The 47,923-nt window shown below is 49.8% G+C and carries 36 protein-coding genes, 1 tRNA gene and 1 other RNA gene; 16 read left to right on the forward strand and 22 right to left on the reverse strand.

Annotated features, from left to right (window positions below):
- Positions 1–57: 57 nt before the first annotated feature.
- Positions 58–1,656 carry a M4 family metallopeptidase gene (locus SE18_RS20315; protein ID WP_054536303.1) on the reverse strand — a complete coding sequence of 533 codons (1,599 nt, stop codon included), beginning with the start codon at positions 1,654–1,656 and terminating at the stop codon, positions 58–60.
- Between the two features lie 504 nt (positions 1,657–2,160).
- Here SE18_RS20315 and SE18_RS20320 point away from each other — a divergent pair.
- Together SE18_RS20320 and SE18_RS20330 are read left to right on the forward strand one after the other, a co-directional pair.
- Positions 2,161–3,639, forward strand: a complete 1,479-nt coding sequence (locus SE18_RS20320) for a ComEC/Rec2 family competence protein (RefSeq protein ID WP_083470049.1) — start codon at positions 2,161–2,163, stop codon at positions 3,637–3,639.
- Positions 3,640–4,086: 447 nt separating this feature from the next.
- On the forward strand, positions 4,087–5,763 hold the full coding sequence (locus tag SE18_RS20330) for a hypothetical protein (RefSeq protein WP_054536306.1): 1,677 nt from the start codon (positions 4,087–4,089) through the stop codon (positions 5,761–5,763).
- A gap of 197 nt (positions 5,764–5,960) precedes the next feature.
- Here SE18_RS20330 and SE18_RS20335 read toward each other — a convergent pair whose 3' ends face one another.
- The 12 genes from SE18_RS20335 to SE18_RS20390 form a co-directional block, all read right to left on the reverse strand.
- Positions 5,961–8,270 carry a cellulose biosynthesis cyclic di-GMP-binding regulatory protein BcsB gene (locus tag SE18_RS20335; RefSeq protein ID WP_054536307.1) on the reverse strand — a complete coding sequence of 770 codons (2,310 nt, stop codon included), beginning with the start codon at positions 8,268–8,270 and terminating at the stop codon, positions 5,961–5,963.
- Between the two features lie 68 nt (positions 8,271–8,338).
- Complete coding sequence (gene asnB, locus SE18_RS20340; RefSeq protein WP_054536308.1) at positions 8,339–10,225, reverse strand: asparagine synthase (glutamine-hydrolyzing); 1,887 nt, start codon at positions 10,223–10,225, stop codon at positions 8,339–8,341.
- 37 nt (positions 10,226–10,262) lie between these two features.
- Positions 10,263–11,450: a glycosyltransferase family 2 protein gene (locus SE18_RS20345; protein ID WP_054536309.1), complete on the reverse strand. Its 1,188-nt coding sequence runs from the start codon at positions 11,448–11,450 to the stop codon at positions 10,263–10,265.
- Between the two features lie 186 nt (positions 11,451–11,636).
- Entirely contained in the window at positions 11,637–12,776 is a 1,140-nt protein-coding gene (locus SE18_RS20350) for a glycosyltransferase family 4 protein (protein WP_054536310.1), read from the reverse strand.
- A complete protein-coding gene (locus SE18_RS20355) occupies positions 12,773–13,909 on the reverse strand; it encodes a glycosyltransferase (RefSeq protein WP_054536311.1) in 1,137 nt (378 codons plus the stop codon). The genes SE18_RS20350 and SE18_RS20355 overlap by 4 nt, the downstream gene beginning before the upstream one ends.
- Position 13,910: 1 nt before the next feature.
- A complete protein-coding gene (locus SE18_RS20360; protein ID WP_054536312.1) occupies positions 13,911–15,377 on the reverse strand; it encodes a lipopolysaccharide biosynthesis protein in 1,467 nt (488 codons plus the stop codon).
- Positions 15,361–16,866: an O-antigen ligase family protein gene (locus SE18_RS20365; RefSeq protein ID WP_054536313.1), complete on the reverse strand. Its 1,506-nt coding sequence runs from the start codon at positions 16,864–16,866 to the stop codon at positions 15,361–15,363. Before SE18_RS20365 ends, SE18_RS20360 begins: the two co-directional genes overlap by 17 nt.
- 53 nt (positions 16,867–16,919) lie before the next feature.
- Positions 16,920–18,023, reverse strand: coding sequence for a YveK family protein (locus tag SE18_RS20370; protein ID WP_054536314.1), 1,104 nt, complete (start codon positions 18,021–18,023; stop codon positions 16,920–16,922).
- A gap of 35 nt (positions 18,024–18,058) precedes the next feature.
- A complete protein-coding gene (locus SE18_RS20375) occupies positions 18,059–19,192 on the reverse strand; it encodes a glycosyltransferase family 4 protein (RefSeq protein WP_054536315.1) in 1,134 nt (377 codons plus the stop codon).
- Positions 19,193–19,209: 17 nt separating this feature from the next.
- The gene (locus SE18_RS20380; RefSeq protein ID WP_054536316.1) at positions 19,210–20,457 is read right to left on the reverse strand and encodes a glycosyltransferase; all 1,248 of its coding nucleotides are present in this window, start codon (positions 20,455–20,457) and stop codon (positions 19,210–19,212) included.
- Complete coding sequence (locus tag SE18_RS20385) at positions 20,457–21,143, reverse strand: sugar transferase (RefSeq protein WP_054536317.1); 687 nt, start codon at positions 21,141–21,143, stop codon at positions 20,457–20,459. The genes SE18_RS20380 and SE18_RS20385 overlap by 1 nt, the downstream gene beginning before the upstream one ends.
- 34 nt (positions 21,144–21,177) lie before the next feature.
- Positions 21,178–22,053 carry a nucleotidyl cyclase domain-containing protein gene (locus tag SE18_RS20390; RefSeq protein ID WP_054536318.1) on the reverse strand — a complete coding sequence of 292 codons (876 nt, stop codon included), beginning with the start codon at positions 22,051–22,053 and terminating at the stop codon, positions 21,178–21,180.
- 473 nt (positions 22,054–22,526) lie between these two features.
- Here SE18_RS20390 and ffs point away from each other — a divergent pair.
- Positions 22,527–22,625: signal recognition particle sRNA small type (gene ffs / locus SE18_RS26935), an RNA gene on the forward strand.
- A 49-nt stretch (positions 22,626–22,674) separates the two neighbouring features.
- On the opposite strand, the gene SE18_RS20395 is transcribed toward ffs, so the two are convergent.
- Positions 22,675–23,751 carry a sensor histidine kinase gene (locus tag SE18_RS20395; protein ID WP_152976702.1) on the reverse strand — a complete coding sequence of 359 codons (1,077 nt, stop codon included), beginning with the start codon at positions 23,749–23,751 and terminating at the stop codon, positions 22,675–22,677.
- Between the two features lie 245 nt (positions 23,752–23,996).
- Between SE18_RS20395 and SE18_RS20400 the strand changes: the two genes are divergently transcribed.
- The 6 genes from SE18_RS20400 to der all read left to right on the forward strand — a co-directional run bounded on the left by SE18_RS20400 (position 23,997) and on the right by der (position 30,941).
- Positions 23,997–24,072, forward strand: a tRNA-Gly gene (locus SE18_RS20400).
- 62 nt (positions 24,073–24,134) lie between these two features.
- Positions 24,135–24,437, forward strand: coding sequence for a ribosome assembly RNA-binding protein YhbY (gene yhbY, locus SE18_RS20405; RefSeq protein ID WP_054536320.1), 303 nt, complete (start codon positions 24,135–24,137; stop codon positions 24,435–24,437).
- 295 nt (positions 24,438–24,732) lie between these two features.
- Positions 24,733–26,304, forward strand: a complete 1,572-nt coding sequence (locus tag SE18_RS20410; protein WP_054536321.1) for a DUF512 domain-containing protein — start codon at positions 24,733–24,735, stop codon at positions 26,302–26,304.
- Positions 26,305–26,350: 46 nt separating this feature from the next.
- Positions 26,351–28,066, forward strand: coding sequence for an HD domain-containing phosphohydrolase (locus SE18_RS20415; RefSeq protein ID WP_152976703.1), 1,716 nt, complete (start codon positions 26,351–26,353; stop codon positions 28,064–28,066).
- Between the two features lie 124 nt (positions 28,067–28,190).
- The gene (locus SE18_RS20420) at positions 28,191–29,531 is read left to right on the forward strand and encodes a THUMP domain-containing class I SAM-dependent methyltransferase (RefSeq protein WP_054536322.1); all 1,341 of its coding nucleotides are present in this window, start codon (positions 28,191–28,193) and stop codon (positions 29,529–29,531) included.
- A gap of 42 nt (positions 29,532–29,573) precedes the next feature.
- Positions 29,574–30,941 carry a ribosome biogenesis GTPase Der gene (gene der, locus SE18_RS20425; protein WP_054536323.1) on the forward strand — a complete coding sequence of 456 codons (1,368 nt, stop codon included), beginning with the start codon at positions 29,574–29,576 and terminating at the stop codon, positions 30,939–30,941.
- A 58-nt stretch (positions 30,942–30,999) separates the two neighbouring features.
- Here the strand turns inward: der and SE18_RS20430 are convergent, their stop codons facing one another.
- The 7 genes from SE18_RS20430 to SE18_RS20465 form a co-directional block, all read right to left on the reverse strand.
- Positions 31,000–31,515, reverse strand: coding sequence for a hypothetical protein (locus SE18_RS20430; RefSeq protein ID WP_054536324.1), 516 nt, complete (start codon positions 31,513–31,515; stop codon positions 31,000–31,002).
- 80 nt (positions 31,516–31,595) lie between these two features.
- Complete coding sequence (locus SE18_RS20435) at positions 31,596–32,012, reverse strand: hypothetical protein (RefSeq protein ID WP_152976704.1); 417 nt, start codon at positions 32,010–32,012, stop codon at positions 31,596–31,598.
- 651 nt (positions 32,013–32,663) lie between these two features.
- The gene (locus tag SE18_RS20445; protein WP_054536327.1) at positions 32,664–33,812 is read right to left on the reverse strand and encodes an acyl-CoA dehydrogenase; all 1,149 of its coding nucleotides are present in this window, start codon (positions 33,810–33,812) and stop codon (positions 32,664–32,666) included.
- A 221-nt stretch (positions 33,813–34,033) separates the two neighbouring features.
- Positions 34,034–35,290, reverse strand: a complete 1,257-nt coding sequence (locus SE18_RS20450) for a hypothetical protein (RefSeq protein WP_054536328.1) — start codon at positions 35,288–35,290, stop codon at positions 34,034–34,036.
- Positions 35,287–36,903, reverse strand: coding sequence for a Mur ligase family protein (locus tag SE18_RS20455; protein WP_054536329.1), 1,617 nt, complete (start codon positions 36,901–36,903; stop codon positions 35,287–35,289). Before SE18_RS20455 ends, SE18_RS20450 begins: the two co-directional genes overlap by 4 nt.
- A gap of 74 nt (positions 36,904–36,977) precedes the next feature.
- The gene (gene proC, locus SE18_RS20460) at positions 36,978–37,793 is read right to left on the reverse strand and encodes a pyrroline-5-carboxylate reductase (RefSeq protein ID WP_054536330.1); all 816 of its coding nucleotides are present in this window, start codon (positions 37,791–37,793) and stop codon (positions 36,978–36,980) included.
- A gap of 503 nt (positions 37,794–38,296) precedes the next feature.
- Entirely contained in the window at positions 38,297–39,991 is a 1,695-nt protein-coding gene (locus SE18_RS20465) for a proline--tRNA ligase (RefSeq protein WP_160319532.1), read from the reverse strand.
- 716 nt (positions 39,992–40,707) lie between these two features.
- On the opposite strand from SE18_RS20465, the gene SE18_RS20470 reads away from it, so the two are divergent.
- Genes SE18_RS20470 through SE18_RS20490 form a run of 5 tightly spaced genes read left to right on the forward strand, consistent with a single transcriptional unit; the run spans position 40,708 to position 44,018 of the window.
- Complete coding sequence (locus SE18_RS20470; protein WP_054536331.1) at positions 40,708–41,730, forward strand: WXG100 family type VII secretion target; 1,023 nt, start codon at positions 40,708–40,710, stop codon at positions 41,728–41,730.
- Complete coding sequence (locus SE18_RS20475; protein WP_160319533.1) at positions 41,727–42,272, forward strand: hypothetical protein; 546 nt, start codon at positions 41,727–41,729, stop codon at positions 42,270–42,272. The genes SE18_RS20470 and SE18_RS20475 overlap by 4 nt, the downstream gene beginning before the upstream one ends.
- Before the next feature lie 12 nt (positions 42,273–42,284).
- Positions 42,285–42,860 (forward strand): hypothetical protein, encoded by a 576-nt coding sequence (locus SE18_RS20480; protein WP_054536333.1) that lies wholly within the window; start codon positions 42,285–42,287, stop codon positions 42,858–42,860.
- Between the two features lie 12 nt (positions 42,861–42,872).
- On the forward strand, positions 42,873–43,436 hold the full coding sequence (locus tag SE18_RS20485) for a hypothetical protein (RefSeq protein WP_054536334.1): 564 nt from the start codon (positions 42,873–42,875) through the stop codon (positions 43,434–43,436).
- 12 nt (positions 43,437–43,448) lie between these two features.
- On the forward strand, positions 43,449–44,018 hold the full coding sequence (locus tag SE18_RS20490; protein WP_054536335.1) for a hypothetical protein: 570 nt from the start codon (positions 43,449–43,451) through the stop codon (positions 44,016–44,018).
- A gap of 57 nt (positions 44,019–44,075) precedes the next feature.
- On the opposite strand, the gene SE18_RS20495 is transcribed toward SE18_RS20490, so the two are convergent.
- Positions 44,076–45,989 carry a hypothetical protein gene (locus tag SE18_RS20495; protein ID WP_054536336.1) on the reverse strand — a complete coding sequence of 638 codons (1,914 nt, stop codon included), beginning with the start codon at positions 45,987–45,989 and terminating at the stop codon, positions 44,076–44,078.
- Between the two features lie 180 nt (positions 45,990–46,169).
- Here SE18_RS20495 and SE18_RS20500 point away from each other — a divergent pair, with 180 nt between their 5' ends.
- Positions 46,170–47,522 (forward strand): AAA family ATPase, encoded by a 1,353-nt coding sequence (locus tag SE18_RS20500; RefSeq protein WP_054536337.1) that lies wholly within the window; start codon positions 46,170–46,172, stop codon positions 47,520–47,522.
- Positions 47,519–47,824, forward strand: coding sequence for a hypothetical protein (locus tag SE18_RS20505; RefSeq protein ID WP_054536338.1), 306 nt, complete (start codon positions 47,519–47,521; stop codon positions 47,822–47,824). Before SE18_RS20500 ends, SE18_RS20505 begins: the two co-directional genes overlap by 4 nt.
- Positions 47,825–47,923 lie beyond the last annotated feature (99 nt).

Genomic DNA, 47,923 nt, shown 5'->3' on the forward strand with positions numbered 1-47,923 from the left:
TAAAAAAACACACGCCCCTGATGGAGCGTGTGCTTGGAAACGAGATTGGATTAGCGCTTATTGAACGCCACAGGCCGTCCATGCTTGGGCGGTTGCGTTGTATTCAGCGCTGCTTGCGCCATACAGGTCGCGGGCGGCGTTGAGAGTCGCGGTGCGCACGGCCTTGAAGTTTGAGCTTGGGGTCAAGTAGACTGTCAAGGCGCGATAGAAGATCGCAGCGGCTTTTGGTCGGCCAATGCCAGTTACTGCTTGGCCTGAGGTGCGGTTGGTGCCACCTTGAGCCAAGAGATAGAAGACTTGATTTTGAATCCCACTGTTGATGTGAACACCGCCGTTATCGCCAGTGCCAGTGTAGCGCTTGCTGTAGTGGTCGGGGTCGCCTTCAGCAGCAGGGTTCGACATATTGCGCAAGGCATCGCCAGCGGTGGCTGGGGTATAGATGTCTTCGCCGATCAGATAATCACCAGTGCCGCTGCTATATTCCACCATCGTGCCGAAAATATCCGAGAACGATTCGTTGGAAGCGCCTGATTCGTTGCTATAGATCAAGCCAGCGGTTTTTTCGGTCAGACCGTGGGTAATTTCGTGGCCTGCAACATCGAGTGAAACCAATGGGCGGAAGGTCGTGCCGTCGCCATCGCCATAGGTCATGCTTGAGCCATTCCAGAATGCGTTGTTGTAGCGATTGCCATAGTGAACGCGACTCAACACGCGGAAGCCATTGCCATCGATGCCACGGCGGCCAAAGCTATTCAGATAATAATCCCAGGTCAGTTGTGCGCCATAGTGAGCATCAACGCCTGCGCTTTGGGTGCTGGCGGTGGTGTTTGTGCCCCAAATGTTATCTGCATCAGTGAAGACGCTACCGCCAGTGGTGCGATTGTTCATGTTGGTGGTGTACATGCCACCGCGTGAGTTATCGCGCAGATTGTAGACCCCACTCACCAAATCGGTGGTGATTGAAACATTGCCGCTGTACAAGCTCTTGCCTGTGCCAGTAGCGTTTACGCCATCCATATCGTTGTAGTACAACTCGGTTTCGCCAGTTTGGGCGTTGATGAAGAACTCGTGGTGGGCGGTTGCAGCAGTGCCATCTTCAATGTGCAAGCTCACTTGGAAGACGATCACTGAATCTTTGCCTTCGCGAGGCAGGATTTTAAGTTCGCTGCTGGTTTCTACGCCACCAGATCGGGTGCTGCTGAAATCATATTTAACTTGGCTTTGAGCAATTTTGATTGCTTCAGCTGAGCTTAATTTAGCAGTTAGATCAATCCCTTCAACCGCGAAGAGTTCGCCACTTTCTTGTGTCACAGTGCCCTTGGTGTCGAGGTGCGTAATCACTTGGCCGCCAAAAACTGGCAAGCCAGCGTAGGTTTGATCAAGGCGCACGTTAGTGCCCAAATCATCTTGATCAACGCCACGCAATTTCAAATTCCCACTGTTGGCACCTTTGGCTGAGAAGTGATTCAAGCTGGTATCGACGGCGGCGGTTACCCAATCTGGGCGTACGCCCTTGGCTTCTGCTTCACGATAGCTGCGGATCAATTGACCGCGAACTTTGCCATAATCTTGAGCGCCAGTACTGGCAACTGAACCAAAAACAGCCCCAACTAAACCGAACAAGGCAGCAAGAGTGATTAAACGTTTGCGAACCATAAAGAATTATAACCTCCGCAATTGTAGGGATTTCGAGAATAACCAGCCCATCAGTTAGCGTTGTAACACAACAACCCTCAAAACTGACGAAAATAGTCATACAGTTGGCGTACCACTAACGAGCGTTATTGGCTACCAAACACGAAATTGCAGAGCCGCGGCAGGTCTGGCGCTGGCTTCTCTGATGCGATCGGGCGAGCGCATGCTAGAAGTCATTGGTCGGCCAAAGCTGGAGCATTATCAATGCTCATGGCGCTTATCGAAGGGCCTGAATCTTGGTTTGCTGGAATAGTACTATTTGCGCACGAGAACAATACCACGCCCTATTTCAATATGCAAGATTGTTGATACGTTGTTTCAACTAATTTTTAACTATTTTTAGGCCATTCCAAAGGGATAAAAACAATTTTACCATTTTTCACCACTATCCAGTGGCAATAGTGACATGGGGGATTTTTAGCAGTTTGCGGCTCTAAAAAACTAGCAATATTTGGAGGTTTGCATATGCGATTTTGCTGTTTTACGCTGGGATGGGCTATAGGGCTGTGGTTAACTGATAGGATTCAACTAGCGTGGTATCTATATTTTATTGCATCAATAGCCATTATTTTAATTTTTGTTTATATCCGCAAATCTTGGCGAATTATGCTGATAGCAATATATGCTGGTACTATGCTAGGGGTAGGCCGTATGTTGCTCAGTCAAAATATGGCCAATTCTGACGATATTCGTCAACAGATTGGTTTGACGACCCGTTTAGAAGGGGTGATTGTTGGTGAACCACAATGGACTCCGCAACAACAACGGATTGTGCTTGAAGTTCAGGCCTATGAAGCCAATCGGCAACGAGTGCCAACTTCGGGACAGATTATGCTAACCCTGCCAGCAGAGCCGCCACGCAGCAATGGCGAACGCTTGCTGGTGAGTGGCACAATCATCACGCCAAGCTCGAGCCCAGACTTCGATTATGCCGCCTATCTGCGCCGCCGCTCGATTTATGCCATGCTTGAGCCTGCGCTGCTTGAACAAGCCTTGCCTGCGGCCAAATCACCGTATCAACGCTTATTGGCGCTAAAAAATCGCACTCAAACAATCATCAACCAAACCCTGCCCCAACCTCAAGCAGCAGTTTTGGTTGGGATGTTGCTTGGGGTCAAAAGCAGCGTGCCTAAACCTGTTTGGGAAACCTTCAATCGCACAGGGCTTTCGCATATTCTGGTAATCTCAGGCTGGAATATTACAATTGTTGTGGCCTCGCTCTTGGGCTTGGGCAAGGCACTCAAGCTCAATCAACGCCATGCCACTGGCTTAGCGCTAGGGGCAATTGTGGTCTATGTGGCTTTTGTTGGGGCGAGTGGCGCGGTGGTGCGGGCTGCCTTGATGGGCGCAATTGTGGCTTTGGCTCAGCCGCTTGGCCGCAAAGCCGATGCTTGGGCAGCCTTGGCGGTAGCGATTTGGCTGATGACCTTGCTTGATCCTCAGGCATTGTGGGATTTAGGCTTTCAACTATCAGCATTGGCGACGGCCAGTTTGTTTGCGTGGGGCAAGCCGATTGAAGCTAAATTGCGTTTGTGGTTGCGTTGGCGCTGGCTCGAATGGATGATCGAGCCTTTGACTGCAACCCTAGCTGCCCAAGTTTGGGCCTTGCCAATTATTTTGTATCACTTTGGCAATCTCTCGTTGATTGCGCCAGCCGCGAATGTGTTGATTGTGCCAGTTGTGCCCTTGATTATGGCCAGCGGCGCGGTGTTGGCCTGTTTGGGCATATGTGGGCGCTGGCTAGCTTTTCTGGCCTTACCGATCACATGGGCTGCCTTAACCTGGGTAGTGCGCGTCGCTGAATGGCTGGCCGATCTGCCTTGGGCCGCCGTGGAAATCCCCAAGTTTAGCAGCATCTGGCTGTTGCTGGCTTATGGCCTGAGCCTTGGTCTATGGCTATACGGAGAGCAGAGAGCAAAGATAAGGATGAAGGATGAGGGATGAGGGATGAAGCCGAGGGATCAGGTATTAGTGGCAAGGGGCAGCGTAAAGACAGAAGCCAAAAGTCAAAAGTCAGAAATCAAAAGCCCATAGCCCTTCGCGGTTCCGATCCTTCGTGTGCCTTCGTGCGCTTCGTGGATCAATACTCAACGCAGCGGCGCAGAGCACCGAAGGATGAAGGATGAATGGCTTTGGGCTATCGAAACATAATCTGAGCCATCTGTGCCAATCTGTGGCAAAAACGCAACCTTCGTGCGCTTCGCGGTTCCCATGCTTTGTGTTCTTAGTGGATTACTAATGTAGAACACTATGGTTTGCGGGTGAAAATCTAGAAAACTGTAAATTTAGAATATAAACTCAGGTTAATAATTTAGCTTGATCTTGAGATTCTATTCTTTCAATATTTGTACTAAAATGAAATACAAGTATTGAAAGTTTCGAGGTGAAAAGATGAATGACCCTATTCTTGACTTAAATATAGAACATATAGGTAGCCTCATTGCAAAAAGAACTTTTATATGGCAAATGAAATTCTTAAAGCCATTAAAAATAGCAGGATTTGCTAAAGATAGATCAGTAAATTTTTGGGATAGTCATATAACTCAATTATGGCAACTAGGCTTATTAAGAGCAGATTTGATAAAATCTAATGAAGAAATAGATTTGAAGGGATTAATTTTAGTAAATAATCAGAAAGGTAACTATATATATGTTGATACCAGAATTCTAGAAAGATCGAATATTAAATGGGTGGAATCTATTGAAAATTTGCCAAAAATTCGATCAAATATCGAAATATTATTTCATCCATTCAGATATTATGTTCTATATCATCTGCAACGGGTTATGAAATTACAAATATCACCTATGCAAATATTACGAGCTAAATCATATCCCGGATTATTAGATAATTCGATATCAATGTTTACTGATTGGTCTAATACAAATGGGTTTTTGGATGTAATCAATCGGTGGAATAATATTTCCTCATTAGCAATAGTTACAGAACCGTTTGCATTTATTAGAATGTTCAGAACCAGATCACACCCGCTAGGTTTTAGTAATACTCAATTGTATAAAGCAATTCAGGATCATTGGGATGAAGCTAAATTGCTTTATCAAAAAATTAGCCTAGAATTATTACAATCGATCCATCAAGAAATATCCGTTACTGTCGAAAATCTTGATTCCAATGTGGAAATTCATAATATTATTCGTTTATCGAAAGATGATACTTTAAGATTAAAAGTTCTTGATAATCTTGGTGGAGCTATGTACATAAGGACTATGGCAGAGATGATTAGAAGAGGAATAGAAGATGTATATGATATTGAATTATTGGAAGAAGATGGTGTTCGATATGGACCAGCTTCGAGAGAAATAAAAATTGAAGAATATGGTGCTGGTCGATTATTTGATCATGATAGGAAGGTTATAAGTGAGTATTTAAAGCAAAAACATCTTGATTATGGGATTCGGATTCGTTGGTATGTCGAAGGTTCAACAGAGTATGGGGCACTTAAAAAAGCTATAAGTATGTACAATATGTCGGATATCGAGATTCGAAATCTCAGAGGAAAATTTGTAGAATCAAAAGATGCATTATCATTCAGAGAATCATTAGAACAAGATATGAGTTCAAGTATATTTAGTTTTATCTCTCTTGACGGTGATAGAAGTGATAATATGCGAGTCGTGCGTAAAGCCGCTGAGACAGAATTATTCTTAGGGTTCTTTTCTGTTTCTGAACCTGACTTTGAATTCAAAAACTTCACGTCCCTTGAACTTGCTGAAGTACTATGGAGTATGGCTCCTGAACTCCATAATAACCTTGATATGAAAAATTTATTATTAGAAATAGTATCTGATTCAACGAATGCAAAGGATTTTTTCGAGAAGGCATTAAGTATTTCTAATCAATTCAGAGTAGGAAAAGGCGAAGCTTGGGGTGAAAAACTTATGGAATACGCAATGGAAAATCAAAAAATTAATGGTGAAACACGACAAATCTTGGAGGCAATTGATACATCTATGACTATAGAACATGATCAATTTATTTATACAAAAGAATTATGCCGAGTTGATCCTCTGTCGGGACTAATAATTGAAAGAAAAGTATCCGATTAGAGTTATACCTACTGATGACTTAATAGTTCTGAATATAAGATAATTATACAAATCTGTGGCAAAAAATCACCCTTCGTGTGCTTCGAGTCCTTCGCAGTTCCCGTTCTTCGTGTCCTTCGTGTGCTTCGTGGATCAATCTAAAAAACTCAGGGGCCGAGGAGCATACGATCCCCGACCCCAACAACCGATCCCTACACTTATATTCGGCGTTGCTTGCGATTGCGCGCTGCTTGAATGATCACGATGACTGAAATAATCACCATCAACACCAATAACCCAGCGATAGCATACAAAATCCATTGGGGTTTTTCAGGTGGTGTAACTTCGCGATAAATTGGATCATCTTGGTTTTCGCCGAGCGCATCGTTGGCAATACCAGCTGTATCGCCAGTGACCGTGGGGTCTTCGACGCTAATTTGTTGGTCGTTGACGATTGCCAAGCTGCCATTCAGGCGGGTGCGCAAGCGCGAGGTCGTCAAGGCATTGCCCGACCATTGCACGCCTTGGTCAGTGCTGCCGAGCACCGCCAAAATGCTGCGTTGCTCGTTCCATGGCGAACGCATAAATTCCAAATAACCAAGGCTCAGTTCTGGTGGAATCCGATAAACTACCCGACTATTGCCAAGGGTTGGGTGCTTGCTGCCTTGGGCAAACGGCGCAGGAATAATTGGCTGCAAAGCAGGATCTTGCAAAATGGCATGGGCTGGCGCTTGACCAACCAATACCAAATCGTGATTAGCCTGCACGCTAGCAACCTGTTCGGGATTGACTGCGCGCAGCTCGACAAAGGCTGGGTCGAGGCTATCGCCTAAGGCTGTTGCCAATTGGCCAGCAACCGTCCAACTAGTTGGATCGTCGCTTGGGACCACGAAGGCTATATTCTTCAAGGTATTGCTGATTGTGAGTGGCTCCAAGAAGGTGGCCAAATTGCGCAATACGATCGAGCGCCCACGGGTGGCGCGAACTGGAATCCCAATCATCGAATCGGCGCGTAGCGTGTACCAAATGCCTGCCAAGTTGGGATCAACACACGGCGTATTGGGAATTAGGTTGGCGCTAATCGTAATTCGGTTGCGGCCAACATTCAGATTGCCACGTGGAATTGGCACCCGGCCAACGCCATTTTGCGAGGTGGTGTCATCGAAGCGAATCGAACCTGCTGGCCGATCGTTGACTCGCACCATCATCGCTGAAACTGAATAATCGAGCAGTGCTGAGTGGGCAAAATGGACTTCGATATAGCCATCGTTGCTCATTTCGTAGCCGCTTGGCATATCAACATTCAGTTCAAAGGTATGCCCGCCAATCCCAAACTCTGAGGCGGTTTCGAAGCCAAGGCTACGGAAGGTACGTTCGACGGTCAAGCCAGTGCTTGGCACATCAGTAATTTGTAAATTTAGGGTTTTGGTCAAAACATCTGGCGAGTTAACATCGGCGACCACTGCAATTGAGGGATCGTTGCTGGCGCGCACGTTGCCAGTGCTAAATGCCTTGGCGGCTTTGATCACGCCCTCGTCGTCGTTGCCGCTGAGCGCCAAAACCACCCGTTGTTGATTCCACGGCGAGGTTGCCATTTGAATAATGCCATCGGCGGCTTGGGCTTCGCTCAGCTTAAAGCCCTCGGCGCCGCTGCCCTCGGCAAAATCAACGGCAGCTAAATTTTCGAAATTGGCTGCTTGGCCAACGAAAATCAAGTGTGATTCACTGCGCAGGGTTGGCGAAAGTACGCTCTCTGCAATCAACGGCACTTGAATTCTGCTTGACGTAATGCTGCCAACTTTGGCGGCAACAATCAAGCCCGCTTCAAGCTCGGCGGCGCTGGCATTGCTGGGCACAACGATGGTAGCAACATCTGGCTCAAGTGGTGAATCTTGGAAGATTGGCCGCGGCAATTGCTTAATATCGGTCGAAAGTGTGCCCAAACTGTGGGGCAACTTGAGCGACGAAGTGGCGCGAATGATCACGCTAGTTTGGCTATCGTTGCCACAGTTGAGGCCTGCATCAAGCAAAATGCCCAAGGTATGCGCGCCATCGACGCGAGTTGAGGTATAGGCAGTTTGCGAAATTGGGATGGTCACTGAGCGTGGGCCTGAACGATCTAAGAAAATTCGTTCGAGCTGTACGTTATTAAATTGCACATCCATTGAGCCAGCGAAAAACTGCACATTTTCATCGCTGCTGACCGAGCTGCCGGAAACGAAGGTTTCGAAATCAAGCGTGATTGCTGCGCCTGGCTCCAATTGCCATGTGCTAGGCAAGCGCACATTGATATAGCGGGCGTTGAACGGCCCTTCCATCGAATCTTCGCGCGCGCCAAGCTGGGCAAAGGTCACACTATCGCTATCGGTAACCACTGGCGTAACCGTTGCTTGGTTAAGCGGGGCTGCCGTCGTTTTGGTAGGAATGGGATTAAGGCTGGTGCGAGCAGCCTGTGAAACCATTGGCAAGCTGGCAAAAAGGCCAAGCGCCACGGAAAAAAGCAGAAAAACGCGCACTAAACGAACCATGCGAACTCCTTGCGAGACAATAGGCCAGCGTAACAACGAGTTACGCTGGCAGTGTTGGTGGCACGTGATTATTTGCCGTAGCGTTCGTACCACATGCTGAACATAAGTAAATTCCAAATTTGGCGACTGTAATCGTGCCGTCCAGCCCAGTGGTCGCTGAGCATTGTTGCAATATATTGGGGGTTGAAAAAGCCTTGTTCGGTCAAGGCTTCAACCGAAAGTTTTTGGTTGACCAATGGCCGTAGGTCGGTTTTGAGCCATTGGGGAATTGGCACGCTAAACCCTGCTTTGCGGCGTTGCAAAATTTCTGCTGGCAGCACTTTGGCAGCCACCCGCTTGAGCAAATATTTGAGCTTCATGCCATTGATTTTGGTGTGGCTAGGCAATTTTGCCATCCATTCGACCAAACGCGTATCGAGCAACGGCACGCGCACTTCGAGCGAATGGGCCATGCTCATCCGATCAACCTTGACCAACATATCATCGGCCAGCTGAACTTTGGAATCAACATACAGCAGGCGATTGAGCACATCGTCGGGTCCGTAGGCATCGTAGTAGCTTTGCAACAGATCAACGGTTGGGCGTTGCTTGGTCAAAATCGATGAGCCTGCATACAGCTGCTCTTTCATCGACTCGCTCATAAAGGCTTTCCATGCGGCATGGGCTGGCAACGGCGCCAACATCCCGCCCTGCACAAAGCGCTTAGCCTTAAAATCGAAGCTCACTTTTCCATCGGATGTAGGCAGCCGATTGACCAAATTTGGCACTAAACCGCTGCCAATTGCTTGCGGCAAGCGCCGATAGAGCGCGGCGATTTTGTCTGCTTGATAGGTGGCATAGCCGCCAAATACTTCGTCGCCACCATCACCACTGAGCGCCACTTTGACATGCTGGCTGGCCAATTCGCTGACCGCATACACCGCCACCGATGATGAATCGGCGAATGGCTCGTCAAAATATTTGACCATGGCATCGACCGTGGCCTGCGCATCAGGATTCATCACAATTTCGTGGTGATCAGTGCGGAAGCGTTCGGCCACAATTCGCGCATACGGCGATTCGTCATAGGATTTTTCTGCAAAGCCCACCGAGAAGGTTTTAACTGGTTGGCTGGTGACTTCGCTCATCAAGGCCACCACCAAGCTTGAATCGACCCCGCCGCTGAGAAACGCGCCCAAGGGCACATCGCTAACCAGTTGATCTTGCACAACGGTGCGCAACAGGTTCAGCAGGTCGGTTTCAACATCGTTGGTAATCTTGAAGTGCGGCGAAACGACCCGTGGAATATCCCAATATTGCTTGATTTCGACAGCGTTGGTTGCTGCTTCGTAGGTCAGCATATGGCCTGGCTGAAGCTTTTTGATCGCTTTGAAAATCGTATTTGGGCCGGGCACATAATTCAACGAAAGATAATCGTGCAAGCCAATTGGGTCGATTTCGCGGCTAATGCCAGTATCGAGCATGGCCTTAATTTCCGAGCCAAAGACCAAGCGATCGCCTAAATTGGCATAATAGACTGGCTTGATCCCAACGTGATCACGGGCAATTACCAAGCGCTGACGGCGCTCATCCCAAATCGCACAGGCAAACATGCCATTGAGATGCTTGGGAAATTCATCGCCAATTTCTTCGTACAAATGCACGATGGTTTCTGTGTCGGAGTGGGTTTCGAATTTATGGCCAGCTTTTTCTAGGCGTGGGCGCAACTCAGGAAAGTTGTACACCTCGCCGTTATAGACGATCCAAATTGAGCCATCTTCATTGGCGATTGGCATTTTGCCGCCAGCAACGTCGATAATCGACAGCCGCACTGAGCCAAGCCCGACTGGGCCGTTGAGATAAAAGCCATTTTGATCTGGCCCGCGATGATGGATGTTTTCGCACAGCGCTTCGAGCAAAGGTCGCTCTGCTGTACGACTGCGATCAAAATAGACAATGCCACAAATACCACACATAGGATCACCTCAGTTTATGCGCAAACACCAGTCGAAGTTAGTTCGTGCGCCGCCCCACTCGCTGCCATAGCGTGGTTTGTCGTCGTCGGACAAAGCGATACAGGCCAATTAAGCCAGCCCAATTGCTATTGACTAGGAAGGTTGGAACGTAAACCACCTTGCCTAGTTTACTATTTGAGTCAACTCGGCCACCAAGCCAAGCCATGGTATAAAACAAAATTTGAAACGCCAGCAACAGCCAATTGAATGGTGCTGCCAGACGGAGTAGTTTATGCGATTTTGCCTTACTTGGCCATAGCACCGCCACAATGTTCATCACCAAAGCCCCGACCATATTCACTGCCACCAAGGTACGCAGGGTTTGATGCGAGAGCAATTGCCACAAGGCGAGCGGACGGCGGAAGGGCCACAAGCTGCGGGCATAGGTAATTGCTTGATAGCGCCCAGCAAAAATCCGCGCGCGGCGCGCAATTTCATCCTGCGCCGATTGCGAAACTCGTTCGTGCGAGCGAGCCTGTGGCGCATAGTGAATCCGAAAGCCACGGGCGATGATCCGCATGCCCATATGGGTGTCGTCGTTGATAATTTCGTCTGGCGGCGATTCGAACAAATCGCTGCGCACGGCCAGCACTTCGCCAGCAACGGCGGTACAGCCAGCCAATTTGCTTTCTTGCTTTTTAACAAACGACTCGTAGCGCCAATATAGCCCTTCGGATTCGCCCAAAGCGCCGTCGCCTTTTTCGATCACCTTTGCGCCCGAAACTGCGCCCACGTCGGCATCGGCAAATGGCGCAACCAGTTCACGAATCACGTTGGCATCGTAGCGATTATTGGCATCGGAAAAGACAATAATGTCGCCGCGCACAAACGGAATTGCCCGATTGATCGCCGCCATTTTGCCGCGCCGTGGGGCTTCGTAGAGCAATTCCACGCCTTGATCGGCGTATTGCTGCACAATTTCTGGCGTGCGGTCGCTCGAGCCATCAGCAATAATCAAAATTTGCAATTGCTCGCGTGGATAATCCAATTCGAGCGAGTTTTCAATTTTGCGGGCAATTTCAGCCTCTTCGTTGTAGGCCGCAATCAGCAAAGTAACTGCTGGCTCGGCATGCGGATACGGCCCGCGTTCACGGCGAAAGCGCGCCAATAAGGTCAAGAGCGCCGGATACCCAGCATAGGTGTAGATGACGCTGCCTGCAAACAGCCAAAATAACGCCGCAATCATTAAATATTCCTTACTATTGATCCACGAAGGTTGAAACCGCGAAGAACGCGAAGGTCGCGAAGGTTAAGTTTTAGCCACAGATTCCACAGATTATTGGGATGATTGTTCTGCTCGCCCAATCCCCAACCCCTGATTCCCGATCCCTATGTTCTATGTTCTTACATTTCATCCTTCATCCCTCATCCTTCATACTTTGGCTACGCCTTCATACAAACTGCGCAAGCGCTTGGCGATAACGCTCAAGGCAAATTCTTGCTGCACTCGTTGGCGGGCTGCTTGGCCCATCCGTTGGCGCGAGGCTTGATCGCCCAAAACCGCCAACAACGCTTGTTCTAGCGCTGGCTGATCGTCTGGCGGAATGATTAAGCCGTTTTGGCTATCGTCGATTGCATCGCGTGCGCCACCAACATCAGTAATGATAACTGCCAATTCGCTGGCCATAGCTTCGAGCATTGCCACCGAAAAGCCTTCAGCAATCGACGGTAGCACAAACACATCGGCTGCTTGCAAATAGGGTGGCACGTTATGCACCACGCCGCCAAAAATCACCCCAGGGCTGCTTTTCGCTTTGAGCGCTGCTTCCTCTGGCCCTTGCCCCAAAATCAACAAGTTTGCATCGGGATGTTTAGCCCGAATTGCTGGCCAAGCCTCAACCAAATAGCGCACCCGTTTTTCCTCGGAGAGCCGCCCAGCATAGAGCGTGATTGGGCCTTCAGTTGGCAAATTCAGTTCGCGGCGGAGCGCAACTTTAGCTTCAGCGCTGACAGGATGATATTTCTCAGGATCAACCCCGTTGGGCACATAATGCCGCCGTTTGGCTTCGATGCCCAAAATCTGATCAAATTCTTGATCGATTTCGCGGCTGATCGTGAAAAAAGCATCGGCAGTTTTAGTGATCCGCTCTAGCCGACCTTTGCCAAACGGGCGTTGTTGCATCCGCAGCACATCGCCAAGCGGCCCCGAACGATGCGCGGTCACGGCGTAGGGCAGGCCCAAGGCTTGTTTGGCCGCAATCGCTGTGGTTGCTGGCGAAAACATCTCGTGAGCATGGACCAAATTAGGCTTCAAACGCCAAAGCAAAGGAATTGCCGCTGCGGTGAAAACCAAGGCCGCAGTTGGCACTGGCCCAGGAATCGGCAAACGATGCACTGGAACATTTTCGATCATCTCAAAGGGCTTGAAGCCAGCGTAACGCCGGGTTAGTACGCTAATTGCCACGCCTTCGGCAGCCAAAAAAGGAGCCAAGGCCGCTAATTGGCGTTCAGCGCCACCGATGCGCGGAAAATACCCTTGGATGATCATCGCTACGTGCAAGCTATCGTTCATGTGGAAACTGCCTCACGCTGGTCAACGCCCTCGTGGGCGGCGGTATACAACGTTAATAATTGATCGACCCATGCGCTTGGGCTGTGATACTGTTCGATAATCGTTTGCGCTGCCTGTTGCATCTGCTGCATGTGGCTTGGCTCGCTCAACAATTGATTAATTGCCGCTGCCAGCGCTTGCTGATCGTGCGGCGCAACCGTCACGCCTGCTTGTTCGCGCACAACCTGCGGAATATCGCCAACCTTGGTCGCGACAATCGGCAAGCCTGCGGCCATGGCTTCAAGCACTGCAATCGGCAAGCCTTCGTTGGCCGATGAGCTGACAAACACATCAGCGCTGCGCAACAGCACTGGAATATCATCGCGTGCGCCGAGCAAATTGACGACCGCATGTAATTGATGTTCGTCAATCTTGGCCTCGATTTTAGGCCGCTGATCGCCTTCGCCAGCCAAAACCAAGCGCGCTTCGGGATGTTGTGGATGCACCAAGGCAAAGGCATCGATCAGGGTTGGCAAATCTTTGATCGCAGCAAAGCGCCCAACGTTAATCAACATCGTCAAATCTGGATCGCCTAAAATTGCCTCGCGCGTGGCAATGCGTTGCTCGGCACTAATTTCTGGCACGGCAACCACCGCATTATGCACCACATGCAAGGTGCGATTGGGCATAATTGGCTGGTAGGCATCGCGAGTGGTATAGCCCACGGCAATAATTTGTTGGGCCAAAAAGCGCACAATCTGGGCTTCAAATTGCTGCTGGCGATTGGCAATCGAAGGGTCGAAGCCCGCCAAGTGCATGGTTGCAACCACCGGAATATTGGCCAAGCGAGCGGCCAAAATGCCCACCACATTGCCATAGGTCAAATGAGTGTGGACGACGCTCACGCGATTGCGCCGCAACCAGCGGGTGAGTTGCCAAATGCGCTTGGGAGCCAGCATTTTGGGCGCAGCAAAGCGCACAACTTCAACGCCCAAACTATTCAGCCGTTCAACCAAGTTGCTGCCGCGATCTTCATCCTTGAGGCACACAACGCTGGTTTTGATCCCACGGCGTTGGGCTTCGATGGCGAAGGTAACCAGCAATTGTTGCGCTCCACCACGATAGAGCGAATCGATGACCTGAACAACGTGCATATTATCTCCGTGCCACCGCACCACGCAAGGTTTGGCCTGCTTGGGTCAAAACTTCGCGCTGGCCAAACCATAATGTTCCACCGTAGGAGCCGATACCAACCACGATCGCCGCCAAAAGTTGCAACCACGATGGCGTGTTTTGCAAAGCCAGCAGCGTCAAAATCAAACAAATACTCATCACCGCGCCAGCAAGAAAGGCTGGCTGGAAGGCGCTCAAAATCCGCCGAATTGGCATGTTGAGCACTTTGGCTGCAACCACCAAGTTGAGCGTGCTTCCCAAAAATGCTACCAAGGCGTGGGTGATGCCGACCGCTTGCAACGATTTAAATTGAGCAGCAGCAAACCACAAGGCTGGCACCAATACCACCAAACGTACAATCGAAAGCTTGGTCAAAATGCTGGTGCGATTTTGGGCTTTATACACATCGCCAACATTGTAACCCAGCGACAGAAACAGGGTATAAATTGCAATTGTGCGCATAATCGGCACGGTTTCAATCCACTTCACGCTCAGCAAGGTCAGCACAAACGGCTCAGCAGCAATCGCGATGCCCAACGAAAGCGGTACCGTGACTAAAGCGACATAGCGTGAAGCAATAAAAAAGCCCTGTTGCAAGCCCGCCGGATCATCGCGCAAGCGGCTGTACAAGGGATACAACACATTCGCCAGGGCAATACAAATTTGCATCACCATCAAATCGGGAAAGCGAAAGCCGTTGGTATAGACGCCCAGCTTTTCATCGCCAAGGTAGCGCCCAACCAGCAAATAATCGGTTTGAGCTAGCATCACGGCCAAGCCATTGACAGCTACAATATTGCTGCCAAATCCCAACAGTGGTTTGATAACCGCACGATCAAGTTTCAAGCTAGGCCGCCATGGGTTGACCATCCAATAGGCGATGACCCCACAGGCCGAGCCGCCTAATTGGCCCCAAACCAAGCTCCACGCGCCCATGCCAGCTAAAGCACAGCCAATCGAAATTGCGCCTTTGCTGCTGACTTGAATCAGATCAGGGATAAAGCGCTTTTTGAATTGCATGCGTTTGCGCAGCAAGGCATCGTGGATATTGCGCAAAGCAAACAGCGGGAAGCTCAAGCCCAATGCGCGAATAATCGGAATTACATCAGGATTGTTTTGCAAAAAATAGGTCGCGACAATTGGTGCTGCCAGCCATGTGAGGCTGAAAAGGGTAAGGGCAATGCCACAGCCAAGCCAAAATGCCGTGTTTGCTGCATCCTCGTCAGCCTGATAAATCACCGCCGAGCCAATCCCCAGATCTTGCATCACCTCTAGAAAGGCGATGACGGTCAGGCCCATGCCAACCAAGCCATACTCAGCTTTGGTGACAAAATAGGCCAAAATCACCGTGGTGATAAAAATCAGAATTTTGCCGCCATAAGTGGCGGCATACGACCATAACGTATTGCGAGCAGCGCTCTGTACAATCGTCTCAGGCTGTTTCGCCATTTGGTTGCGCCTCGCGATAGTCTTCATAAGCTTTGTTGGCGACGTTGGGAATTGCATAGGCGATCGCGATCAGAATCCAAAAGAAGCGTGGGTAGGATAGTTGCAGGAAAATTCCCGCAATCATATAGCCAACCAAGCCTGCTTGGAAGCCAAAGACTAAGCCATCAAAATCATCCATTTTGATTTCGCGGAACTTCTTGCGCGCCTTGTTCATATCGCGGAACAACACCCACATCATGGCCCCAAACACCGAAAGCCCAAACAGGCCTTTTTCGGTCAGAATTTCGAGGTACATATTATGCGGCGCTTGGTCCCAGCGACTGTTATCGAGGCCTAAATCACGGGCATATTCTTGGTAGTGATTGCCAAAATTGCCCACGCCCAAGCCAAATACTGGATTCGCCAAGAACATGCGGATGCCTGCTTGTTGGGCGCTCGAACGCCCGCGGAACGAGGCTTCGTTGCGCACATCTTCCTTGGCTAAGCCAGGAATTGCCTCGGGAATGGTTTCGAGCCGCGCAATATACGAAGCTGGCAAGGTCGGCACAATCACAATGGCCAAGGCCACAATAATAATCACTGACATCAGCTTTGGTGGCCGTCGAATAAACATCAACAAGCTGGCAAACGCCAACGAGAGAAACGCCCCGCGACTGAACGAGAAGAAAATCGAGGCCATGCAGACGCTCAACTGCCAAATTGCAAACCAGCGTAATTTCTTATTTTTTTCATTCCACAAGCGATCCATGCCCAGCGGAATCAGCGTGAGCAACACTTGCGAATAGAAGTTGGGGTCACCGATTGGCCCGGCAATCCGGTAATCATCTTCAACGCCAGAGACGATTTGCATTTTGCCAGCTTTGGCAAAGCCCAAATAATCGTTTTCGAAGGTGCCAGTTAATTGCTGCCAGGTGGTGATCGAAGCCATAAAAATGCCCGCAAACAAGAGTGCCCACATCGAACGATGCAGCATCTTGGGCGAACGCATCATCATCACCACCACCACCACGATAATTGCATCTTTGAAGTAGCTCACCACGCCGTTTTTGACCCGCAGCACATCATCTGCATACAGAAACGTGGCTACCCCAACCATGCCATAGATAAAAATCCAGACCGCTGGTTTGAGCCATGGTTCGGGCTTTTGGTTATAGAGCATCCAGCGCATGAAAATAATTAAAAAGAGCAGCGCTAAAAATGGTTGGGCAGTCGAAGGCGCACCATTGCGCACCATCACATCGGAAAACCGGGTGTAGCTCATAAAAACCAGCGCCAACAAGCCCCATTCGCTGTTGCGCATTGTCACCATTGCGGCGGCGGCCCCGCCAAAGAGCAGCACCAATTTCAACGGGTTATCGAAAACTGCCAAGGCGGCAGCAACCCCAGCCCCACCAGCGATCGCCAAACATGCAAAGATGATATTCATCCATTTGCTGTTAAAAAAATCTGGTTGGCTGCTTGGCTCTTCTTGTGGTGTGTTGACCAGCATAATGACCTCGTTGCTGCACGGCATGCATTTCACGCCGTGCAGGTTGGTTTAAGTTAGGCCGGTTGTTCGACGGCAGAGAAGAGCACGTTCTTTTCGCCACTGCGATACGAGCGGGTCAAGGCGGCTTCAGCTTCTTCGACTAATTGACCATAGGCCATGTTGTTGCGACGAGTCGCGCCCCCAGCGTAAGGCGTGAGTTTTACCACCACATCGTCAATTCCGGTTTCAACAGGCTGATCAAGCGCGTTCAAAATCCGGTCGAGCGTGCGGGTGGCGGCAATTTCTGGGGTTTCAGGCAGCAATATCGAGAAGGTGGTGTTATCCCAGCGCCCAATAATATCGTTGCCACGCAATTCGTTGCGCAACACATTTTTGGCGTGACGCAGGACGCGCTGCACCACGGGCGCAGGCATACTATCAATCACATCTTGCATGCCATCGAGATAAACTAAGCCCAACGAGGCGATGGAACTGCGTGCAAGCGCATCTTTGGCTTGTTGGTCGAAGTGGCGTCGTGTGAAGGCCGTCGAAACCGCATCGATTGTGCTGCGGCGGCGCAGAGCTTCCAACGGTGTTTTCAATTGGGCTTGGACAATTGCGATAATTGCCCCAACCACTGCGCCCAAAATCAAGGCCAAGGTGGTATCACGCACAGGCTTGGGGCTTTGGGGAACCGATGAAGGCAAGGCTGGGTCAAGCACGGTCAGGCTATAGCTGGGGTATTTTTGGTCAACAAAATCGATGGTGCGTTGCGCCAAGCTGTTGGCCAACAGCGCGGTGGTCTTTGCATCAGGCCCATCAACATAGACCTCCAAAACATTAGCTTCGGGAACTGTGACTGCATTGTTTTTATAGCGCACGACTTCGCTTGGCGGCAAATTCAGGCCGCCGCCGGTTTCCTTGAACGGGCTGCCGCTATTGAGAATTTCGGCAATCGTGTTGACGATTGTACGGTTTTGCAAGGTGGTAACGCTATATAATTCTTGGCCGCTATCAACGCGGGCCAAGTTTGGGCTGAGCAACAGCCGCGTGCGCGTGCGGTACTCAGGCTCGGTTACATAAGAGCGGGCAAGCGCCAAGGTTGCCCCAGTTAATGCTGCCAGAGCGATCAGCCACCAGCCGCGCCCTAACATTCGAAGATAATGACGAAATTCCATAGCAACAGTTCCTTTGTTGCAGCGCCGACTGCTGGCTAGGCCATGCGCTGCGTTGGTTGAATAGTTGAAAGAATAGCAGCCCGAATGCGATCGCCAACGCGATCCCAAGTAAATTCACGATGCGCGAGTTGGTAGCCAGCTTCACCAAACTCGCGACAGCGTTCTGGGTGATCCAATAAATCACTTAAATACGTGGTCAAGCTATCAACATCGCCAGGTTCAATCAGATAGCCCGTTTGGCCATGCAGCACGCGGTCGGGCAGGCCGCCACTGTTGGCCGAAATAATCGGTAATTTATACATTGCCGCTTCGGTGAAGGCAATTCCTGCTGGCTCGATTCTGCTTGGCATGCAAAAAATCGTCGCCTCACGGAAGTGTTGCACCACTTCTTCACGCGGCACGCGCCCAATAATTTGGCAATTGGGCAAATCAAGCTCTGGCGTGCATCCCACGATGGTTAATGTTGCGTCTGGATGCTGGGTTTGGATGCGCTTGAAGGCTTCGGCAACTTCTGGCCCGCCTTTGCGCTCCCATTCTACTCCAACAAATAAGATTCGTTTGGCGGCGTAATCTTTATTGGTTGGTGGGTCTATTTTAACATTAATACCTGTATAGACACACTCGGCTTTTTCAGCAGGATAGTTGTAATCTTCAATTGCTGAATTGCGGGCAAAATTGCTGGCAAAAAAGATTTTGCTTGCATTGCGATAAATCTCAGGCTCAATCGCCGCGCGCCATTCGGCTGAGTATTGAATTTTGCTAGGATCAAAAAGTTTGTAGCGCCAGTTGGCGCGCAAGGTGTGGTCGGTATAGATAAAATGCGGCAAGCCAGCCACACTTGCATCAAAAAAGGTTTGGGTCTGAAAAGCAAAAGCATAATCACGCGGATTAAAGCGTTGTTGAACCAGTTTTTTGATCCGTTTGCCAATCCAGCGTGTAACAAATAAATGTGGGTTGGGCTGCTTCTTGCCAGCCAAAATCTCGCGGCCATATTCCTTGTAAACGGCGGCCATCGCCAACAGATACAAATGTGGATTATGTTTAAGCCAATCTTTAAAATCGAAAACCTCGAGCGTATATTCAGGAAATACCCGCTTGAATTGAGCGATCAGATTGGGATTAATAAACGAAAAATCGCGAATTTTGAGAAAAGCAATCTTTTGGGGCATTCCTGCTGCTCCTAGGTTTAGGCATTGCGTTGAATTGGTCGTTGCAAAGCGGGATTTACGGCGAGTAAGGTTTCGGAAAGTTGCTCGACACAAGTTACCAAATTGAAATCGCTTTGCACCAGTTCGCGGCCACGCGCTGCATAGCGCGCTGCTTCCTCAGGGTTATCGCGCACGTAGAGCAGTTGGTCGGCCAAGGCAGCGGCGTTGGCTGGTGGCACGAGATAGCCAGTTTCGCCGGGGCGCACCAGTTCGGGAATGCCCGACATCCGCGAGGCCACAACTGGTAATTCGCAGGCCAAGGCTTCCATCAACGATACAGGAACACCTTCCATCTTGCCTGCTGGGGTAATGATGCTTGCTTGCACATAGCAATCAGCAGTTGCTAATAGCTCGCGCACAGCGGTTTCTGGCTGTGGGCCAAGCAATTCGACCATGCCCGTTAATTGTTTTTCGGCAATCAATTGCTCAAGCATTGGTTTATCTTCGCCGCCGCCAATAATGCGGCAGCGGAAGTTTACGCCACGGTCGCGCAAGAAGCTGCATGCCTGAATCAAGAATGGATGACCTTTGTAATCTTGCAGGCTGCCAGTGGTCAAAATTTCGAAGCGTTCGCCTGCTGGCTTTGGTTGCGGTTGATAGCGCTCTGGGCGAATGCCACAATGCACAATATGAATCCGATCGCGTACCCATTCGCCTAGTTTTTCAACCAAAAATTCGCGGTGGAATTCAGCGATGGCAATAATTGCGCTGGCTCCGCGAGCTTTGGTTGGCAGCATCGCTCGATTCACAAAAATATCGTGGCCATGGACTGTGAACGAATAGGGAATGCCCGTTAATCGATTGATAATCCACGCCGCGAAGGCAGGATAGGTTGCATAATGGCAATGAATATGCGCAATCTGTTGCTCCTGCATATGCTTGGCGAGCGTGATGGCTTTGGGAATCAAGGCCAGTTTGCGCACTAATTCGCTTGGGCTGTTGGCGCTTTCGGCCACCGTTTTGGCCACGATGCCGCCAGTTTTGAGCGGTTGTTTGGCCAAGCGTTGCAGGCTACTCAGCGCAACATGCGGCGAGATAAACGGCTGCGCCTGCGCCTGTGGAATCCAGCGCTTCGCTTCATCGTGCACAACTGCCTGTTGTTGCAACATCAACGGAAACAGCTTCACATCCCAGCCCAAGCGCTCCATTTCGAGCATTTCACGCAGAATAAACGTTTCCGACAAATGTGGGAAACGTGACATCATGTAAGCAATTGGTTGTGGCACTAATGCGCACCCCGCTGCTTCAACACGGCTGGGATGGTGCGGAACAGAATCTGAATATCGATCCACAAGCAGCGGCGCTCGATATAGGCAATATCCAAAAGCAAGCGATCATGGAATTCGGTGCTGGCGCGACCGAATAATTGCCAAAGCCCAGTCAAACCTGGTTGCACATCGAGGCGCTCGGTTTGCCACAAGTCGTAGGTGTGGGCGCCAAACGAGGTTGGGCGCGGGCCGACAAGGCTCATCTCGCCTTTGATCACATTGAGCAACTGAGGCAGCTCATCGAGGCTGGTTTTGCGCAAAAACTTGCCAACCTTAGTGATGCGCGGATCGTTGCTAATTTTGAAATCGGGCCATTGCAGCTCGTTGAGGTGCATCAACTGCTTTTTCATTTCCTCAGCGTTGGGCACCATTGTGCGAAATTTATACATGCGGAAGGTGCGTCCGCCCTTGCCTGTGCGTTTTTGGGTAAACATGATCGGCCCGTTGGGCGAATCGATTTTAATCAAAATGGCACATAAGAGGAAGAATGGCAGCAAAAATGGCATGGCCAATAATAAAATCAACAAATCCATCGCTCGTTTATTAATCAAATAGATCTTGCGAGCCATTGGTGAGCGATTGGGTTGAACTTGAAACAGCCAGGCATAGGCTGGATTTTCACGATAATTGAGTGAAGAAGCCATGACGGTTCCTTTCTGCACGCTGCATGGTGGCGCTTTAAATTTCAGTCTGAACGGTCGAGCGTGTGTCTTGTGGTTTAACCGCTTTGAGTTGCCGCAACGCCCGCGTATCGGCCTCGCGAATCAACTCATCAAATGTTAGGGCATCGTCGGGAAATGATGCAATTCCACACAACACATCTACACCCAGCCTCTCGGACGCAGCAGCCTTGATGCGTTCCGCAAAAGAAACAGAATTGGCGGCATTCGTTTCGGGACTCATCACAATAAATTGGTTTGAGCTTGGTTGCTCAAAAATCATGTCGGTACGGCGCATCACATCGGCAACAACCCGGGTTAAGCTGGTAACAACATAGCGGGTCATCATTGATTTTTGCACTTCTTCGACGCTGCGATGAATCGCCAAATTGACTGATTGGGGATCGGGCTTGATCACCAAGACACTCATTGGGCGACGGTGCCGGCGACTGCGCACCATCTCGGTTTGAATTTCGTCGTTCGAGTCGTTGAGTGGCCGAATTTGACGATTGACTTGAGGCAAGGTGATGTTGATCACTGCCTGCTCGAAATCGTAGAGATCAATCGCAACTTGGTGAGCAAAGCGCACCCCGACCAACAAAAAGACCAATTCAGTAAGTGATAAATAAATATCGACCCCAACAAACGAAACACTATTGAAAAATGCCAAACGAATAATTGCGTAAATCGCACCCCAATAGGTCATGGCTACCAAAAGCCGCCGTTGGCGAAAATAGGGCAGCATCAGCGTGATGATAATGGCTGCTAAACCGAGAATATACACAAATGAACGTAGGTCAATAACATTCTCGCCCTGGAAGTCCAGCCGCTCGATGTTAAAAAACGCAGCAAGATAGAGAACGAGCGCAATAATTGATCGACGCAGGTACTTCATGGTGGCTTACTTTCTGGCTATATGTGCCACACTACACCAAAAGACAACACCTTGCCAAGCTGCCGCCACTTTGGATTACAACCGGAATTCACTTCCAAATTGCTTGCTTAGCGCTACTTACAATAGTACGGTGTCTTTGGCTGTGTGCCAACAGAATATTCTAAAGCGTGGGTACTAAATTTTTAATAGTACCTTCGCTTAACCATATCAAGAGAAAGGACTACCTACCAATGGTCGTCTTCTACTTTGGCCTCTGTCACTAAAAGTGTCAAGGGTGACTTTTGTCCTAAAAAAAATTTAAGTATCCAATAAAAAAGCGATGCACTTGTTTTGGCATCGCTGCATACTGACACATCGCTATCTTCTAGGACACCACGGTCTGTAGTTGTTCTGGCAATCGCAAGTATACCATGGCAGTTCAAAAGATCAACATTTTTTGACTTTAAGTGGCTTGTAGACTATAATGGCGAATGGGCCGGGCCCTGTGCGGCATATGCTTGCCAACTCCGCCAGGATTGAAAGATAGCAACGGTACGCTTGCCTCTATGGGTGTCACAGGCAGCCTGGCCCACTCGCTCTTTTTGCAGTAGTCGTCATACAATTGTATGGCGGCTACTGTTTTTAGGCCACATAGACATTGGTTGGTACTGCCAATTGCACCACTAAGCCGCCATCAACCCCATCGTAGACATCCAAACAGCCATTAATTTCTTGCGCCCGATAGCGCAGCCAGCGCAAACCATGGCTGCCAGTTTGAATTGGGCCATTGAGCAAGCCAACTCCGTTATCGCGCACGATTAAATAGAGCTGCTGTTCGCCGCCACGGAGGCATATTTCGACCAAGCTAGCTTTGGCATGGCGCGCCACATTGCTGAGAGTTTCTTCCAAGGCCCGCACGAATAAGGCTTCGAGGGCTGGGCTAACATGGTGGGGAATGTTTGTAGTTTGGAGTTGCACGTCAATTAATGTTGTTGCTTGCCAGCGGGCAATAATTGGTTTAAAGCGCTCGACCAAGCTTGGTTGGCTTGCTTGGGGCTTAATATCATCAATTAATAAGCCCAAATCACGGACACCATGATGTGCCTGATGATAGACAGCTTCAACCATCGCCGAGCGCTGCGCATGATCAATAATGGTCCTGATGAGTTCAAAGCGGCGTTGGGCAGTTTGCAGGCTACTGAGCATGCGCTCAGCTGGTTGATTGCTGGTTTCGAGCGGTCGCGGCTTAATGCTGATCAATAAAATACTTGGTACGCCAAGCACCAGCATACTAAACAACATTGGATTGGCTTGGCCAAGTTTGTTGCTGGTAAATAGCGCCACACTATAGCCCAACCATACTATACCCAAGGTAGTACTGCTGCGGCGCGACAGTTGGCTCGTCGTTGTTGCCAAAATCAGCCAGGTATCAAATAGCCATGGGCTATACCAACTAGTGGCGATTAAAGGCATAAGCAGCGCCAGCCCAAATTCTAGCCATTGATCAAGCCATGGCCAGCGAGGCACTGGCCAACGCCCAGCAGAACGCAAATATTGGGCCAGATAACCAAAACTTGCGATCGCTAGCCCTAAGCCCACAAACTGAGTTTGGCGCCACGCCGTCCAAGCCAGTAAGCATGGCAAAAGCCCAGTACGCAGCGCATACAGGTTGCCGCTGGCCATCAAAAAGTGGCGAATGTTGCGAATAAAGCTGTTCATGAAGCTTGCCATTGTTGGCATCGTTGCGGTTGAGAAGCAGGCATGATCGACACCTTTCGTTCAAACTAGTGTAGCAGAAAGCTATGCTTGCGACAAGATTTGAACAAACTATTGACAAAGCATCAACAAAAGGTTTTAGCTCATTGCAATCAGCTAAATGATCGAGTTTAGCAGTAGGTTTTGGCTGGGGTTTGGCTAAATTTGCAATTTTCGCAAAGCCGTGTATAATAGCGTCATAACGCGATGCGGGAATAGCTCAGTTGGTAGAGCATCTCCTTGCCAAGGAGAAGGTCGCGAGTTCGAGTCTCGTTTCCCGCTCCACGAATGACTGCTGGTGAAAACCAGCAGTTTTTTCTTGTAAATTAATCACTGAAAGGGCAAGAATGCTCAGCTTAAATAGCAATCAACGCCAATATTTGCGCCGCTTGGCCCACGATTTCAAGCCAATTGTGCAAGTTGGTAAGCAAGGGCTTTCAAGCACGGTGGTGGCCGCTGTTGCCGCTGCACTTGATGCACATGAACTGATCAAAGTGAAATTTGTTGAATTTAAAGAAGAACGTCGCGAATTGACCGATCAATTGGTGGCTGATACTGAGGCTGCATTGGTGGCGTTGGTTGGTAATGTGGCAATTTTATATCGGCCCAGCCGCCTTGATGATAAACAAGTGATTGTGCTACCACGTTAAGTCTCACAAATTGCGCTTTAGTGGGTGCAGGGGGATGAAAACCCCCTGCGTTTCCCTCCAGGGGAGGGACGGAAGGGTGGCGCTCGATTAATATCAATAGATTAAATTTAAATCGATAAACCCAACTAAGACCCAATGATAGGCTAGCAGAATTAAGGCTTTCTGCTATAATACATAATGTTGGGCCACGGCCCTTGATAATTTGACGCGATAGAATGCGGATGAGGCGCACAATGCAAGGTGCGCCTTTTGTGCGATTAGCCGCCGCGCTTAACGCAGTAAATAGTGATGTGCTATGGAATATCAACCAAATCTTAGTAATATTCGACCAGGCAATGGCGGGGTTATTCAAGCAGTCGCAGCAGGCAGCACTGGTGCGCAACTTGGGCTACAAGCTGGTGACGCAATTCTGCAAGTCAACGGTCGGGTGATGCGCGATGTAATTGATTTTCGCTTTGCCATGACTGAGGACCAGGTTGAGTTGCTGGTGCGCCAAGCTGGCGAAGAACGCAGCATCCAATTAACCAAAAACCCCGATGATATGCTTGGCCTCGATTTTGTCGAGCCACTCTTCGACCGCCTCCGAACCTGCAACAATAAATGCCCGTTCTGTTTTCTAACCCAAATGCCTAAAGGATTCCGCAAAACACTCTACCTTAAGGACGATGACTATCGCTTGTCGTTTTTGTATGGTAACTTTGTAACATTGACGAATCTCAAGGAGGATGACTGGGATCGGATTGCAGAACAGCGCTTAGGCCCAATGTATATTTCAGTCCACGCGACTGATCGTACCTTGCGGGCAATTCTCCTCGGCAAACCCGATGTGCCCGATGTGCTGGCACAAATTCGGCGCTTGGGTGATTTGGGCATCGAGGTGCATACCCAAGTGGTAGCATGCCCACAGTTAAACGATGGCCCAGCCTTGGCCCAAACCATCCATGAATTGGGCCAGTTGTTTCCAATCGTCCAGAGCATTGCGATTGTGCCGGTTGGCCTAACCCGCTATCGCTTTGAAGGCAAGAAACCACAAAGCATCAAAGCCGCCATCCGTGTGCACGAAAGCGCCGAATGGATTGATAGCAACTGGGAAGCGCAGCCAATTTGGCAAGAAGAAGCGCCAGTTGCCAACGAACTGTTTCAAGCTGCCAAAGAAGGCAATCTTGGCTTTTGCGCTCGCTTAGGCGCCGCCACCGAAGTTGAGTTGCGGCCATATCGCGGCGATGAAGCCGCTGCGGTGATCGACATTTGCGAACCGTTTCAAGAATATTACATGGCCGAACATGGCTCGGTCTTGGTCTATCCTTCCGATGAGTTTTATCTCTTGGCTGGCCGCGAACAGCCAGATGGCTCGTTGTACGAAGGCTACGATCAATTAGAAAACGGCGTTGGCTTGGTGCGCCAGTTCCAAGACGAATGGGCAGAAATTGTGCCATCGCTGCCAAACGCTGTCGATAAACCAACCCGCATGCTGCTGGCGTGTGCCACCTTGGCCTCTCCAGTCTTGCAACAAGTCGCCGAGCAACTTAGTCGAATCGAAAACCTGACTGTTGAATTATGCCCTGTCGTCAATCAATTCTTTGGCGATATGGTGACCGTTTCGGGCTTGCTAACCGGCGGCGATGTTGTTGCTGAATTACAAAAGCATGGCCCGGCTGATATTGTGATGCTGCCGAAAGTGATGTTTGATCACTCCGGAACTCGCACAATTGACGAATGGACTGTTGAACAAATTGCAACCGCACTTGGTGCGCAGGTGACCATGGCCCGCATGCCGCATGAAATTCGGCGGGTCGTGCGCCAACTTAGCCGCCAAGCAAAACCGCGCTCGCAGCGCCGTTTCATGGCTCAGGCTTCAATGCGCTAGCCCACCAACCACCTGCGAGTGCTACCCAAGCCAGTGGAGCATGAGTATGACATCGCAGACGGTTGTGCAGGATAGTGCCTTTGAGTTGGAACACGTATTGGCGGTGATTGAACGGGCCGATGCAATTGCCAGTAGCATGACGCTTGACCCATTACTGAATCGCATGTTGGATTTATTGATCGAGATCGCTGGCGGCGAGGCGGGAACACTCTATCTGGTTGAAGCAGATGAGATTGTTTTTCAGGTCGTCCACGGCGATCCAGCCAGCCAACATTTGATTGGCGTGCGCTTGCCGATTGATGTTGGCTTGGTTGGCGCAACGATTGCGGCAACCCAGCCACTCTGGATCGAAGATATAAACAACGATCCGCGCTGGGATCGGCGTTTGGGCGAGGCCAACAGCTTGCAATTGCGCTCACTTTTGTCGTTGCCGCTCTTGCTCGAACAACAGGTCGTTGGCGTGATTCAGATTTTTAATCCGCAACGCTCAGAGCCACGTTTGCTTAAACTATTGGGCAATCGGATGGCTGCTGAAGTGGAAAAAGCGCGCTTATTGAAAAAAAGCCAGCAACGCGAATCGCGCTTGAGCGCCTTGGTTGAGATTGTTGGCCATATTGGCTCGACGCTCGACCGCACAACCTTGCTGAATCTGATCATCGATTATGCGCGGATTTTGCTCGATGCTGAAGCTAGCTCGCTGTTTTTGACCGAGCCTGAAAGCGGCGATTTAATTTTGCAGCATTCGACTGGCTATATGCACGAACGGGTGCAGGCTGTGCGCTTGGCCAAGGGCCGTGGCATCGCTGGTTATGTTGCCGCCACTGGCGAGACGATCTGCGTTGGCGATGTCAAACGTGATCAACGCCACGATGGCAGCGTCGATGAGATGACTGGCTTTGCTACGCGCTCGATTTTGGCAGTGCCATTGCAGACCCGTTGCATTACCTTTGGCCGCGAACGTGCGCAATCTGAGGAGCATCTGATTGGTTGCATCGAGGTTTTGAATAAACGCGATGGCCGATTTGATGATGATGATATCTTGTTGTTGCAAACCTTGGCGCGTCAAGCAGCGACGGTACTGGAAATTGCCGATTTGTACGCCGATGTCAACGAGCTGTTTCTCGATGTTATTCAAGCCCTGACGGCGGCGATCGATGCCAAAGACCCATATACCGAAGGTCATTCTATGCGGGTGTCGGAATTTGCGGTGGCGATTGCTGAAGAGTTGGAGCTTGAACCAAGCTTTATTCACCATCTGCGGATTGGCGCGATTTTGCACGATGTTGGCAAAATTGGCATTAGCGATGGGGTGCTGAAAAAGCCCGGGCGTTTAACCGACGCTGAATTTGGCGAGATGAAATCGCATCCAGAAATTGGCGAACGGATTCTTGGCCATATTCGCATGTTGCAAACTGAGCTGCCAGTGATCATTCAGCATCACGAGCGGCTTGATGGCAGTGGCTACCCGTATGGTTTAGCCCGAGGCCAAATTTCACTTGGCGGGCGAATTGTGGCCGTCGCCGATGCCTTTGATGCCATGACCTCTGACCGACCGTATCGCAGAGGCTTACCAATTGAAGAAGCGTTTCGGCGGTTGCGCGCAGGTGCCGACACAGAGTTTGATGCAGTCTGTGTTGAAGCGCTCTGGCAAGCAATAAATCGTGGGCGAGTTCGCTCGCAACGCCTGCGTGATGATAGCGGCGAACATCGGATTATCAACGATGTCGCGCCATTTCGTACTCCCCTAACACCATCGGCTTGAGCAGGCTGGGTCATTCGGGCATTTGCGCGGGCTAATGGTGGGGTTGGTTGTCAGCAGATTGCTGCTTGACATAGATTTAGTCTGATGAAAGGAAAACTCGCACTTTGCGCGAGTTGTAAGAGATATGCCATTCCAACGCCCAAAACGCCGTAGCCCAGAGCGCGGCCCGCAATCAAACTCACGCCCTGCGCGGCCTGGCCGACCTAGCGCACGCTCAACTGGCGCGCCAAGTCGTGGCCAACGCAATGATTCCGCTAGCCGCCCAACTGGCGCGCCAAGCCGTGGCCCACGCCATGATCCTGCTGGCCGCCCAACTGGCGCGCCAACACCAGCTGGAGCACCGCGCCGTCGTGCCTTTGTGCACCTGCCAACCGTTGATATGAGCCGCCCGTTGTTTGCGGTGCAAACTCAACCTGGAGTTGGCCAATTGTTGTTGGCTGAAATTAATGCCACCTTGCAAAAACCAATGTTGGTTGCTCAGCGCCATGTCACCCAAAAAGATGATATGTTGCTGTTTCACACCGACACTAACTCCAAAGAATTGTTTAATTTGCGCACTGCCGAAGATTTATTCGTCGTCGCAGCGCGGGCCTTCAACATTGCGCCCGATCAAGGCGGCTTGAAGCAAATTCACGCTTCGGTCAAAAATAGTATGCTAGTGCCAACTGCGCTGCGGGTTTTCACCCTCAACGGCGGACGCACGCCCAAAGTAACCACGTTTCGGGTGGTTACGCGGGTAACTGGCAAGCAAGATTTTGCCCGTAAAGCAGTTGGCATTGCAGTGGCCGATGCGGTGCGCGATTCGTGGCCAGGCCGCTGGAAGTTGGTCGAAGAAGAAGCCGATGTAGAAGTTTGGGTTACGCTGTTTGGCAGCGAAATTGTGGTTGCAATTCGGCTCTCGACTGGCGGAATGCGCCATCGGATTAACCGAATTGTCGATCGGCCTGCTGCGTTGCGCCCAGCAATTGCGGCGGCGATGGTTCGGCTTTCCAATCCACAGCCCAACGATGTATTTTTGGATGCGATGGCTGGCACGGGTACGATCATTGCTGAACGGGCAGCAGTTGGGCCGTTTGAGCGGCTGATTGCTGGCGATAAAAGCCGTGAAGCCGTCAAAGCCTTGAGCAGAAATCTAGCAAGTGTCGGCGGCGATTTAGCAATTCGCCGTTTAGATGCAACTGACTTACCATTCCAACCAGGCGAAATCAACAAACTCGTCACCAATTTGCCCTTTGGTAAACAAGTCAACAATATCGATGAATTGCATCAATTGTATTCAGGGGTGTGTGCTGAATGGGCGCGAATTGTTGCGCCTGGTGGCATCATCGTTGCGCTAGCCGCCGAAATCGATGTGCTACGCGAAAAGATCAATGCTACCCCTGAATTACGGGTTCGTGGTACTTTCCCAATCGCTGTGTTGGGCCAAACTGCCACGATTGTGCAACTTGAACGTCGTAGAATGTAGCGATGGTTGCCCTTGGGCAGCGATGGCGAAAGAGGTATAGCTATGGAAAAACCAATTGTGGCGATTGTTGGCCGACCGAATGTTGGCAAATCGACCTTGTTTAATAAGCTGATTGGCGAGCGCCGAGCAATTATTGCCGACGAAGCTGGCACAACCCGCGACCGCCAATATGGCGAAACGATTTGGAATGGCCGCGTCTTTACAATTGTCGATACTGCTGGTTTGTTGGTCGGCGATGACGACCCCAACTTGCCGTTGGCCGAAATTGTGCGTCGCACCCACCAACAAGCCCAACTAGCGATCGACGAAGCTGATGTCATTGTGTTTATGGTCGATGTGCGCGAAGGCTTGATTGCTGCTGATGAAGAAGTGGCTGCCTTGTTGCGCCGTAGCAGCAAGCCCGTCGTTTTGGGCGTAAACAAAGCAGATACCGAAGATCGCCGCCAAAATGCGGTTGAGTTCTATAACCTTGGCTTGGGCGACCCAATTGCGTTGAGCGCCTATCACGGCACTGGCTCAGGCGATTTGCTCGATGAGATCGTGCGCAATTTGCCTGCTGGCCAAGAAGAAGAGGAAGACGACAATTCGCTGAAAATTGCAATTGTTGGGCGACCAAACGTCGGTAAATCGAGCTTGCTGAATAAATTGGTCGGCGAAGAACGGGTCGTTGTCAGCGATATTCCTGGCACAACCCGCGATTCAATCGACACCAAATTAACCTATAAAGGTATGCCGATTACCTTGATCGACACTGCTGGGATTCGACGGCGGGGTTCAATTGAGCAAGGGATTGAACGCTACAGCGTGTTGCGCACGATGAAAGCGATCGAGCGTTGCCAAATTGCTTTGTTGTTGCTCGATGCCAAAGAAGGCCCAACTGCCCAAGATACCCACGTTGCTGGCATGGTGTTGGAAGCCAACAAAGGTTTGGCGATTATTGTCAACAAATGGGACTTAATCGACAAAGCCAAATTTAGCTACGAAGATGCCAAAACCACTATGTCCGAAGTGTTCCACTTTGCGCCATACGCGCCAATTGAGTTTATCTCGGCCAAAACTGGCCAGCGCGCAACCAAAGTGCTCGATATTGCCCAAACTATCCAGAGCGAACGCACCAAACGGATTAGCACCTCGGATATTAACAACCTGTTGCGGGCAGCGGTGCGCGAACATCCACCAACAGCCATGCACAAAGGCGCGCACTTGCGCTTGTTCTACGCGACCCAAGCGCAGGCTGAACCACCAGTCTTCTTGTTCTTCTCGAATGCGCCTGAGCAAGTGCACTTTGGCTACAAGCGCTACCTCGAAAATCGCATTCGCGAGCAATATGGCTTTATTGGCACGCCAATTGTTTTGGTCTTCAAAGGCCGCGAAGAAGAGCAAACTGTCTCAGTTTCTGGCCGCCGATAAGTTTCGTAAACCTGAATTAATCCAAAAAGCACTTCAATCAATCACGATTGAGGTGCTTTTATGTTGTAGTTTGATACAATTGCTTTTGCTGCTGGCAACGATAGAGTGTAAACACCGCAATGATTGGTGGCAAAATAAAGCTTATTGTATTGATAAATGTCAAGATAGTAGCTGGTTTTAGAATACCTTCAAATACTTGTTGGTTAGTATAGATAATTTGCTTGATCAATGGCGCACGAAATGGACTTGCATTTATCTGATCAATTAACGTAATCACAACCAGATGGAGCTCTGTTGTTATAAGTACGATATACGCATAATAATGATTTTTTATCCGTGCTATTTGCTTGGTTAGCAAAAGCAGCATTGCTGTATAGATTAATGACGGTATACTGAAAAAAGCTGCCATTACAAGGATAATTTGGATGATAATTGAATTGTTATGCTTAAATCCAAGCACAACAACTGCGATGATATAGGCTACGAACGCAATCAATGCATACAACAAAGCTTTTTTAATTCCAAACCAGAATATTTTAGCTCCTGAACTGGTTACTGAGGGAATTGTATACATCAGCCGCTCCTGTTACTCAGTTGTGGGCAAAATCAGCGCTTCTTCGCGACCATACAACCACCAAGCCCACAAGGCCGTAATCAGCCCCAAACTGCCAAGCATGAGCACATTCCAATGGCGCTCAGCCAGCAATACCTGAAAAACCGCGTGCGCTGCTTCATGATCATCGGCAACCACCAAAATGGTACAACCCATTGGCTCAGGAAAATAAATGAAATCAACATTGCGCCAATTAGGCTGTAGCGGGTGATGCGGGTCATCCAATGGCCGAGGCTGAGCGCGCTAAACATCAACAAATTGCTATAGCCGAAAATCAACCAATCGTTGGCCACAAGCCATGTGCAGAGCAGCATCGCAACCAACCAACTTGGGCCAATGATCAGGCAGCTACGCATCCACCATAAGCGCCGAATGCCAAGGCCTGTCGCGGCGCTTAAGTCAATGGTTGGGTCATCGATTAAGCAGCCAACACTCAGCCATGCGATAATGGTTGGCATAATTGCTTGGACAACAAGCAAAGCATTGCATTGTGATAGCTGTCGGTCAACGCCCACAGGGCCAAGCTGGTAATAATGCTTAAACTGCTGATCCAGCGTTAACGCACAATACTCAGCGTAGCAATACTATACGCCAATAAGCGACCAATACTATAATTCACCAGATTATAGCGCGTACTCCATATTATTTCACGCACTTGCAGATCACGTTTGCTTTCGTGCCCAAACACAATAGCTAAGTATGCACAACATTGAGTAAATAGTGTATACATAATGTCGCCACTTACGCCAAAAAAACTAAAAGCTACCAATAATAGTAACATAACCCATAAAAAGCGATTGCGGCTAATATTTCGTAGCGAACCAAGGCAAAATCTTTTGATCATCCTAGAATTTTCAGTATAGGCTTTACTCAACGAAGCTATATAGTATAAATTATTAGGAATAACAAAATAAACCAAATAATTATTTGGAATGAGGCGAGGGATTGAATGATGAAGGAGTTTGAAGGATGATTATGTGGAATAATCAACGGGCTTCTCTCGCAGCCAACTGTTGCCCACGATTATAACGAAATTAGTTTGCCTGTCAAGCAATTACCGTGCTGCTGATCAATTTTGGAATGATCAGCAGCACAATTGGGCCAATGAATTAGGCTAGTTCGCCAAGTAAGCCACGCGAGATGACCATGCGCAGAATTTCCGAAGTGCCTTCGCCAATCGTCAGCAAACGGGTATCGCGATAGTAGCGCTCAACCGGATATTCGCTGCTATAGCCGTAGCCACCAAAGATTTGGACTGCGTTGCGGCAGGCTCGTTCTGAGGCTTCCGAGGCGTAGAGCTTGGCAATCGCTGCTTCACGGGTGAAGGGCTTGCCGTTTTCTTTGAGCCACGCGGCACGTAAAATCAGCAAGCGAGCAGCTTCCAGCTCGGTATCCATATCGGCCAGCATATTGCTAATCGACTGATAGCTGCCAATCGCATGGCCAAAGGCTTGGCGCTCACGGGCATAGCTAACTGCTGCTTCCATGGCCGCAACGCCTAGGCCAATCGCCATTGCGCCAATCGAAATCCGCCCGCCATCGAGCACTTTGAGGAACTGCACAAAGCCATCGCCCTCGGCTCCCAGCAGGTTTTCTGCTGGTACGCGCACATTATCAAAGGTGATGGCGTGAGTATTCGAGCCACGCAAGCCCATTTTATGCTCTGGGCTGCCAAAATGGACGCCAGGGGTGCCTTGGGGAATGATGATTGCGCTAATGCCACGCTTACCACGATCTTTATTGGTGATTGCAGTAACAATTAAGTGGCCAGCTTCGGCAGCGTTGGTGATCCACATTTTTGCGCCATTGATCACCCATTCGTTGCCTTCGCGCACGGCGGTGGTGCGGGTCGAGCCTGCATCTGAGCCTGCGTGCGGCTCGGTTAGGCCAAACGCGCCAAGGTAGCGACCTTCGGCGGCAGGCCGCAAAAATTGCTCTTTTTGTTGATCGTTGCCAAACATGGCAATTGGGGCGCTGCCTAAACCAACGTGGGCCGCATACGAAAGTGCGGTCGAGCCACAGCAGCGGGCAATCTCCTCGACGGCGAGGGCTGCACTAATCGCATCGGCTCCTGCGCCGCCTAATTCTTCGGCAAAAGGCAAGCCCATGAGGCCGGTATCGGCCATTTTTTTCCATGTCGAGGCTGGAATTTGGGCTTTTTCATCAACCTCTTTGGCTTTGGGCAATAACTCACGCTCAGCAAATTCACGTACCGTTTGACGTAGTTCTTGCTGTTCTTGGGTTAACTGGAAATCCATCGAGCATATCTCCTATGATGTTGGTCGGCTTCGTTGCCTCCCTGTAGTATACCAAGAAGTTACTAGAAGGATGAAGGATGAGGGATGAAATTTAACCACGAAGGACACGAAGAGCACGAAGGTTTCTAAACTTGTATTCTTACAATATCCCAAGCTTGTTTTTGATTTCTGACTTTTGATTTTTGCTTTCATCCTTCATAATTCATAATTCATCCTTTTAATTACGTTTCCTCATCGATAAAGGCCACATGGCGAAAGGTGGTTTGGTCTTCGATGCTGGCCCCAAGGGCGCCCACAATCAGGCCAATGATCGTGACGGTGCCAGCTAAGGCCAGATTATGCTCAAGCGAAAGCGTCGCAAAATCGGTCCAGCGCTCGGCTAGCTCATTGGGCACAACCCAAATCACCAGCATTGCCGCGCTGATTAGCAGCAACACCATTGAAAGCATGGCACCTAAAATCGTCAAAATAATGGCAAAATCAGTTACCACAACTTGTTCAGTTAGCCGAAAACGGGTGCGGCGAGTGAGCAAGCGTTGGCGGGTGACGACGAAGGTTGTGGTGGCGGCAATCGTAATTGCCAACGCACCAGCAACTTCATCGAACGGCAAGCGAACCCCAACATCCCAGACCTCGGCGGTAAAGAGCAAAATGAGCAAGGTTGATAAGGCAGCGCCAGTGAATTTGGTCAGGTGCCAAACCAAAATCCATGGCCGATTGCGCGCTACTGCTGCAAGAATTTCGCGGCCTGAACGGGCCAGCACGCGCAAGGTGAAAAAGAAGGGATTGCGCGATGATTGGCCAGTTTCTTCCACCCGCAAATCAGCAACTTCAGTCAGCGATTCGAGCATCCATTCGCGCTCCTCGCTGCTAAAATCCTGCACCGCATCGAGATCTTCGGGTACGCGCGGGATGCTCATTGGGCTGCTTGGCTCGTCGCTATGTGGCAAGGCCAATAAATCGCCAAGCAAATGTAAAAATAAGGCCCAAATCCGCTTACTGAGCACCAATTCGCGCTCAGCTTTGCGCACCATCGAACGCTGAGCGGTTGGATCGAGTCGTGCCGTTGAAATGGCGGCTGCATCGAGGCCGCTGGCTGGTGTGCCCAAGGTGTATTGCTTGCTCAAGGCATGCAAATCGGTGGCAGTGAAGGCGACAGCAAAATCCCAGCCTTTGGTCAAGCGTTCAGTCACCGCCATATCGATTAAGCGAATTGGTTCGGCCAAAACATCGCCCGGGTCGGGGTCGGGGCGCACGACGATTGGCAAACGCCACGAAAATTCGGGCCAGCATTGGCGCAAATAATCGCGGGTTTGCTCGCGGGCAGTGCGAATTGCGCCCTCGTCGATTTTTTCGAAGGTGCCAATCAGCACCCAGCCAATTTCGACCAACGGGCGTTTGGGTGCTTGGGCTTCGCGCGGTGAGTTCCACAGATATTCAGCTTGATCAACTGCTGGCTCGATCTGCGGTTCACTCATTCAGCACGCTCCCATGCTTGGGCCATCGCAATTTTGCTCATCCGATCTTTATAGACAAGCCAGAGCAGTACATCGCCAGACTTGGCATGGTTCGTTAATTCGGCGAAGGCATTATCATCGCCCTCAAGCTCGGCGATGGCGCTGGATTCCAATCCCGCAGCGCTGGCAGCGGCGATCATCATTGGTTCTAAAGTGCCTGGTTCGCGCCCACGCAAAAACCAAGGATCACGTTTGAGCACCAAGCGATCGACGTGCTGAGCGATAATCGTCATTTGCTCTTGAATTTGCTGGTCGGTGCGATCACCGGTGCCGCTAAACACCATGGCAATCTGACCATCGACTGCGCGCAATGGCTCGGCGCTGGCCAAAAGCACGCGCAGGCCATCGCTGTTATGCGCGTAATCGATCAACAACGTAATGCCATCACGCTGAAACTGATTCAAACGGCCTGGGTTGTGCTCAGCATTTGGTTGAAATCCAGCAAGGCCAAGCGCAATCTGGCCTGCGCTTAATCCAAATGCGTGCAAGGCCGCTGCTGCTGCCAAAGCGTTGGCAATATTGTGCTGAGCCATCCCGCCGAAGCTTAGCGGCAATTCAGCCACAGCAATTAATGGCTGTATTTGGCCTGCGCTGGCCAGCATCAGTTGATCTGCTTCGAGAAACAAACAGCTGTGTTGATCTTGCTGCGCTTGAAGAATCAACGGGTTGTTGGCCTGCAAACTAAACCAAATAATCGGCGCAGGAGCTTGAGGAGCGACAACATCGATCAAAACCTGATCATCAGCATTCAAAATGACAGCTTTTTGGGCTGCCCGCACAATCGTAGCCTTGAAATGAGCCATTTCGGCGACTGTTGCCAAGCCGCGATCGGGCAAATGATCGTCAGCAACATTGGTCAAGACTGCAATATCGCATTGATTGAAAGCAATGCCACGGCGCAATAAACCACCGCGCGCCGTTTCGAGCACCGCCACCTCGACCGTTGGCTGGCTGAGCACCAGTTGCGCCCCACCAAAGCCAGTCCAATCGCCATGCTCAATTGCCTGATTATTGATCCACACGCCGTCAGTGTCGGTGCGTCCGGTCTGGTAGCCAGCGGTGCGCAGAGTAAAATCGATTAAGCGGGTGGTAGTAGTTTTGCCGTTAGTCCCGCTAATGGCGATAATTGGCAAGGTCTGATAGATAGTTTGGTCAAATTGCTCAGCGTTTTGGCTATGCACTCCATAGCCAACTAGCCAGCGATCGTCAGCGCGCCACACTGGCAAATGTTGTTCACGCAAGGGTTGCAAGGTACTTGGCACTTGCTCTTTGGCAAGCATGGCCTGAATCTCGGCGGTACTGGCGGCCTCGGCAGTGCCCGCAATCTGTTCAAGCAGCAGCGCCAAACTTTCGGGCGTTGTGGTTGCCCAAGTGATGGCAAATTCGCCAAGGCTTGGGTGTTGTTGGATGTTTGGCTCAGCAGCCTTGATGCCAGCGCTGCTCAGCGCATGGCCTACCTGATCGAGCCAAGCCTGAATTTCAGGCAAATTTCCGACAAGCCGAACTAAAGCTACCGGGGCATGGGCATAGCCATTTGGCCCTTCGAGGGCGCGAATATCACGAAATTCCAGCATAGGCCACCAACCTTAATCCAGCACGAATGTAGGCTTAATGGTACATGGACAGCCCAAAAAAGCAATTGCGCTGGTTACTCGCCGCCAAGCTCGCGCGCCCGCCGATAGGCCGCCCAAACCCCATCGGCCAAGACTGTGCGCAACCGACCTTTTTCAAGCTCGTAGAGCGCAGCGGCGGTTGTGCCACCAGGCGAAGTAACCATATTACGCAATTCGGCAACGTGCTTGCCCGATTGTGCCGAGTAGCGCACCGCGCCGATCACTGTTTGCTCCACCAGTTGGGCGGCGATCCGACGCGGAAAGCCCATATGCACCCCTGCATCGATCAAGGCTTCCATCACCATAAATACGTAAGCTGGCCCAGTGCCAGATAGCGCTGTGGCCATATCCATAAATTTCTCATCTTCGACCTCAACTTCTGCACCAATTGCGCTTAGCACAATTTTGGCCCAGCCACGCCGAGCCTGATCAAGGCCTTTGCTGGCGGTCCAAACCGTAATGCCCTCGGCAATTTGGGCTGGAGTGTTGGGCATCGAACGGGCAATGGCGCTATGGCCGGTGGCTTCGGCAATTTGGCGCATTTTTACGCCCGCCAAAACCGAGACAATTAGATCATCGCTTTGAAATGCGCCATTGAGTTGGGGCAGCACTTGCTCGGTCATTTGCGGCTTGATGCCCAAAATCACCACATTGCCCCATGTAGCGGCCTCGCGGTTATCCCCAGTGGTGGCAATGCCCCAGCGTTGCGATAATTCGCGCCGCCGCTCAGGGCGTGGCGTGGCAGCTAAAACTTGGCTTGGTTGTACCAATTCTGCTTGTAATAAGCCGCCGATAACAGCCTCGCCCATTGTGCCTGTGCCAATAATTGCAATATTGAGGTTGGTTAACATGATTCGGTTATTCTCCAATGGTTAATGTTGATCCACGAAGGACATGAAGGTTAATTTTTTAGCCACAGATTGGTACAGATTTTTAGGATTGGGTTCTTGCTAGCCCAAAGCCCTGAACATTTTTAGCCACGAATTGCACGAATTCCACGAATGATGTTCCGATAGCCCAAAGCCTCCATCAAATTAGCCATTATTCCTCTGCGCCTCTGCGTTAAAAATTGATCCAACGAAGCAGTCGAAAACCGCGAAGAACGCGAAGGCCACGAAGGTTAAGTTTTTTGGCCACAGATGAGCACAGATTTTTAGGATTGGGTTCTTGCTAGCCCAAAGCCCTGAACATTTTTAGCCACGAATTGCACGAATTCCACGAATGATGTTCCGATAGCCAAAAGCCCCCAGCCCATAGCCATGGATTCTCTGCGCCTCTGCGTTAAAACTGGCCCCTGAAACCTTATCCCTCATCCTGCTTTTGATGTTTGCCTTCTGCCTTTTGACTTCATCCCTCATCCTTCATCCTTCATCATTATCATCGTTACCACCTCATCAAGCCCAATCGTATCGACCACGCCCGTCGCTCGGTTGCGCAGCTCGACCACCTGTTGTTTGAGGCCGCGTTCGCCAACAGTGAGCCGCCATGGCATGCCGAGTAAATCTGCGTCGTTAAATTTCACGCCCGCCGATTCGTTGCGGTCGTCGTAGAGCACGCTCACCCCAGCAGCATTCAATTGTTGATAAAGCTGATTGGCAGCGTCGCTGACCGTGGCGCTTGCCCCAAGTTGTACCAAATGCAGATCAAACGGCGCAACGCAGGCTGGCCAAACGATACCTTTTTCGTCGTGATGTTGCTCGATAATCACCTGCAACAAGCGTTCGAGGCCAATTCCATACGAACCCATGACGATTGGCTGAGCCTGACCTTGTGGATCAAGATAGGTTGCGCCAAGCGCTTCGGTGTAGCGTGTGCCTAATTTGAAAATATGGCCAATTTCGATCCCGCGCTCCAAACTTAAGCTTGCGCCACATTGTGGGCAGGCATCGCCAGCCTCAACATTGGCAATATCGGCGACAATTGTTGCTTGCCAATCGCGGCCATACACTACGTTTTGCAAGTGATAGCCGCTGCGATTTGCGCCCGCAACCAAGCCGCCCACCCCAACGACCGAATGATCGGCGATGACGGTGACATTGCTTAGACCAACTGGCGAAGCATAGCCTGCGACCGCGCCAACGGCGCTAATTTGCTCAAGCGTGGCTGGCTCCAATACCGAAACGCCTGCCGCCGCCCGCAATTTAATTTCGTTGACTTCGCGATCGCCGCGCACGACCACGAAGATCAAGCCTTTTTCTGAGTTGAAAAAGACCGCTTTGGCAGTTTGGGCTTCGCTAACCTGCAAAAATGCCGCTAGCTCAGCAATTGTGGTGCAGGCTGGCGTGGCAATTTCGCTCATGGCTGGCACGAGATCATCATTGGCGGCAGATTGTCCACGTACCGCAACTTCGCTATTGGCGGCGTAATTGCAGCTTTGGCAAACTGCCAGCGTATCTTCGCCGCTGCTCGAAAACGCCATATATTCGCGTGGTTCGCGTCCGCCCATCTCGCCGCCATCGGCTTCAACTGCGGTGAACCGCACGCCGCAACGTTCGAAGATCGTTTCAAAGGCCAAGGCAACCCGATCATAGACTGCATCTAAACCAGCCCAATCTGCATCGAGCGAATAGGCATCGAGCATCGTGAATTCGCGCAGCCGCAACAAACCGCCGCGCACCCGTAATTCGTCGCGATATTTGGTGTGAATTTGATAAAGCAAGCTTGGTAATTGACGATATGAATCGACCTCGCGGCGAGCCAGTTCGGCCACAGCTTCTTCATGAGTTGGCGCAAACAACAACGCTTGCTGATTCCGATTCTCGAAGCGCAACATCGCCTCGCCATATTGAGCATAGCGTCCGGTTTGTTGCCATAAACTGGCGGCATGGACGACTGGCGTGCGAAATTCGCCAGCGCCAATTGCTGCCAATTCAGCGTGCATCAGCGCTTCGATGCGGCGAAAAACCCGCATGCCGAGTGGCAACAGCGCCATGCCACCAGCTAATAATTGCCGCGCCAAGCCAGCGCGCAAAATTAATTGATGGGCCGTTAATTCAGCTTCGCTTGGAGCCTCGCGCAATGTGCGCCCGAAACCACTACTCATTCGCATAACCGACCTCCTTGGAGCAATAAAAAAAACCGTCCCCAGATGCAACAGCATCTAGGGACGGCTAAAAAACCGCGGTACCACCCTAGTTGAAGCTCAGATGAGCCTCCCCTTGGTCGTCAACCAGTGAATTGACGTGTCGTGATCTCGGCGACAAACCCGACCAACCTTGTTTGGGTGTGGCGTGCACACTTGGTTCGGCGGTAACTCTGGGGTGGGTTTGCGTAGCCTAGTCCATTTCGAGCTTGCACCATCCTCGAATCGCTGGTTGGCTATTGCTGCGCTACTAATCCCCATCAACGTTTGCTATCAACTTTGTGGCTGCAACTCTATCATAGCTTATGCAAACCTGTCAATCGACCAAGCATAGCTTCGGATGCTCAAAAATCACCCTTGTAATAACGAGCTATGCGCTTATAATCAAGCAGATTGAGTAGAATTGAGGGCGACACTCCGAATCCCCCCTACAGTTTAGCCAGAGTTTCCCTCCTCGTTAGATCGTTCGTTTGTAATGGCTTGAATCGATTGCTATGACCACACCGATTCATAGGGCTTGTTCTCGACTAGCCCGATTGGATACAGCATTTCATCGTTATGGTTCTATAGCGCTTTAGAGACAAACAGCTAGAATACACACTCATGAGTTGAATTGAGGGTTTTCCTTTCACTGTCCCAGCGTTCTTGCCCGAAGCTCCCTCAACGTTGAGAGTTTTGTAAGTATGCCTGCTCCTTTTGTACAAATCGACTATACCATTGTGGATAGGATTATCCAACGTTTCCAAAAACTGCATGAGCAGAGCCAAACCATTCAAGCCAGCGTATGCCAGACGATGGCCTCGTTACGATCCAGCCAATGGCAAGGCAGTGCTGCCAACGCCTGTTTTCAAGAATTTGAGCATGTGGTTAATCCGGCTTTTCAGCGCTTGTTACATGCGTTGCAAGGCAGTGTTGAAACTACCAAGGCCATTCGGCAAATCATGGCTGATGCTGAGGCTGAAGCCGCCGCCCTATTTCGCGACGATTTTGGCCCAATTGCCTTAGGTGGTAATCGGGCGATGTTTGTTCAAGAAGGTGGTGGCGCAACCCCAACCCCAACTCCGCCAGAACCACCTTTGAAACTACCATTCTTGCAAAAATTGATTGATTTTATACTCAAAGCTATTGAGATTTGGCGCAACGATCGGGCTAACGGAGTGCAAGTCAATGCTGATGAATCGGTCAGTTATGCCGATGCCACCTTGATTTTCGAGGATATGGCCAATGAACCCGACATCCCATTTCAGTTTCCATATGATGGTTGTTATGCACGAGCTTATCTTATGGGAAATAGGATGGTGGAGCGCTATGCATTTAATCAAGAACATATTTCAAAAATCTTTATCTTTGATACCGTTCTTGGTGATGGATTGAACGAATTACGTATCGACCAGCAATTTCAATATGCTGGTTTTGGACTTGTTGAATGGGATTATCATGTCGCACCAAGCATTATGGTTCGTGATTCACAAGGAAACCTACAACCTATAATCATCGATCCATCACTATTTGATCATCCCGTAACAATTGAAGAATGGAAACAAAGTATGAACTTTCCCAATGCTACTATTGATATTCGTGTTTTTTCATGGTATGCCCCGAATTGGGAGGTTACTCCAGAAAATCAAGCGCAAACTGATGCAATCACCCAAGAGCGAATGCAAACTTATATGGATGTCTGTAAAGAAGAAGGGTATTGTCAATGAAATACCTTTACCCATTGATTATTATTTCAATATTGGCGATAGCTAGCTGTCAATCTAAAAACTCTAGTACTATTCAGGAGGATTCTATGTTTCAGATATTCATTTTTAGTGAAACCAAAGAACTTCGTCAGATGCATCATCAGGATTTATTGAATATAGCATTATCTGATGCTTCATTCATAATTAATGAAAATAATCTTCTATCCTATGATTGGACTAATCAACAGATTAATATTGATAAAACGACCGTAAGTGATTCAGATCAAAAACGCTTATTAAGCGATGCCTATTTTGTGGTTGTGTTTAATCAACAACCGATTATTGCTGGCAAACGAATTCTGGAATTTTCCCCAACCTCATATGCATATCCCGTTTTATCAATTCTGGCTAATTCATATCAACCAAATCAGCCAATTCAATATGCCTTGCGGAATAATAGCTTAGGGGTAAATCAAGCGCCATACCCATTTCTCAATCCTGATCCAACAATTGCTGAGGCAGTTAAAAACCATTTGCGCCAGTTGGGCAAGTTGGTTGAGTAACGGAGGTTTGCAATGCGTTGGTTGAGCTATTGCTGGATGCTGATCGTGTTATTTGGCTGCACGCAAGCAGATCAAAAGCCATCCACAGCGCAGCGATTTGCGATCTATATTTTTGATCAAGATGCTGTACCAGGGCTTGGCCCGACTGCTGATACAGCGTGGCAAATTTTGCAGGCGGTGCCCTTAGAACAGGCGGCATTCACCGTAACCGAAGAGCTATTGCTGAGCTATCATTGGCAAACCCAAACGATTACTTTTACCAATCCATGGGGCCAAACCGATCGTGATGCGCCAAGTTATATGTGGAATGGTGGAGGTTCGTTTGTCGTCGTCTATAACAGGCAGCGCTTGTTTGGCGGCAAAGTAGTTTCAGCAATTAGTCCGCGCCGCTTTGACTATCCAGCGATGGCCTTATCAAATGACTATATTCTGATGGAGAATCCTGAATTACAAGGCAAGTTGGTCTATTCGTTTCATCCGAAATCGGCGGTTATGTATCCGCCACAATCGCAGTTTTTAGCGGATGATCCGGCAGTTGTTGAGGCAGTTAAAAACCATTTGCGTCAACTTGGCAAGTTGGTTGAGTAACGGAGGGTGGCGATGCGTTGGTTGACCTATTGTTGGCTGCTGATCGTGTTATTTGGCTGTACGCAAGCAGATCAAACCCCACCCACAGCGCAGCAATTTGCGATCTATATCTTCGATCGGACTGCAATTCATCAGTTTGAGGGGCCAAATCATAATCCAACAGCAGCACTTCAAACAATTGATTTAGCCGCAGCATCGATCGTGATTACTGAAACTGATCTGCTTGCTTATGATTGGCCGCAACAACAACTGCGTATTCGCAATCCTCACGGGCTGAGTGCCAAGGATCGTCCAGCGGAGATGGATATTGAAGGCTTTTTTGTGATCGTCTTTAATCAACAACGGATTGTGATGGGCCGTGTTCGTTCAAACTCAACCGCGCTGGCCGCTGATTATCCATTGTTGCTGGATACGATCGAATCTTATAGCAATCAAGAGGCGATTTCGGTTTATCAACTCCGCTCGAATAGCGCAACGATTCGGAGTGCTGCATCTCATTCGTTTCCCAATGCTGATCCGGCAATTGCTGAGGCAGTCAAAGAGCATTTGCGTCAACTTGGCAAGTTGGTTGAGTAACGGAGGGTGGTGATGCGTTGGTTGAGCTATTGTTGGGCGCTGATCGTACTGTTTGGCTGCACGCAAGCAGATCAAACTCCGCCGGCAACGAAGCAGGTTGCAGGCTATGAATTATATTTTTTTGAAAATACGGTGCTCAGCCAGCAGCGAGCTGAGCGGATTGCGGCCAATCAGGAATGGAATATGTTGCGTGATCCTGATCTTGCACAAGCTAGCTATGTGATTTCTGATACTGCTATCGTTGAATATAATTGGCCACAACAAACGCTGATTGTGCAAAACCCATGGGCTGAAGCCAATCAGAAAACTCCATTTTTTATGTCCGAAGGCACAACCTTGGTGATATTTAACGGGCAGATTATTCGCGCCTATCAGCGCGAGCTAAGCATTAGCAGCAAATATATTGCGCCCGAAACTGCTGTGATGTATCACGAACTGCCAGCAAATGGGGCTGATCCAACGCTTAAATATCGTTTGACCCAAGCAAATGCAACTTCGCCAGCTGCGATTGTCAGTGACGATCCAGCGATTGCTGAGGCAGTCAAAAACCATTTGCGCCAGCTTGGGAAATTGGTTGATTAACCATGAAGCCTCTCGCCCACTCAATGCAGGCGAGAGGCTTGGCGAATGAGGGGAATTTTAGCCAGGGAAGCGGCTGAGATGTTCTTCGAGCTTGACGTGGCAGGCGGCTTCTTCGCTGCGCAGCGTCGTTTCTTCTTCGCGCAACGCATTTAGTTGGTCTTCGGTTTCTGCAAGTGTGGTGATATAGCGGGTGCGCAATTCGCCCTCGCCGCCTTCGTTTTTGAGCACATCGAGGTTGCCGCGAATTTGGGTTTGTTGATTGTAGATTTTTTGGCGTGCGGCCTCAATTTCGTTGAAGCGCTGGGCAATGCTGTCGAGCCGCGCATACAAGGTCAGCACTTCGCGCAATTCGCTAACGGTGTTTTGATCGAGCATGCGATCGTGCAAATAGCGGCGTAATTGTTCGAAATTGATCGAGCGAATATGTTCGCGACGTTCGATTAAGCGCCGTTCGCGTACTCGCAAGGCCGCCTCGCCACGAGCCGGAATCGGCAAGAGCCAACTGGCCAATTGACTAGTGGTTTCTGCTGGCTGCACGGTATCAAACAGCTCGTAGGGGTGGCGCAATGGATGCTCAATTTTGATTACGCGGGCCTCGCCAGCAGTGTTGGTGGCGGTGTAAATCGTGGTCAGCGATTCTTCAACTTCGTGAATCAAGACATCGCGACCAAGCCGCAAGCGCCGTGTTTGATGGGCTGAGCTTTGATTTTCTTTGACTGAAACTTCCAAGGCTTGGGCATAGCGAATCGTCACCAAGCCGCCTTCGGCAGTCCAATTTAGCACTGCTTCGCCACCATAGGAGCGGCTTTCCATAATCGTGATTGGGCCGCGCTCCAAGGTTAGGCCGCTGCTATTTTCAAAGCGCACCGTCACCATGGGGTGTTGCTCGCCAGCCGCCCCGCGATAGATCAACTCACGGCGACAGGAGGTGCGCAAATTGAGCAATGGTACTAACGCCGAGCGCCCGCGCCCAACGCTAACTGGCTCTCGCACATCGTAGCGAAACAACGCACCTTGCGATGCACCTTCGGCAACTGGGGCAATTGAGGCCATCTCATCGATACTTAAGGCATCAAATTCATCGCCACCAAATGCTTCCTCGCGCATGGCCATGGCACGCATCATTTTTGGTCGCGGTGCACCAGCAGGAGCAGGCGCGGCCAAGGTATAGGCTGGCGGCGCTGCTGGCCGAATCGTATCTTCAATCAAGGGCCGTTCTGGTTGTTGTGGCTCGTAGAGCGGGTAGCGGAACGAAACTGGTCGGCCTGCAACCAACGAAATCCGCACATCTTCGAGATCTTCGTCGAGGACATTATCGAACAAGCCCCAACCTTGCAGCAGCACATCGGGCACTTCGGTTTCAATGTTATCAACAATAATCCGATATGAAACCCGCCAACTTGGCGCTGGTGCAAGGTAGGCTACCAGCAAATCGTGCTTGCCCTCGTCGAGCTGAATCGTCGCAGTCCGCGAATCTTGCTTGTCGCTGTTGGCGCGTAACGACCAGAGCACCTCATCGGCGGCGGCATCAAGCAATTGCACGCCACGAATATCATTCAAACGGTGCAAGGTAATTTGGCGTACATCGCTGCGGTAAATTGTGACTAAGGCTTGCGAGATTGGCTCTTCTGGCGGTGGCTCGTCGATGCCGACAATCAAGCCTTCGGCGGCGGCTTCATCGCGCAAGGCGAGCCGAATCCGGCGTCCGCGCAATTCGGTTAATAAATCGCGCAGCGGGCGGCCAGCGCCAAGCTCAATTCGCCGATTGCTCCATGATTCAGGCCGTTCGTAATCGATGCCCTTGACATGGCCCTCGCCTTTTTCCAACACGACCAAACTTTTCAGCACATCGTCCATGGCTTCGCGACTGAAGGCTAGCGCGAGTTTCGTGCCTTCAAACTGACCCCGCCGCTCGAAATAGCCAACGCCATGCTTGTACAAAATCAATCGTCGCAGTGGAAGTTCAGTCATTATCGTTACTCCTCGGCTGAATCGGCTGAAATTTTGGTGGGTTTTAGGTGTGTTTTTGGGTTGATGTTGGTTTGTAGCTAGCGCTATTGTACACGATTTGGCCCTGAGTAACATGCGCGTTGCCAAGCCCCAAGCTTGCAAGTACAATCATTTTATTGGCTCGATAGGGAGATTAAACAGATGATTACAAATTTGCGCTTTCAACATTTCAAATCGTGGAATGACACAGGCGAGTTGCGTTTTGCCCCGTTAACTGGCTTTTTTGGCAGCAATAGCTCTGGTAAAACCGCAATTTTGCGCTTCCTTTTGATGCTCAAGCAAACGGTTGATTCTAATGACCGTCAGCTATTTTTAGAATTAAATGGTGCATATGCAGAGCTTGGCAGTTTTGAAGAAGTAATTTTCAATAATGATATAAATTCTGAACTCAGCTTTCAAATGGGATTAGATTTTGTTCAAAAAAATAATAACTTTTTTCATATCATGATGTTATTTGTTAGACTAGGATCTGAGCTATCATTAGTAAATCAAATAAATATAAAATCATCTCTTATTTTTGATAAAAACTCAATAATGCTGAATAAATTGCTTTATACTTTTGGATTTCCTAATGGAGAATTAGGAAGTTTCTCATTTGAGAAAAATACCGATGATGATAAATATATATATCGATCTTGGTTGATGGAATCTGATAGAAATACACCTGAAGTTAAAGATATTGTTCTTCCTAAATCTAAATTCTATCATTTCCCTTATGAGCTTTTAGATAAAATTCCTGACCTATTTGCGATTTATGAACTCCCACAAATCTTTGAAGAGCAGTTTCGAGATATACAATATCTTGGCCCGATCCGCCACGATCCCCAGCGTTTTTATCAGTGGACTGGTGAAAATCGCAGTTTGGGCAATCGGGGTGAGCATGCAGTTTTGGTCTTATTGGCCGATCAAAAGCGCGATCCAGAAGCAAGATTGGCTAAAAAAGTAGCGATTTGGCTGAAGCAATTAGGCTTAATCGCTGATTTTCGTTTACATCAAATTGCTCCTAATGTTGATTTGCATGAAGTGCGGGTGAAAATCAAACCAAATGCAGCTGAGGTATTACTGACCGATGTTGGGTTTGGGGTTGCCCAAATTCTGCCTGTGCTGGTGTTGTGTGCTTCGGCTAAACCTGGCTCGACGATTATTCTAGAGCAGCCTGAAATTCACTTGCACCCAGCAGTTCAATCAAATTTGGCCGATATTTTGATTGAAACAATTAAACGTGGTGTGCAAATTGTGCTCGAAAGCCATAGCGAACACCTGCTGCACCGCTTACAACGCCGAATTGCCGAAGAAGTTTTGAGCAATACCGACACAGCGCTCTATTTTTGCGATATGGATGATACGGGTACATCGCATGCCGTGCCACTGGATGTTGATCAGTATGGCAACATTCGCAACTGGCCCAAAGATTTCTTTGGTGATGAAATGGCTGATTTGGCTGCACTCTCGCGGGAGACAATTCGCCGTAAAAAGGCCGAGGCTGGGCGATGAAACGGATCATTGATACGAATGTTTTATTAACAGCTAATGGTGCGGCAAACCATCGAGAACTCGATTGTATGGAAGCGTGTATTGATTTTCTGGAAATAATTAAGGAACAAGGTATTGTTGTGATTGATGATGGTTATTTTATTATGGGCGAGTATGACGACAAAGTTAATCCTAATGACTCACAATTAGGTGGTGCCTTTCTTAAGTGGCTTTATCGGCACGAATGGACTGATCGTTGTGAACATGTTCCAATAACAGCTATTGAAATTGATACTAGGCTCTGTCTGATAATTCCATGGTAGACTCTCCGGCAGGAGGTGTGTATGGCTCGCCATGAATTAACCGATGCCCAGTTTGCATTAATTGCACCGATCTTACCAACCGGAACACGTCGTGGCCGT

It is taken from the genome of Herpetosiphon geysericola, assembly GCF_001306135.1.
GTDB lineage: Bacteria > Chloroflexota > Chloroflexia > Chloroflexales > Herpetosiphonaceae > Herpetosiphon > Herpetosiphon geysericola.

Bases quoted from the DNA above. Each gene is read 5' to 3' on its own strand.
- proC (WP_054536330.1), bottom strand. From the start codon at position 37,793: ATGTTAACCAACCTCAATATTGCAATTATTGGCACAGGCACAATGGGC.
- SE18_RS20420 (WP_054536322.1), top strand. From the start codon at position 28,191: ATGCCATTCCAACGCCCAAAACGCCGTAGCCCAGAGCGCGGCCCGCAA.
- SE18_RS20335 (WP_054536307.1), bottom strand. From the start codon at position 8,270: ATGGTTCGTTTAGTGCGCGTTTTTCTGCTTTTTTCCGTGGCGCTTGGC.
- asnB (WP_054536308.1), bottom strand. From the start codon at position 10,225: ATGTGTGGTATTTGTGGCATTGTCTATTTTGATCGCAGTCGTACAGCA.
- SE18_RS20415 (WP_152976703.1), top strand. From the start codon at position 26,351: ATGACATCGCAGACGGTTGTGCAGGATAGTGCCTTTGAGTTGGAACAC.
- SE18_RS20490 (WP_054536335.1), top strand. From the start codon at position 43,449: ATGCGTTGGTTGAGCTATTGTTGGGCGCTGATCGTACTGTTTGGCTGC.
- SE18_RS20365 (WP_054536313.1), bottom strand. From the start codon at position 16,866: ATGCTGGTCAACACACCACAAGAAGAGCCAAGCAGCCAACCAGATTTT.
- SE18_RS20475 (WP_160319533.1), top strand. From the start codon at position 41,727: ATGAAATACCTTTACCCATTGATTATTATTTCAATATTGGCGATAGCT.
- yhbY (WP_054536320.1), top strand. From the start codon at position 24,135: ATGCTCAGCTTAAATAGCAATCAACGCCAATATTTGCGCCGCTTGGCC.
- SE18_RS20355 (WP_054536311.1), bottom strand. From the start codon at position 13,909: ATGCACGTTGTTCAGGTCATCGATTCGCTCTATCGTGGTGGAGCGCAA.
- SE18_RS20330 (WP_054536306.1), top strand. From the start codon at position 4,087: ATGAATGACCCTATTCTTGACTTAAATATAGAACATATAGGTAGCCTC.
- SE18_RS20505 (WP_054536338.1), top strand. From the start codon at position 47,519: ATGAAACGGATCATTGATACGAATGTTTTATTAACAGCTAATGGTGCG.
- SE18_RS20435 (WP_152976704.1), bottom strand. From the start codon at position 32,012: ATGCCAACCATTATCGCATGGCTGAGTGTTGGCTGCTTAATCGATGAC.
- SE18_RS20320 (WP_083470049.1), top strand. From the start codon at position 2,161: ATGCGATTTTGCTGTTTTACGCTGGGATGGGCTATAGGGCTGTGGTTA.
- SE18_RS20385 (WP_054536317.1), bottom strand. From the start codon at position 21,143: ATGGCTTCTTCACTCAATTATCGTGAAAATCCAGCCTATGCCTGGCTG.
- SE18_RS20360 (WP_054536312.1), bottom strand. From the start codon at position 15,377: ATGGCGAAACAGCCTGAGACGATTGTACAGAGCGCTGCTCGCAATACG.
- SE18_RS20345 (WP_054536309.1), bottom strand. From the start codon at position 11,450: ATGATTGCGGCGTTATTTTGGCTGTTTGCAGGCAGCGTCATCTACACC.
- SE18_RS20315 (WP_054536303.1), bottom strand. From the start codon at position 1,656: ATGGTTCGCAAACGTTTAATCACTCTTGCTGCCTTGTTCGGTTTAGTT.
- SE18_RS20495 (WP_054536336.1), bottom strand. From the start codon at position 45,989: ATGACTGAACTTCCACTGCGACGATTGATTTTGTACAAGCATGGCGTT.
- SE18_RS20485 (WP_054536334.1), top strand. From the start codon at position 42,873: ATGCGTTGGTTGACCTATTGTTGGCTGCTGATCGTGTTATTTGGCTGT.
- SE18_RS20390 (WP_054536318.1), bottom strand. From the start codon at position 22,053: ATGAAGTACCTGCGTCGATCAATTATTGCGCTCGTTCTCTATCTTGCT.
- SE18_RS20410 (WP_054536321.1), top strand. From the start codon at position 24,733: ATGGAATATCAACCAAATCTTAGTAATATTCGACCAGGCAATGGCGGG.
- SE18_RS20375 (WP_054536315.1), bottom strand. From the start codon at position 19,192: ATGCCCCAAAAGATTGCTTTTCTCAAAATTCGCGATTTTTCGTTTATT.
- SE18_RS20470 (WP_054536331.1), top strand. From the start codon at position 40,708: ATGCCTGCTCCTTTTGTACAAATCGACTATACCATTGTGGATAGGATT.
- SE18_RS20395 (WP_152976702.1), bottom strand. From the start codon at position 23,751: ATGAACAGCTTTATTCGCAACATTCGCCACTTTTTGATGGCCAGCGGC.
- der (WP_054536323.1), top strand. From the start codon at position 29,574: ATGGAAAAACCAATTGTGGCGATTGTTGGCCGACCGAATGTTGGCAAA.
- SE18_RS20500 (WP_054536337.1), top strand. From the start codon at position 46,170: ATGATTACAAATTTGCGCTTTCAACATTTCAAATCGTGGAATGACACA.
- SE18_RS20455 (WP_054536329.1), bottom strand. From the start codon at position 36,903: ATGCTGGAATTTCGTGATATTCGCGCCCTCGAAGGGCCAAATGGCTAT.
- SE18_RS20350 (WP_054536310.1), bottom strand. From the start codon at position 12,776: ATGAACGATAGCTTGCACGTAGCGATGATCATCCAAGGGTATTTTCCG.
- SE18_RS20465 (WP_160319532.1), bottom strand. From the start codon at position 39,991: ATGCGAATGAGTAGTGGTTTCGGGCGCACATTGCGCGAGGCTCCAAGC.
- SE18_RS20445 (WP_054536327.1), bottom strand. From the start codon at position 33,812: ATGGATTTCCAGTTAACCCAAGAACAGCAAGAACTACGTCAAACGGTA.
- SE18_RS20370 (WP_054536314.1), bottom strand. From the start codon at position 18,023: ATGGAATTTCGTCATTATCTTCGAATGTTAGGGCGCGGCTGGTGGCTG.
- SE18_RS20450 (WP_054536328.1), bottom strand. From the start codon at position 35,290: ATGAGTGAACCGCAGATCGAGCCAGCAGTTGATCAAGCTGAATATCTG.
- SE18_RS20480 (WP_054536333.1), top strand. From the start codon at position 42,285: ATGCGTTGGTTGAGCTATTGCTGGATGCTGATCGTGTTATTTGGCTGC.
- SE18_RS20430 (WP_054536324.1), bottom strand. From the start codon at position 31,515: ATGTATACAATTCCCTCAGTAACCAGTTCAGGAGCTAAAATATTCTGG.